Here is a 55,478-nt window from a genome sequence, read left to right as displayed (position 1 = left end):
GACCATCACCGGACCCGGCTGCACCGACGTGCTCGCCGAATCCCCGGCTGCGCTGGTCATCGCCGCGGTCTCGAGGGCGTACGGCCGGTAGTGCGTCTCCGAGGAGACGATGGTGTGGACGCCCGTGATGGAGATGTCGCCAGCCATGGCGAGCGTCTCCGCCTGCGTCCGCGCGTTCCCCATCGCCTTCGTCAGCGCCTCGTTGTAGAGTTGCGAGCGCTTCTCGTCGGAGAGCGTGAAGGAGACGCCGTCCACCTGGTCGGCGCCGTTCGACACGGCGACGTCGATGACCTCGCCAGCAGCGGACGTGTTGTTCACCGTCAACTCGAAGGCGTGCGTGCCACGGTACTCGCCCGCCTCCATCCCCTCGGGCGTCCGCTCGCGGACCTGGGAGATGTCGTAGTACGCCGTCCGGATGTCCGCCGAGGAGAGTCCGTACTCCTGTAGCGCCGCGCGGAGTGACTCCACGTCGGCGGCGATCTCCTGGCGCACCGCATTCGAATCGTTCCCGGTCGCCGTCACCGCGACCCGCACGATTGCCTGGTCTGCGGCCGCTTCGATCTCACCGGACGTCGACACAGTCACCGACTTGTCGCCGTTCGCTGACGCCGCTGCTGCGTTCCCCGCACCCAGCGTCAGACCGCCGACGACGCCCGCCGTGACCATCAGGGCAGCGCCCAGCACCGCCAACACGAGTGTTTGCTGTCGCATGACAGACACACGTACGCTGCGCAAGGTGTTTAATGTCACGCGGAGTGAAAAGCGCGTTTGAGCGTACACGGACCGCCGACTCGGACGCGAACACGCGTCACTTAACCCCGAGCGGCGGCAACAGACGAGTGTGTTCGAGAACCGCCCTAACCGGAGCGACGAGGTAGTGCTCGTCGGCCGGTCGAACGTCGGCAAATCCACGCTCATGCGCGAGCTCACCGGCCACAGCGTGCCGACCGGCCAGAAACCCGGCGTCACCCGCCAACCCAACCACTTCGACTGGGCGAGCGAGGACTTCGTGATTACCGACCTCCCCGGCTTCGGATTCATGTCCGGTGTCGAGGACGACCACCGCGAGACCATCAAGACGAGCATCGTGCGTTACCTCGAGGACAACGCCGACTCCATCATCGCGGGCGTGCTCGTCCTCGATGGGAAAGCCGCCGTCGACATCATCGACCGGCACTCCAGCGAGGACGAGATTCCGCACGTCGTCGAACTGTTCTACCTGCTCGAAGAGCTCGGCATCCCCCGCATCGCCGCCGTCAACAAGATGGACAAAGTCGAGGACCGCGACGAACGCCTTGACGACATCGCCGACCGCCTCGGCCTGCTGCCGCCGTGGAAACAGTGGCAGGACACTATCGCTCCCATCACCGCAAAACAGGGCCGCATCCAGACGCTCAACGACGCCGTCCGCGTCCGACTCGAGGACGAGAAGAAAGAACACCTCAAGCAGTTCTTCTGACGTACCTTTTTTCGCCTCGGGTTCGCGCGAAGCGCGAACCGCTCGGCCAAAAAATCTACGCTAAAAAAGCCGCGAACGCTTCGCGTTCGCGGGAATCGCGCGGCTTCGCCGCGCGAATGCTGGTGGCGGTCGAAGCAGGCGGATATCGCCACCGGCTGGCTGCGTAGGTTCAAGTACGAGAGCGGGACCAACCCCTCGCGTGATCTGACGAGTTGCCGCGGGTCGGCTGGATGCGGAACGGCAGTAACCCGACTCGTACGCTGATGTCGCTGCCTGCAAGCCAATTCTCCACGGTATAGCGATTGCGTCTCTGACAGCCCCGCCGCTCTCCGGGTCGAGGATGGGCGACTCGGGAGAAAGGCCTCGTCACAAGGGGCTCGGAGGGGGTAACTCCTCGTCACCGTCGCCCGATAGTGGGTACGCGACCGGGCGAAAAAGAGGCTTCGCACTCCGTCGCCAGCGCGTCGCGTCGCACCTGAACCCCCTCGAAGCTATTTGCCCCTCGGCGCACAAGAACAGGGTATGAGAAGCATAGCGCTCGTCAGCGACACCCACATCCCGTCACAGGCCGACGAACTCCCGGACTTCGCCGAGGTCGAGATCGAGGACGCCGACATCGTCGTGCACGCCGGTGACTTCGACAGCACGGACGCCTACGAAGCGATCCGCGACCTCGCGGACGAGGACTTCGTGGCAGTCAGCGGAAACGCTGACCCCACGCAAATCGGCCTGCCGAGAGTGGACTCGCTCTGGGTGGAGGACGTGCAGTTCGTCGTGACCCACGGCAACGGCTCGCTCGACAACTACGACGAACGCGTGGTGTCCGCGGTGAAGGACGCCCGTGACGACCCCGACGCCATCGGCATGTGCGGTCACACGCACGAACTGCGCGACCGGCGGGTCGACGGCGTGCGCCTCCTGAACCCGGGGAGTGCGACGGGCGCGGACCCCGCCGATTCAGCGTCGCTCCTGCTCGTCGACGTCGACGGGTCGGAGGTTTCGGTCGAAGCCCGGTGGCGGTGACGCGCTGGGTCTGTAGTGAGGACGCACAGACCCGGCGGCAGGGGCGCGCCGTGCCGGTGGAAGGACCGACCGGTACCGCCGGTGCTTTTGTCTGCGGGGTCGAAGCCCGGGTATGCACGCGTTCGCGGTACCGGACGTTCCGGAGGTTCGCGAGGGCGACGACCTCGCGGCGCTCGTCTCCGAGCGCGCCGACCTGGCCGACGGCGACGTGGTCTGTGTCGCCAGCACCGTGGTCTCGAAGGCCGAGGGGCGGAGCGCGCCGCTGTCGGCGTTCCCGCCCGGGGAGCTCGCCACGGAGATAGCCGACCGACTCGCCGACATCGCGGGCGAGGAGAAAGACCCCCGGTTCGCGCAGGCCGTCCTAGAGGAGTCTGCGGCAGTGTGGATGGACGCGCCGTTCCTGTTGACGGAGACGCGCTTCGGGCACGTCGGCGTGAACGCCGGCATCGACCGGTCGAACACCGGCGACGCCGACCTACTGTTGCTGCCGGAGCGACCGACCGAGAGCGCCGAACGCGTTCGCGACGGACTGGACGCGGACGTTGCGGTCATCGTCACGGACACGTCCGGCCGTCCGTTCCGTCACGGGCAGCGCGGCGTCGCACTCGGATGGGCGGGAATGCCGGCGTCGCGGGACTGGCGCGGCGAGACCGACCGCGACGGGAAGGAATTGGAGGTCACCGTCGAGAGCGTAGTGGACGAACTCGCGGCGACCGCGAACCTCGTGTCGGGCGAAGGTGACGACGGGACACCCGTGGTGGTCGTTCGGGACTTCGAGTTCGGCGACCACGATGGTAGCGACAACCTCTACCGCGACTTAGAGGGTGACTTCGTGCGGCAGGCACTCGACGAGTGGGAGTATGCGCGGGATTGAACTGACGCCCGAGCTACCGGTCGCGGAGGTGGCCGACCTCGGGGCAGTGGCCGAGAAAGCCGGGTTCGACGCGGTGTTTGCGTCGTGTCACTACAACAATCGCGACCCGTTCGTGGCGCTGGACCGGGTGGCTGCGGCGACCGAGACGGTCAGCGTGGGGCCAGGCGTGGCGAACCCCTACGACACGCATCCCGTAAAGCTCGCGTCCCAGGTCGCGACGCTGGACGAGGTGAGCGACGGGCGCGGAGTACTGGGTATCGGCGCGGGCGACAGGTCGACGCTGTCGAACCTGGGCGTGGAGCGCGACCGGCCGCTCCGCCGTGTGCTCGAGACGTTCAAGGTCGCACAGGACCTGTGGGCGGGCGAGCGCGTCGACCACGACGGGACGTTCGTCGCACGCGACGCAGGACTGAACTACGAACCCGAGGAGATTCCGGTGTACGTGGGCGCGCAAGGGCCACACATGCTCCGTATGGCGGGAAAGCACGCGGACGGCGTGCTGGTGAACGCAAGCCACCCCCGGGACCTGTCGTGGGCGCGCGAGCGCGTCGCGGAGGGTGAGGCGGATCGAGTGGTCGCGGGTGACGTCGACGTGGCGGCGTTCGCGTCGGTGTCGGTGGCCGAAGACGCGGCGGCGGCGCTCGACGCGGCGCGGCCGCCGGTGGCGTTCATCGCAGCGGGCGCGGCGACGCCGGTGCTCGACCGGCACGGCGTCGACAGCGAGCGCGCTCGGGAGATCGGAGAGAAAATCGAGTCTGGGGCGTTCTCAGCGGCGTTCGACCTGGTGACGGACGCGATGCTGGAGGGGTTCTGTATCGCGGGCGACCCGGGAATGGTGGCGTCACAGCTCGAGGCGGTCGGTGACCACGTCGACAGCGTGGTCGCGGGGTCGCCGCTGGGCCCTGACCGGGCGGCGGCGGTCGAGTTGCTCGCGGCGGCGTTCGACGACGCGGGCGTCTGAGCCGCTCGCGGCCGAACCGGGTGAGCTTCGTTACGTTCGCTCCCGGCGGGCGGGGTGGTCGAGGTGTTCGGGGGCGAGCGGTTCGAGCAGGCCGCCGAGCGCGAGGTAGCCGAAGATGGCGGAGCTGAACGCCACGAGCAGGCCGCCGAGCGCGAGCAGGACCGCCGAGAGCGGGTCGGTTCGTGCGACCGTTCCGAACAGGTCGACGGCAGTGGTGATGTTGTCGATGAGCCAGACCATACCGGACGTGTGGGTGCCGTGGCCTTAGATTCTCCGGGAGCGTTATGCCAGAGGCCGTGTAATGAGAGGACGTGACAGAGGACGCGACGCTGGACGCGTTCGCCGATACTGACGAATCGGGAGCGGAGAGCGAGGAGACGGCGGACGCGAGCGAGGGGGGCGAGGAGTCGCCGGCTTCCGGCGAAGGGAGTCGCGTCGCCCGCGAGGAGTCCGCGGACGACGCGCCAGCACCGTCGACGCTCACGAGTTCGTGGCGGCCCGGCGGCGAGTGCGCGGCGTGTGGGTCGCACGCCGCGCGTCGCTGGCGGGACGGTGACGAACACGTCTGCCGTGAGTGCGCGTCGTGGAGCGTGTGACCAGTAAGCATACAAGTATCTCAGCGCGTACCGTTCGACAGTTGACTGCCGCCGGCCCACAACCCACCCACTCATGACAGACACACAGGACACTCGTGCCGTGGCCGACGCTCGCACGCAGGAGAACGCCCCTGCGCCGCTCCCGGTCGCGGACGCGAGCGACGTCGCGCGACGCGTCGTGGAGAACATCGAGACGGTCATCGTCGGCAAGCAATCGGCCATCGAACAGGTCGTCACGGCGATCCTCGGCGGTGGACACGTGCTCTTGGAGGACGTTCCCGGCGTCGGGAAGACGATGCTCGCTCGCGCCGTCGCGCGGTCGTTCGACGGGAAGTTCCAGCGCGTGCAGTTCACGCCGGACCTCCTGCCGACGGACGTGACGGGCGTCAACGTGTTCAACGAGAAGAGCCGGGAGTTCGAGTTCCAGGCCGGGCCGGTGTTCGCGAACGTCGTGCTCGGGGACGAGATCAACCGCGCGCCGCCGAAGACCCAGTCCGCACTCCTGGAGGCTATGGAGGAAGAGCAGGTGACGACGGACGGGGCGACGCGGCGGCTTCCGGACCCGTTTACGGTCATCGCGACCCAGAACTCCGTCGACCGCGACCGAACGTACGAGTTGCCGGTCGCTGAACTCGACCGGTTCATGAAGAAACTGCGCCTCGGGTACCCCGGTCGCGAGGAGGAGGTCGACGTGCTCGACCGGGTCGTCGGCGGTCACCCCATCGACGACATCGAGTCGGTGGCGTCCGTCGAGGACCTGCGGCGCGCCCGCGCCACCACGGACACAGTCGAGGTGGCCCGGCCCGTGAAGGAGTACGTCACGGAACTCGCGCGCTACACTCGCGACCACGCCGCACTCGGCGTGAGTCCGCGGGGTTCGATATCACTGCTGCGGGCAGCGCAGGGCCGCGCCGTGCTCGACGGCCGAGAGTACGTGATTCCCGACGACGTGCAGGCCGAGGCGCGCACCGTGCTCCCACACCGAGTTCGCGCGGACACCGGCGGCACGCTGGGCGGAGACCCCGCGAGAACGCTCGTCGAGCGCGCACTCGACACCATACAACCGGAGTGAGATGCACCCCGAACCAACCCGCCGCGGGCTGGCGGTGCTCGCGGTCGCCCTCCTCGGTATCGTGCTCGGGTACGCGTTCGGTGGTCGGAGCCTGAACGCCGTCGTCGTCCCCGCGTTCGCGCTGCTCGCAGTCACCGCGCTGTACGTCCGTTCGTACCCCGACCCGGAGATACAGCGCGTCGCCCCGCGCGAGGGGCACCAGGGGGAGTGGCGGACGGTCGACGTGCGCGTGAACGCGTCACGGCCGTACCCGGTGACCATCCGGGACGACCTCTCGGCGGGACTGCGCGGCGAGAGCGAACACGCGGCGGAGACCGACGGCCGGTGGCTTGAGTACGAGGTGGAGTTCGCGTCGCGAGGCGTCCACTCCATCGGGCCGTGCCGCGTCGAGGCGACCGACCCCTTCGGCCTCTGGCGGACCGAACAGGCCGCCGGCGGGTCGAAGCGAGTGACGGTGTTCCCGCGCGTGCACTCCCTGGAGAGCACGGCGTCGCTGCTCACGGGGTACGTCGGACTGACTGACGAGCGCGAGCAGTTCGCGGGCGTCCGCGAGTACGAGCGCGGCGACCCGCTACGGGACGTGAACTGGAAGGCGAGCGCGAAGCGCCCGAACGAACTCGCCGTCACGGAGTTCGTCGGCGAGGGGTCGACCAACCGGGTGACGGTGGCCGCGGAAGCCCTCGGGCCGCGGGAGGACTCCGTCGCGGAGGCCACGGCGAGTATCGTCACACACCTCCTCGACGCGGGGGTGGCGGTCGGTGTGACCACCGCCGTCGGAGCGGTCGACCCGGCGCACGGCGACCCCCACCGCCGCCGCGTCCTCGAGATTCTGGCGCGCTTCGGCCGCGGGAAACTCCGCTCGCGGCGGAAGGACGAGGCCGACATCGTGGTCCACGCGCCCGAGAGCGGCGAGCACGTCTCCGTCACGGTGGGAGACACCGCGTACCGGTACGAGGAGTTCGTCGGCGGTCGCGCTGGCGCGAGCCAGCGGGTGAGCGTATGAGTGGAACTGTCGGGCACCGCCTCGGTGCGGGCGTTCGAGACGCCCTGATACGCGGACGCGACTCCGTGAGCGGGCGTGATGTCGCGGCGGGCGCGTTCGTCGCCGTGGTCGTCGGCGCGTACCTCTCCGTGCTGTACGAGGTCGTGACGGTGATCGGCGGGCCGACCCCGCTGGTCGCGGAGGTCGCCGCGGTGGTGGTGCTCGCCGCCGTGTTCCGCGCGCTGCCGTGGAAGTACGCCACCGTGCTAGCCGGAGTGCTCCTCGTCGGCGGACTGGCCGCCTACCTGACCACGGTGCCGCCCGCGTACCTCGACGCGCTCACGCCGATGCGCGTCGTAAAAGACGGCGTCGCGCTCCTCACGGGATACTCCGTGATGCGGATGCCCGCCGCCGGGACGTGGGCGCTCGCGGTCGCCCCGGCACCGACGTTCCTCGCGGCGTACCTCGTCTTCCGGCGGCAGTACGCGGCCGCCGCGAGCGTCGCCGCGCTGACACTCGGCTTCTTCGTGCTGACCGGCGACAGCACCACGACGACGACGCTCGTCGGCGTACTGGCGGCGGCGGGCGCGGTCGGTTTCGGCACGCTCGCCGGGCACGAGGCGAGTCGCCGCCAGGTCGAGGTGCTCGCCGCGGTGCTGGCCGTGATGGTGGTCGCGTCCGCAGGCGTGACCGCAGTGCCGGGCGGTCGCTCGCCGCTCGTGCCGGCGTCCGCGAGCACGGCGTCCGGGAGTCTCGTGAGCGCGGACGGCTACGTCGGCGTCGGCGGGAGCATCCGACTCAGCCCGAAAGTCCACTTCGTCGTCGAGTCGGACGCCGCGTCGTACTGGCGGGCGGGCGTCTACGACCGGTTCACGGGGGACGGCTGGGTTCGAACGTCCGGCGTCGGCACGGCCGAGAACACCCCGCCACCGACAGGGAGACACGTCACCCAACGCGTCACCGCCAAGCGGACGCTGAACCTCCTGCCGGCCGCGGCCGTGGTCCAGTCCGTCGACGGCGTGGAAGCGACCGTGACGGGGGGTGGATTACTGCAGTCCCAGGCGACGCTGCACAGCGGCGACAGCTACGTGGTCAGAAGTCGGGGACCGGTGAGCGACCCGGAGACGCTCGCGTCGGAGACGGGCACAGCGCCCGCCGAGATACGGGGTCGGTACCTCCAGACGCCGTCCAGCACGAGCTCCCGGGTGGTCGAACTCGCGTCCCGCATCACGAACGGGTCGACGTCGAACTACGCGAAGGCCGCCGCCATCGAGCGGTGGCTAGAGGGGAACAAGGAGTACTCACTGGACGCGCGTAACGGCCAGGGGAATCTCGTGAACGAGTTCATACTCGAGTACGAGGCGGGGTACTGCACGTACTACGCGAGTTCGATGGCGGTGATGCTCCGCACGCAGGGCGTGCCGACGCGCTTCGTCGTCGGGTACACGCCCGGGCAGCGCGTCAGCGAGGACACCTGGGTGGTCCGGGGCGTCGACTCGCACGCGTGGGTCGAGGTGTACGTCCCGGACCGCGGGTGGGTTCGCTTCGACCCGACGCCGGGCGGCGAGCGCGCGAGCACGGAAAACCAGCGAGTGACCTCGGCGCGCCAGTCCGGCGTCCCGGGCGTCGACGCCGCGGGCAGCCAGAACGGAACGTGGACGCCCCCGGCGCCGACGCTCCCGTCACCGTCCGAGAACAACACCTCCCAGCAGGGCGCACAGACCAGCACCGGCCCGCCGCTCGACAAGAAGGCCTACGGCGTCCAGCACATCGGGAACGAGACGGCGAACGTGTCCGGGGCCACTCCGCCGCAGGTTGGTGGCGCGGGCGGTGAGAGCGCTGGCGGGATGTCACTTCCCCCGGTCACGACGCTCGTCGTCTGGGGAGTCATGCTGGTCGGACTGACGGCCGGCGTCCGCTACGTCGGCCTCTCCGGGCGAGTGTACCGGAGTCTCTGGCTCCGGTGGCTGCCGCGGGGCGACCCCGACGAGGAGGTGGAGGGCGCCTTCGAGCGCGTGGAGTACGTACTCGAGAAGCGCCACCGGAAGCGGAGAGCGGGCGAGACGGTCCGCGAGTACCTCCGGGACGTGGGGTCGGACGAGCGCGCCGAACGCGTGGCGGCGCTCCGGGAGCGCTCCCGGTACGCTGGTGGCGTGAGCGGCGAGGACGCCGCCGAAGCGAAGCGTCTCGCGCGGTCGCTCGCCAGCGAATACAGCCGCCTACCCGGTCTTCGCCGCGGCGATAGTGTTTAATAGACGGATTTCGTAGCCCGAGGTGTAATGTCGGAAGTCTGCTCGACGTGTGGATTGCCCGATGAACTCTGCGTCTGCGAGGACGTCGCGAAAGAGTCTCAGCAAATCACAATCCGCATCGACGAGCGTCGCTACGGAAAGGAAGTGACCGTCATCGAAGGATTCGACCCGAAGGACGTCGACCTCGACAGCCTCTCATCGGACCTGAAATCGAAGTTCGCGTGCGGGGGCACCGTCGAGGACGGCGAGATCGAACTCCAGGGCAACCACTCCGGACGCGTGGAGGACTTCCTCCGCGACAAGGGCTACAACGTGGCCTGACACCCGACTGACGGTCACGACCCGCTTCTCTCTCGACGCGTGACGGCAGGGTAGCGACGGCGCCCCAGCGGTCGGAACGGAGACTCAGAACGGTGCGTCGGTCTCCGGTCCCTCGTCGTCCGCGCGCTCGCTGTCTGCCTGCTCACCGTCTGTCGCTGCAACCAGTTCGCCGTCCCAGCCGCTCAGTCCCTCTGTGAGACTCTCGACGCGCGCGCCGTCGGCGAGCCCCTCGTAGGACGCGACGAGGCGCGCGGCCTGCACGCTCGAGTGGCCGTGCGGGCAGACCGTGACGACGCGCTCGGCGCCCTCGAGTCGGTCGACGGAGCGCGGGAGTTCGGCGAACGGGATGTTCTCGCTGCCGGGGATGTGGCCGCGCGTGAATGCTTCGCGGGTGCGGATGTCCACGACGCGCACGCCGTCCGCCTCGAGCAGCGGTGGAAGGTCCTCGACGGAAACTTCGCCGTCCATGCGTGAGCGGAGGGCACCGCGGCGGTTACGGCTTGTGGTCGCGACAGTGCATCATTGCCTCGCCACTGCCAGAGGCTCCGTCGAGTCACGTTACGGTCAGAGGAAGCCGTCGGCTTTCGCGAGCAACAGTCCCTCGATGGTGGCGTCGTTCGCCGGCGGTTCGCGGGCGACGTCGAGTGCGTCCTCGGCAGGAATCCGCTCCACGGAGAGGAACTCGTTGTCGTCGAGGTCGCGGTCGGTCTCTGTGAGGTCGGTGGCGAACACGATGCCGCGCCGGTGCCGGAGCACGCCGGTCGCCACCCAGAACTCCTGGAGCAGGTGGAGTTCGCCCGCCTCGAAGCCGGCCTCCTCCCGGAGTTCGCGGCGCGCCGCCGCGACGTATGATTCACGCCCCAATTCGGGAGCCGTCTCGTCACCGGTGTCGGCGTCCTCGCCACCGCCATCGGACTCTTCGACGATCCCGGCCACCAGTTCCAGACACTGCTCGCGGACGACTGGTCGGTACTGGTCGACGAACACCACGTCGCCGTCGTCCTCGGCCACCACGACGACGGCCGGCGGGAGGTCAGCCCAGTAGTACTCCTTCGCCGAGCCGTCGGGCTGTTCGACGCGGTCGAACCCGCCAGCGTACCAGCCAGTGTCGTACTCCGTCTCGGAATCCAGCACCGGCCAGTCGTGGAGTGGGTCACGGTCGCTCATGCTCGCCGGTTGAACGGGAGGGCACTAAGCCCTGCCCGAACGCGGCGGGCGGCGCCTGTCACTCGATGTACGCGCGCTCGGCGCGGCTGACCGGTGAGGCGACAGCGGTGTTGCCGTCGCGTGGTCACTCGAAGACGATGGTCTCCTCGCGGGGGTCGACGGTGACCCGAGCGCCGAGCGGAACTGCGGCCGTCGGAATCGTGTGGCCGAACTCGAGGTCGAAGACCAGCGGGAGGTCGGGGTCGTAGCGCGCGGCGACACGCTCGACGGCGTCCCGCTGCCGGTCGCGGTACGCGGCGCGTTCCTCGGGCGGGCGGTCGACGACGTGGCTCCGGGCCTTCGCGCGACCCACCAACACCGCGCTCGCGCGCTCGAGCAGGCCGCGTTCGCCGAGCGCCGTGACCGTGCGTTCGACCGCGCCGGCGCCCGGGAGTTCCTCGGAGGTCTCGAGGCAGAGCACGAGGTCCTCGTCTCCTGCTTCGACGCTGGGTACGCAGCGGTCGCTCGCGAGCAGGAGGTCGATCACCTCGAGACAGCCACCCCACGTCCGCCCCGTCGCGGGCGCGTCGCCGCCGCGGAACGTCCACCCCGGCGACGGTTCGTACTCGGGGTCCGCCTCGACATCGGGGAACCCGCCCCAGTCGACGTCCTTGTCGGTGACCTCGTCGGCGGGGGAGAGGGCGCCATGTGACTCCTCGAAGAACGCGCGCCGGAGGTAGCGCTCGGCGTACTCGGGGATGCCGCCGTACGTCGCGAGGTCCGTGAGTAGCGCGCCGCCGTAGTAGGAGACGACTCCCTCGCGCCACAGCATCGCCGCGAGGTTCGTGTTGTCGCTCTGCCCGTAGAACCGCGTCGGGTGCTCGGCGAGCACGTCCGGGTCGACGTGCTCGAGGATGCGGATCTGGTCGTTCCCGCCGATGGTCGCTATCACGCCCTGAATGTCCGGGTCGCGGAACGCATCCATCACGTCGCGAGCGCGCTCCTCGGGGTGCTCACGGAGGTATTCGTCGTCGGCCGTCGCCGTCGGGTACTCCACGGGGTCGAGGTCGAACACCTCGCGGAGTCGCTCGAGGCCGAGTTCGTACACCTCGGGGTACGCCGCTGCGAGGCCGGACGCGGGCGCGATGACCGCGACCTGATCGCCGGGTTCGAGGGCGGGCGGCACGGTGAACTGCACACCCGGACGGAGGCAGTCGCCCGTGAAAGGCGTTTCCCGGGTGTGAAACTGCGTGGGGAGTTAGCGACTCGTCGGTTGTTGAGGCCAGCCAGAGATCTGTGGCTATCGCGAACTGATTCTCCTCTATGGCCACCCAGAAAGCCCCGACTGGAGGAAACTGAACTGCTTCTGCGGACACCCAGAAAGCCCCGGCTGTCTCGACTCCCGGGACTCGTTGCGCGCTTCGCTCACTTTGTTCGCTGCAGTGCTTACGTCGTCCAGGTTCGTCGAGATAGCCGCCCCTTTCAGTCCCACCCGATACCGGTTGGCCAGCCGGTATGGTGGGGCTGAAAGGGGCGGGGCGCTCGCTAGCCGAGACGACGTAAGCACCGCAGACCGAAGGTCAAGGCGCGCAGCGAGTCGCAGGCAGCGAGCGCCCCGGGGCTTTCTGGGTGGTCACAGGAATGGCCCAGTTTACGCCAGGCGGGGCTTTCTGGGTGTCGAAGAAGCTAGTTCCGTTTTCGCCAGCTGGACCGTTCCACGAAGTCCCAAACCAAACCCTAGACGCAACTACTCCAGAACGTCACGGTACACGCGCCCGAAGGCGATGCGGCGGAGCGTCGCCACCGCGGCGTCGGGTTTCTCCTGGAACGTGGTCGCGACGATGGCGTTCGCCGCGGGCGCGTGGTGCCACGCGACGCGGTCGACGTCCTCGGTCCCTTCCTGGATGACGTCGGCGTCGGGATGCTCGGATTTGGCGGCGTCGAACTCCTCGAAGGAGCCGAGTTCGACGCGGAGCAAGGACGCGAACAGGGCGTCGCGGGCGGTCTCGACGACGTCGCTGGTGACGCGGTCGTCGTACTCCGCTTTCTCGAACTCCATCGCGCGAGCGATCTCTCGCGTGACCGTCTGGGCGGCGGGTCCGGCGGCGTCGTACTGCTCGCGCGCCTCGGCCCCCGTCTCCGGCGACAGCAGTCCACGTGTCTCCGTCATGCCCCATCCAGTGCTCGCCACGCCCTACTCGTTTTCGGAGTCCGCGCCAGTTCCGGTGTCGTCGGTAGCGTTCTCGCCGCCAGCGTTCTCCTCGTCGGCGTCCTCGCCCTCGTGCATCTGTCGCGTCATCGCCTCGGCTTCCGCGAGAATCTCGGCGGCGTTCCCGGAGAGGTCGGCGTTCTCCGGGCGTTCGACGGCCGGTACGTCGTGGTCGTGTGACTCCGTGCTCGGTTCCGCGTCGGTCTCGGTGGCGTACCCCGTGACCTCGTTCGCGAGTCCGTCGGGGTCGCGGTCGGCCCAGTCCGGCACGCGCTCGTCGAGCCACGCCTCGTGGTCGCCGCCCCGGGTGAGCGCGGTGAACGCGAGGTGGTTCGCGAGGTGTTCACCGTCGGCTTCCTCGGTGCCACACACCGGACACTCGTAGCCCATGTCCGGGCCAACGCGGCGCTCGTTAAAACGCGTCACGGTCCGCGAAGTCCAGGACAAACAGTAGCGCGTCCTCGCCGTCCGCGTAGTACTCCGGAATCGTCCGATGGTGCTCGAACCCGAACGACCGGTAGAGGCCGATAGCGGGGTCGTTCCCCCGGCGAACCTCGAGTTTCACGCCGCGTACATCGCGGTTCGAGAGCACGGAGAGGGCCCGCGCGAGGAGCGCCGACCCGACGCCCTCGTGCTGGCAGTCCGGATGCACCGCGATGTTCTTGACGTGGCCGACCGGTCCACCGTCGTCCGAGCGCTCCGTCGCGACGACGTAGCCGGTTATCGTTTCGCCGTCCCCGGTCACGCTGTCGAGTGCGGCGGCCAGTCCGCCGCCCGAGTCACCGTTTCCCGTCGTCGCGTGGTCGGCCGCGTCGGCGGCGGGCCGACGCTGCAATCCGTCGGAGGAGTCCAGGGTTTCGTCCGGAGAGTCCAGAGCGTCGTCCGCGTCGGTGACACTCACGAGGAATCCCGGCGCGTCGACGTAGCGTTCGAACGCCGAGTACGGCCACGGCTGTGGGAACACCGACTTCTCGATGTGGAGGACGTCCAGCAGGTCGGCGCGCGTCACCGCCCGGATGGACGTGTCGCCGCGGGCGTGCTCGACGGGCGTCACGGCTGGAGGTAGGACGACGTCGGGTAAAGGAACTACGGCCGCTCAGCAGAGTTGCCAGAGCGCGCCCGCCGTCGTGAACGCCGCCACCGCGAGGGCGAGCGCGATCAGTCCCGCGACCGCGTTCGCGTTCGCGGGCGCGGCCAGCAGGCAAAGCGCGCCGATGCCGGCCGCGACGGTTGCGGGAACGCGTGTGACGTTCGCCATACCGGAGGCTGCTCGGTACGCCGGATAAAGCTGTGGATGCGTCGTCGTTTCGCCGAAATAAAATTGGGCGTTGTGAGCGGGGCGTTCGCCACCGCTCGGCGTCGGGTCGTCAGTCGTCGGCGGGTGCGGCGCCGCTGTCGCTGTGTTGCTGCTTCGTGAGCGACAGCTTGCCACCGGCGGCGAGGATGCGGCGCTCGCGCTCGGAGGCGTCGAGGGTCGCGGTCGCCTCCCAGTCGTCGTTCACGCGCACCGTGAACTCCTCCTGGCCGGACTCGACGGCCTCGTTGACGTCGTCGACGATCTCGACGTCGTCGCCCTGCTCGATGCGGTCGTAGGTGTCCTCGTCGATGTTCAGCGGGATGATGCCGAAGTTGAACAGGTTCGCCTTGTGGATGCGGGCGAAACTCTGGGCGAGGACGCCCTCGATACCGAGGTGCATCGGGCACATCGCCGCGTGCTCGCGGGAGGAACCCTGACCGTAGTTCTCGCCGGCGACGAGGAAGCCGCTGTCGGCCTCCTTCGCGCGCTCCGCGAACGTGTCGTCGACGCGGCTGAGCGTGAACTCGGAGAGGCGCTCGATGTTCGAGCGGTACTTCAGGATGTCCGAGGTCGCCGGGATGATGTGGTCGGTGGTGATGTTGTCCTCCATCTTCAGGAGGGCTTCACCGGAGATGTTGGACTCGAGCTGTTCCTTGACGGGCACGGAACTGATGTTCGGGCCCTTGATGAGGTCGTCGTCGATGGACTCCTCGGGCGTGATGATGTCGGCGTCGCCGGCACCGTAGCCGGCGGTGTACGACGTCCCCATCTCGAAGCCGGGGGCCTCGAGGTCGCCGAGTTCGTCGGCGAGGTCTCGCGGGTCGACGATCTCGCCCTTGATGGCGGACGCCGCCGCGACCTCCGGCGAGCAGAGGTAGACGGAGTCGTCCTCGATGCCCGAACGGCCCTCGAAGTTGCGGTTGAACGTGCGGAGGCTCACCGAGTCCGAAGCGGGCACGTGACCGATGCCGATACACGCACCGCAGGTCGCCTCGGAGAAGTTGACGCCGGCGGCCATCATCTCGGCCGTCCAGCCTTCGCGGGCGAGCATCTCGGAGGCCTGCTTCGAACCGGGCGCGACGATCATCTCGGCGTGGCGCGCGATCTGGCGGCCCTCGAGCATCTTCGCGGCCGGCAGCACGTCCTCGTAGGCGCCGTTCGTACAGGAGCCGACGATAACCTGCTCGACTTCCTGCCCGGCGACTTCGCGGACGGGCACGACGTTGTCGGGCATCGACGGCGTGGAGATGAGCGGTTCGAGGTCCGAGAGGTCGACGACGATCTCGTCGGCGTACTCGGCGTCCTCGTCGGGCTGGAGGTCGACGTACTCGTCCTCGCGGTCGAAGCGGGAGAGCCAGTCCTTGGTCTTCTCGTCGGTCGGGAAGATCGAGGACGTGGCGCCGAGCTCCGTGCCCATGTTCGTGATGGTGGTTCGCTCGGGAACCGAGAGCGATTCCGCGCCCGGGCCCGTGTACTCGAGCACTTTGCCGACGCCGCCTTTCACGGAGAGGCGACGGAGCATCTCGAGGATGACGTCCTTCGCGGTGGCCCACTCGGGAAGTTCACCCTCGAGGCGCACGTTGACGACCTCCGGCATCTCGACGTGGTACGCGCCGCCGCCCATGGCGACCGCGATGTCGATGCCGCCGGCGCCGATTGCGAGCTGGCCGAGGCCGCCCGGCGTCGGCGTGTGGCTGTCCGAGCCGAGCAGCGTCTTGCCCGGCGCGGCGAAGTTCTCCTTGTGGACGTTGTGGCAGATGCCGTTGCCCGGTCGGGAGAAGTACGCGCCGTACGTGCCGGCAGCAGAGCGCAGGAAGCGGTGGTCGTCGGTGTTCTTGAAGTCGAACTGGTAGGTCTGGTGGTCACAGTACTGCGCTGCGAGTTCGGTCTGAACTTCGTCCATGTCCAGGGCCTCGAACTGCAGCCAGACCATCGTCCCAGTGGTGTCCTGAGAGAGCGTCTGGTCGATCTCGATCCCGATTTCCTCACCGGGAACGAGGTCGCCCTCAACGAGGTGATCGTCGAGGATTTTCTCCGTAAGCGTCTGTCCCATAGCGTGCGGAAATGGACTGTCTACGATTATAAATCCCGCGTGTTTCAGGATTCGTGCTATCACCTAATACGTCCCCTCATTCCTTATTCGACACGTGCTCACGATGAACGTACGGTCGATTCCGGCCCCGAGTCAGCGGCGGAACGCGATGGCGTGGCGGACGCGAACCGGAACGGGAGGACCAGTCGGACGACAGACGGTGATTCCTGAACAGTGCCTCGCTCGCACGTGGTCGCTTACTGGTACTCGGTGATGGTGAGCGTGTAGCTACCGCTCCCGCTGTACGAGTCGGCGAGGACGTGGAGGTCCGTCGACGTGTCCGGGTTGTCGATGGTGATGGTCTCCTGGGAGTCCGTCGTCCACGACCGATAGTCGTAGCCCGAGGTGGTCGGACAGGCGCTCTCCCCCGTGTTCGCGTAGAGGTCGAAGTCGGCGTCCGACGGGCCGTCGAGTTCGATGACGACCTTGCTCGGCGAGGAGTACTCGAAGCCGTACGTCCAGCAGTCCGAGTCAGCGTAACTCGACAGCGAGTCGGACACCGACGACGTGGTCGACGACCCGCCGTCGCCACCATCGCCCGAACCCGGGTCCGTGTTGACGGCGTTCCCGGCGTCGACGCGGCCCGACCCCTGCTTGTCGCTCGAGAGGCCGACGTCCACCGCGGTCGATTTCAGGTGGCTCCGGAGTTCCGCGTTCGTGAGGTCGTGCTGAGCGAGCGTGAGACCGGCGACACCGGCGACCACCGGCGTCGCCATCGACGTGCCGGAGATCTTGTCGTAGCCGTCGTCAGTCCACGTCGAAAGCACGTTCGTCCCCGGCGCCGCGAGTTCGATGTCGCCGCCGTAGTTCGAGTACGACGCCAGCGTCTCGTCCGGGTCGAGTGCGCTGACCGCGAGACACTCGCTGTACGCCGCCGGATACGAGACGGAGCTCTGGCCGTCGTTGCCCGCCGCAGCGACGACGAGTACGCCGTTGTCCTGCGCGTACGAGACGGCGTTCTTCATCGTGTTCGTGTAGCCGCCACCCCCGAGGGACATGTTGATGACCGCGACGCCCTGGTCGGTCGCCCACGTGATGGCGTCCGCGATGTCGCTCGTGGAACCAGAGCCCTCCTCCGAGAGCGCGCGCCCGGAGAGCACACTGGAGTTCCCGATGCCGGTGACGCCCTCGCCGTTGTCGGTCTCGGCGGCGGCGATACCGGAGACGTGCGTGCCGTGGTACTCGTTGGACATGCTGTCCGGATACGGGTCCGGGTCGTCGTCCACGAAGTCGTAGCCGTAGTTCGACACAGACCCGTCCATGTTGCCGTCGAGGTCCGGGTGGTCGTACTTCACACCCTGGTCGACGACGCCGATGGAGACGGAGGCGTCCCCAAACGTGGTGTCCCACGCCTCGGGCGCGTTCACCTGCTGGTCGGCGTACTGGTCGCCGTACCGGGGGTCGTTCGGCACGACCTGCGCCGTGAGCGTCTCGTTGTCCTCTACGTACTTCACGCTGTCAGCGCTCTCCAGGCGCTCCACGAAGTTCTCGTGAGCGGGTTCGGTTGCGTTCTCCGGCAGGCCGACGACCACCGCGTTCAGCGTCTGGTTCGCTCCGACGGCCTCCTCTCCGCCCTTCAGGAACTGCTTCACGTAGCCCTTCGGGTCGGACTTCGTGCCGGTGACGCCGACGATGTACTCCCGGCGGTCGGTTCCGTTGCTGGGTGCACCGGACGCCGTACCGACCAGTGCGACTGTGCTCGCTGCTGCCGTTGCACCGAGGAAACCGCGCCTCGTCAGACTGGTATTGTCTCGCATACCATCCCGTAAACATCCCACCATAGACTTAAATTTTCTCTATAAGATAATATAATAAAATCCTAGAGAGGCGGATAGGAAAGGGCATCGCCAGTGCGTCGCAACACCCGAATGCCAGCCAGGCCGTGTGCGGAATCGACAGAGAGTTACCCAGCGAGTCCGACCCCACACGCAATGTACGCGAGCGGAGCGTTCGTCGCCGAACACGTCGAATCGGTTGCCGACGAGCAGGTCCAGCCGAACGGGGTCGACCTCACCGTCGAGACCGTCCTCGAACAGCGCGAACCCGGTCGCATCACTCGCGACGGGAAGACCATCGGGGAGCGACAGGCGCTCCAGCCCGAAGAACGGGACACACCACACGAGGACGGCGGCGAACAGTGGCGCGAGGACGCCGAGACGTTCTACCTGCCACCCGGCGGCTACATCCTGCAGTACGCCGAGACCATCTCCGTCCCCGACGACCACGTCGGCTTCCTCTACCCCCGGTCGTCGCTGATGCGGAACTCCTGTATGCTGAACACCGCCGTCTGGGACGCCGGCTACACGGGAAAAGGCGAGGGGCTGCTACAGGTCCACCACGACGTCGAACTGGAGCGGGGCGCTCGCGTCGCCCAGTTCGTGCTCGCGGAAGCCGACCACGACGAAGTGTACGATGGCGACTACCAGAACGAACGGACGGAGTGACAGCGCGACCGGTGCGTGCTTTTTTGAGCGGCCGCAGAGTGCGTCCGGTATGCATCGGACGCGGGCGCTCGGCGTGGCACTCACCACCCTCGGCGTCGCGGGCTACGTCGCCGGCGTCGCTACGCCGTATCCGGGTCGAGCGTTCAGCGTCACCGCAGTGATCGTCGGCCTCACACTGGTCGCCATCAACGGAGGGGTGTCGACCCCATGACCGTCGAAACCGTCGTGTACACGCCGGACACCATCGAGAATCGCGAGGACCCTATCGAGGCCCGGTACGCACCCGGCACCACGTGGGTTCGCGTCGCCGACCCGACCGGCGAAGAACTCGCCACCGTCGCGGACGCCTACGACGTCCACTCGCTCTCCGTCGAGGACGTGATGGGGGACGTTCGTCCGAAGGTCGAGGAGTTCCCCGAGCACACGTTCGTGCTCGTGAAGAGCGCGTCGCTGCGGCGCGGCGACGTCGCGTTCGCAGAGGAACTGGCCGTCCGTCAGGTCGGCATCTTCCTCGGCGACGACTGGGTTCTCACAGTCGAACCGCAGCGCGTCGACGCCCTCGACACCGTCTGGGAGCAGGTCGGGCGCGAGGAACCGCGCCTGCTCGCGCGCGGCCCGGACTTCACCGCGTACCGAATCATCGACCGCATCGTCGACGACTACTTCGGCATCCTCGACGCCATCGAGGACGACATCGAAACCGTCGAAGAAACCGTCGTGGCCGCCAGCGGGACGGACGTCCTCGAGCGACTCAACAGCGTTCGCCGGGACTTGCTGTCGGTGCGCCGGCTGCTGTGGCCGACGCGGGACGCTCTGGGAACGCTCGCGCGCGGTGACCCCGTCCAGGTCAGCGACGAGACCGAGAAATACTACCGGGACGTCTACGACCACGCCGTCCAACTCGTCGACCTCACGGAGACGTATCGAGACCTCGCGAGCGGTGCGCGGGACGTCTACCTGAACGCGCTCTCCATCTCCACGAACGACGTGATGAAGAAACTCACCGTCGTCGCCACCATCATCCTGCCGCTGACGTTCGTCGCCGGCGTCTACGGGATGAACTTCGCCGGTAGTCCGTTCAACATGCCGGAACTGGAGTGGCGGTACGGGTACCCGGCGGTGATGGCGGGAATGGCCGCGATGGCGGCCGTACTGGTCGGATACTTCCGGCGAGAAGGATGGCTCTGAACTCCGGATTCGCTATCGGCGTACGTCCTCGAAGAGCGCTTCGAACGTCCCGACGACGTGTGGCGCGTGCGCGTCGCCGTCCATGCTCACGACGACGCGAGCGTCAGTCGCGGTTGCGCGAGCGAGCAGCGCGTGTACGAACCGGAACGCCGTCTCCGCGGACACCGAATCGAGCAGCGTCGTCAGGTCGTCCACGTACACCGTGGTGTCACCGTCGCCGCGCCACTTCACGAGATACTCGTTGACCAGTTCCCCGACCACGCTCACGTCGCTCGTTTCCGGAACCGTCTCCACGGCGCCGGTCAGCTCCGCAACGACGTCGTCGCCGCCCGCGACACTCGCCGTCGTTCGCGAGCGCTCCCCAGCACTCACGACGGCGACGCGGTCCGCACCGGCCTGCCAGTTGCCGAGCCACTGCTCGGCGTCGACGCCGAACGTTACACCCAGCGAGTTCGGCGTTCGGGGTACGTCTGCCCCCATGGCAGTCACCCCGGATTCGGCGACGAGTACGTGGTTCGTCTGTTCCCGTCTCCCCCCGTGCATCGTCCTGCATCATTCATCATCCCCCTCCCACATAAACATTGACACTTGTGGTACAGGTGGTGACAAGCACACTTGCAGATGGGTGCAGGAAACCGGCCAGGAGTGACCAACATTCAAGCGTTCCCCGCCACACCTGGCACCATGGCCGTCCGCGCCAGGGGACGCGTCTGAATGCCGTCCGTCTCCGCAACCCACCTCGTGCTGTTCATCGCCGCCATCGTCGTGTCCGGCGCGCTCGCCGGCACGATGCTACAGAGTTCGGCGCGCGTCGGTGACGCGATCGAAGCGAACAGTCAGGCCCAGAGCGAGCAGGTGGACGCCGCAATCAGCGTCGTTAGCGACCCGGAGAGTCCGACCGCGGTCTACAACAACACCTCGAACACGCTCGAACTCTACGTCAAGAACGTCGGCGCCGACCCGCTTCCCCACGCCCCCGACGACGTCGCGGTGCTCGTAAACGGCACCTACCAGACCGACGTGCGGACCACGGTTCTCGGCGACGGCGACGAGTGGCACACCGGCGCGCTCCTCCGCGTTCGCACGAACGTCTCCCTGCCGTCGAACGAGACCACGCGCGTCTCCGTCGTCGTGACGGGCGCCCAGGACTACTTCACGTTCACCACGGCGTAACGCTCGCGTCGGCTGTCGACCGGACGACCGCAACCTACAGAACGGACCCGAACGCACGGAACGTATGGCGAAAACCGTCGACGACCTCCGCAACGAGATTCGACAGTCGGTGGGCCGATACGAACGCGTCGAGTCGACTGCGTTCACGAAGGAAGCCCTCGCGGCGATCTGTGACGCCGTGGACTACGACGTCGACGCGAACCACCTTCCCCCGAAGTCCGAGATGCGGGCGGGCGTCCTCTGGAAAATCGGCGTGCTGGACGAGGACGACCCCGAGCAGGCCGAGAGCGCCTTCCGGAAGGCCGAACTCCAGACCATCGCCGAGGAACTTCGGGACGAGTAGCGGACGCGTCGGCGCGGTTAGCGGCGAGGAACCGTCAGCATTCGCGCCGGAGGCGCGATTCACCGCGCGAACGGAGTGAGCGCGGGACGTTTTTAGCGTAGATTTTTACGAGGAGAGGTTCCCGCAGCGAGCGAAGCGAGTGAGGAAACCCGACGAAGTAAAAAGGTACACGGGCGCGAAGGGATTTGAACCCCTGACATCTTGGTCCGGAACCAAGTGCTCTGTCCACTGAGCTACGCGCCCACGCTGCAACCATGGGGCAGTGCCGGTAAAACGATTGCGAGTCAGTCGGTCGCTGGAGCGGGCGATTCGCGGTCGACGATGGCCTGTTTCCAGGTGCCGCGCTTGAACCACGCGGCGGCGACGATGGCGCCCGCGATGTTCCCGAGGGCCATGCCGACCCAGATGCCGGTGGCGCCCCACGCGAGCACGAACGCGAAGAAGTAGACGGTGGGGACGCGGCCGAGCCACAGCGTCACCATCGAGATGCCCATCGCGGTCTTGGTGTTGCCGGCGCCGCGGAACGCGCCGAGGAGCACCTGGAGCACGCCGATGAAGACGAACTCGACGGTGCGGATGCGAACGTACATAGCGCCGTACTCGACGACGAGCGCGGCGTTCTCGGTGTTCGGGCCGAGGAACACGGAGACGATGGGGCCGGCGAAGATGGCGGCGATGACGGCGATACAGAGCAACACGCCGGCGGCGACTTTCACCGCGATCCGGACGGCGCGCTCGGCCCGCGCTGCCTTCTCCGCGCCGAGGTTCTGGCCGACCATGGTGTTGGTGGCGCGCCCGAGCCCCATCGCTGGGAGGAACACGAGCGAGATGAGGCGGTTGCCGAGGCCGAACGCGGCGACGACGGCGGGCGGGAAGGAGGCGACCATCGCGGTCAGCGTGATCATGGCGAGCGCGCTCGTGGACTGCTCGGCGGCAGACGGGGTTCCGACGCGAACGATGCGCGAGACGAGCGAGAAGTCGGGGACGAAGTGCTCGAGTTCGACGTTCGGTCCCGCAGTCGTGAAGAACAGGACGTAGACGCCGATGAGCGCGGCGACGGCGCGAGCGAAGATGGTGGCGACGGCGGCGCCCTGGATGCCGAGTTGCGGGAACACCCACCAGCCAAAGATGAGGAACGGGTCGAGGACGACGTTCAGCAGGACGCTGACGAACATCACGAGCATCGGCGTGCGGGTGTTGCCGTAGCCGCGCATCAGCGAGGAGAACACGAAGAAGCCGAACAGCGCGGGCATCCCGAGGAAGAAGACGCTCATGTAGTCGGCGGCCATCGGGATGACCTGCAGTGCCGTCTCGGGGTTGGCGGGGAGGACGCCGAGCATCTCGTCAGCGATGAAGTGGCCGACGACGCCGAAGACGAGCGCGAGGGTGGTGACGAACCCCATCGTCTGCGCGGCGACTTTGCCCGCGGACTGCTCGCTGTCCGCGCCCGTGAACTGCGCGACGAGGATGGAACCGGCGGTAGTGAACCCGCCGCCGACGGAGATGAGGAAGAAGATGAGCGGGAACGCGATGCTGATCGCAGCGACCGCGTTACTGGAGTACCGGCCCAGCCAGAACGTGTCCGCGAGGTTGTACGCCACCTGGAGAAGCTGGATGACGATCATCGGCCAGGCTAGCCGGATCATCGGCTTCACGAGGTCGCCCTCCGTGATGCCGTCGGCCGACTGCGTTTCGGTCACTACGAATCGTCGGCACGCGGCCGTTTTGAAGCTGCCGACTTCAGAAAAACCGGCAAAGCGAACGTGTTACCGGGAATCAGGACACCAGAGAACGAAGCGACGGCCGGGTTACGGCGTCTCGTTCGTCTCGAGGGAGAAGTCCGTCGTCGGGTAGGCGGTGCAGGTGAGCATGTACCCCTTCTCCATCTCGTCGTCGCTCAGCGTCTCGTTGTTCGAGTGCTCGACGAAGTCGTGGGCGTCGCTGCCGTCGGCGACGCGGCCGCCACAGGAGAGGCACTGGCCCTGCCGGCAGGCGTAGGGGAGATCCCAATCCTCGTCCTCGCCGGCGTCGAGGAGGTTCTCGTTGTTCGCGACTTCGATGGTTTCGCCCTCCTTCACGAACTCGACGTCGAAGTACTCGACCTCGTCCTCCGGGATGGCTTCGGGGTCGAAGCCCTCGTCTTCCTCCTCGCCCCCCTCGAGTTCGCCCTCCGCACCGCCGCCAGCGATGGCACCCGCGCCGCCGCCACCGCCGATGGAGCGGTTGTAGGGTTCCGGAAAGTCCGTCTCCGAGACGGTGGAGGCGCGGTGTTCGAGCACCTCCTGGGCGATGTCCTCCGGGGTGGGCTTCTCGGTGCCCTTGAGGAAGTGGAGCGCGACGAACGTGAGCGCGCCGCCGAGACCGAGCACCAGTCCCAGTGTGTCTACCATGCTCGGCGGTACGGAAGGCCTGCTTAACAGTATTGTGATTGCACCCGACGGCGTCCCCGTCGCCGGCCCGTGGACGGTTACAGCGCACCCTCTTCTGGCTCTGCTGACGTGTTCTAAGTTCTCACTGGCGCGTTCCAAGTTCCGCTGACGCGTTCCAGGCCCACTGGCGCGTTCCAGTTGCCCCGCGGCCGCTTCGGGCGAGTTTTGAGGAGGGGTCCCGTCGCGCCGGTATGGACGTCGCCATCCTGCTCTACGAGGGGTTCGACGAACTCGACGCAATCGGCCCCTACGAGGTGCTCCGGACGGCCGCCGATTTCGGCGGTGATGTGGACACTGCCCTCCGAACGCTCGTGCCGTCGGAGTCAGTCACTGCGAGCCACGGCCTGCGCGTGGAACCCGACGACGTGTTGCTCGGCACGCCGGACCTCGTGCTGGTTCCCGGCGGCGGGTGGAACGACGAGAGCGACGCGGGCGCGTGGGCGGAAGTCCAGGACGGAACCCTCCCCGAGCGCCTCGCCACGCTCCACGACGCCGGCGCGAGAATCGCGACTGTCTGCACGGGCGCACTCATCGCGGCGGAAGGCGGCCTCCTCAACGGTCGTCCGGCGACAACGCACCACACCGCCCGTGACGACCTCGCGGACTACGGCGCCGACGTGCTCGAGGACCGCGTCGTCGACGACGGCGACGTGCTGACCGCGGGCGGCGTCACGGCGGGCATCGACCTGGCGCTCCACGTCGTCGAAGCGGAGTGCGGGAGCGAGATTGCCGACCAGGTGGCCGAAGAAATCGAGTACGAACAGAACTGACCGGTTCACCGGACCCACCACACCCGTCCGTCAAGCCGACTACTCCTGACGCTCCACTTCGTGCCGACCGAATCCGTACCGCAGCCGGTTCACCAGTCGCCGTGAGAACCGGCCCTCGCCATCGCCCGACGCCCGGGAGCCGAAGCGCTCCGCGAGCGCCTGGTAGATAAGCGGCAGCGGAACCTCCTGTTCGAGAGACTCCTGGACCGTCCACGTGCCCGTCGAACCGCCGGCGACGTGGTCCGCGACAGTGTCGAGGTCGCCGCCCTCCTCACGGAACGCCTCTTCGCAGAGTTCCAGCAGCCACGAGCGGATGACTGCGCCGTTGTTCCACGTTCGCGCGACAGCCTCGAGGTCGAGGTCGTAGCGGCCCTCGTGGAGCAACTCGAAGCCCTCGCCGTAGGTCTGCATGAGTGCGTACTCGACGCCGTTGTGGACCATCTTCACGTAGTGCCCCGAGCCCGCGGGACCCATTCGGTCGTGGCCGTCGGGTCCGGTGGCGACGGCGTCGAAGACGGGCGTCAGTTCGTCGTACCCCCACTCGGGACCGCCGACCATCAGCGAGAAGCCGAGTTCCGCGCCCGCGGGGCCGCCCGACGTCCCGCAGTCGAGGTAGGCCGCAGGGCAGGACGCCGCGCGCCGCGTCGACTCCTCGAAGTGACTGTTCCCGCCGTCCACGACCACGTCGTTCTCGGTCAGGTGGTCTTCGAGTTCGTCGAGCGCGGCGTCCACGGGGTCGCCCGCGGGCACCATCAGCCAGATGCGTTTCTTCTCGCCGAGTGCGTCGGCGAGCGCGGCGAGCGAGTCCGCGGTTCGCGCGCCGGCGTCCGCCGCCTCGTCGCGTGCGTCCGAATCGATGTCGAAGGCGACCACGTCGTGGCCGGCGTCGAGACACCGGTCGACGACGATGCGTCCCATGCGGCCGAGGCCGACGACTCCGAGTTCCATACGAGAGCGTCCGCGGCGTGGTAGGTAGGGGTTGCGGTTGGCGTGGCCGACCGCAGGGAGGCCACGTTATCGCGAGCGGGGAGCGTGCGGCCGATCAGGGAGAGGCCGCAGAACGGCGAGCGGAACGAGTCGTGAGCAGCGTACCCGCGAGGCAGTCCACGAAGGAAGTGGACGAGCGCAGAGCCACGGAAAACGAGCAGGCGTACCCAATCACGGAGAGTAAGCCGGCGTTTCACGGGAGTAACCGGAGTAAAACGCCGATGGTGCCCCGGCGAGTGCGAGTACGTCGACCGGGCGTTTGACACATGTTGAGCCGGAGAAACGACTCACAATCACTAAGTAATCCGCGCCTATTCACGGTATCCAGTGGAAGACCGCCGTACGACCGCGATCGAACTCGACGTTTCTGCCGACGCGGACCGACTGCTACAGGAGACGGTCGCGCAGTTCGAGTACTGCGCGAACGCCACGGCGGAGTGGTGCTGGGCCGACGATGGCGGCCACACCGTTACCCGAATCGCCGACGCCGAACGGCGACTGTTCCGCCGCTTCCGACGGGAGACAGCGCTACCACCGAACCTCGTCCAGCAGGCGGTTCGGCGCGGCGTCGAGGCCGTCAAGAGCAGTGTCGCGCGACTGAACGACGGGGAACGGGTCGGTCGGCCGGGTTTCGCGTCCGGACTAGCTGTGTACGACGAACGCGACGCGGACCTCGACCGGGAGGGCGCGTCGCTCGCGACGACGGACGGGCGCGCGTCGTGTGACTTCGTACACTCGACGAACGTCGAGGAGACCCTGGACCGCCTCGCAGACGAACGCTGCGAGTTCCGCGGCGGGCACCTCGAGTGCCGCGACGGTGACTGGTACCTGCACGCGTCGACCGTCCGCGTCGATGCGAGCGCTCTCGAGTCCGACGGCGAACACGGAACGGCGCTCGGCGTCGAAGTGGGCGAGGAGAACGTGGCAGTGGCGTCGGACGGGACGTTCTGGTCGACGGACGGGTTAGCCAACGGGTGCGTGGCACCGGCGGGAGACAGCCAATCGCCGACGGGTAGTGGCGTGAAATCGATGGACAGCGCGGTCGAGAATGAGACAAACGGTGCGGTCGAGGAGGCCAACAGTGCGGTCGAGAAGGGGACCAACGAGTATGGCCGGGCCGAGTTGTACCTCCATCGCGTCGGGAACGAACTCGTCACAGCGGCCGTCGAGCACGGCTGTTCGCACATCGTCTTCGAGGACGTAACCCACGACAGTGAGGCCGGCACCGGGGCGAGCGCTACGACGTCCAAGTTGTTGCGCCAGTACGTCGAGTACAGGGCCGCCGAGCACGGAGTCGAGGTCGCGCGGGTGACGTCCGAGAGCGCGGCACACCGGTGTTCGACGTGCGGGTTCGAGCACGAGGACAATCACGACGGCGAGCGCTTCGAATGCCTGGAGTGTGGGTTCCAGAATCACGCGGCGTACAACGCGTCACGGAACATCGGCGCGAGCTACCGGCGCCGACAGCAAAACGCCACCGAGACGAACGCGAACGCGGCGAAACAGTAGTTTAGCATCGGAAGCGGTTCTGCAAGGAGAGTGCGCGGTTGGGCGGAGTTACTGTTCGATGAGGCCGGCCTGCACGTTCCAGAGGTCGGCGTACCGCCCGTTCTTCTCGAGGAGGTCGTCGTGGGTGCCCCGCTCTGCGATGCGGCCGTCCTCCACGACGAGGATCTGGTCGGCATTCTGGACGGTGGAGAGGCGGTGGGCGATGACGACGGCGGTCCGGTCGGCCGCGAGGTCGTCGAGGCTCTCCTGGATGCGGAGTTCCGTCTCGGTGTCCACGTCGCTGGTGGCTTCGTCGAACACCAGTACCTCGGGGTCCTGGAGGATGGCGCGCGCGATGGCGATGCGCTGACGCTGGCCGCCCGACAGTTTCACGCCGCGCTCGCCGACCTCGGTGTCGTAGCCGTCGAACAACTCGTGGACGAACTCGTGGGCGTCGGCGGCCTTCGCGGCTTCGACGACGGCGTCGCGGGAAGCGTCGAACTGGCCGTACTTCACGTTCTCCGCGATGGTGCCGTCGAAGAGGAAGGTGTCCTGGCTGACGTAGCCGACGTGCTCGCGGAGACTGTCGAGCGTGACCTCGCGCACGTCGTGGCCGTCAACGCTGACGGCGCCCGAGTTCACGTCGTACATCCGCATCAGGAGTTTGCAGAGCGTGGACTTCCCGGCACCCGTCGGGCCGACGAGCGCGACGGTGTCACCGGATTCGGCCTCGAAGGAGACGTCGTGGATGACGTCTTCGTCGGACTCGTAGCCGAAGGTCACGTCGTCGTACTCGACGCGGCCCTCGACGTCCGTGAGTTCGGTGGCGTCGGGGGCGTCGGTGACCCTCGCGGGGACGTCCATCAGGCCGAACACGCGGGCCGAAGACGCCTTCGCGTTCTCGTACTGGTCGACGATGTTCGACACCTCCGCGAGCGGCGTGACGAAGCGCTGCGTGAGGAAGATGAACGTCACGAACGCGCCGGGCGAGAGGGTCCCGGTGAGCGGGCCGGGCGCGCCGTACAGCAGCCAGAACCCGCCGACGGCGAACGTCACGGCGAAGGAGATGCCGGCGAGCAGTTCCATCCCGGGGCGGTAGACGTAGCTCAGGCGGAGCACGTCCATCGTGTCCCGGAAGAACCGGTAGGACGCAGAGCGCACGCGCTCTGTTTCGTGGTCCTCGGCGGCGCTGGTCTTCACGAGTTCGACGCCCGAGAGGCTGTTCTCGAGGCGCGTGTTGAGGTTGCCGACGGCGGCGCGCTGGCGCTCGTACCGCGGTTCAGCGCGCTTCATGAACCAGCCGGTGAGGACGACCATCAGCGGAATCGCGCCGAGTGTGACGACCGCCAACTGCCAGTTCTCGTAGACGAGGATGGCGGTGATGCCCGCGACCATCACGACGAGGCGCGCGGAGTTCTGGAGCGCGTCGTCGAGGAACACCTCCAGGTTCGAGGCGTCGTTGTTCAGCACGGACATGACCTCACCGGTCTGCTTGTCGTCGAAGAAGGTCATGTCCAGGGACTGCATCTTCTCGAAGGAGTCCGTTCGCACCTCGTGCATCACGCGGTGGGCGAACAGGTTCGCGCTGACGCCGTAGAAGTAGGTGAAGACTGCGGTGACGACGAACGACGCGCCGATGACGAGCGCGGAGAACTCGAACTGCGCGGCGTCCGTTGCCGGCAGCCACCCCGCGGGGACGAGCGGCAGGTCGAACGGCGCGTCTCCCGTGAACACGCTGTCGATGGCCACCCCGAGGACGAGCGGTGGCAGTAGACTGGCCATGCGCGCGACGACGTTCGCCACCATCCCCGCCGCGAAGTACGGCCACTCCGGAACGCCGTACGCCCGGAACAGGCGCACGAGCGGCTTGTCGACGCGGTCACGATACTGGTCGAAGACGCTGTCCTCCGTCGCTCCCATTACGTTTCGAAATACCACCGCTGCCGAAGACGGTTACGGTCGCGGCCAGGCGCTGGGGCCGATTCGGACGACAGCCGGGAAGTTGTAGGCGGTTTCGGCAGTTCCCTCGCTCACTCCGGTCGGACCGGTGAGTCCGCCCCCAACCGGAACATTTCAGGGTTCTCCCCAGCACCCTGGAGGCATGCGTACCATCCCGCTCGTGGTCGTCCTCCTCGTGGCGAACGACGTGCTGCTGGCGTTCCTGCTGGACGCGCAATTGAACGGGTCGGCGGTCGTCATCCTCGCCGCGCTGGTGCTGTCCGGGACGGTGCTGGCGGTAGCCGCGTTCGCGGTCGAGGACGAGAACGAACCGCCGACGCGCCGGGAGTTACAGGAGGAAATCGAGTCGCTGCGGGCGCAGGTCGAGGAACGGGAGAACTAGTCGGCGACTGGATCCAGGAGTCAGTCCAGCGCTTCCCGCGGCACGATGCGGGGTTCGTCGTCGTAGCTGACGGCGGCGTCCACGTCGAAGACGTCCGCGAGCAGTTGCTCGGTGACGACGTCCTCGGGGGGCCCCCAGTCGTAGACCGAGCCGTCGTCGAGCGCGACGAGGTAGTCCGCGAAGCGGGCGGCCTGCTGGAGGTCGTGGAGGACGACGCAGACGGTGACGCCGCGCTCCTCGTTGAGCGTTCGGACGACCTCCATCACGCGGAGCTGGTGGTGCAGGTCGAGGTACGTCGTGGGTTCGTCGAGCAGCAGGACGTCGGTCTCCTGAGCGAGCGTCATGGCGACGAACGCGAGTTGCTTCTGGCCGCCGCTGAGGTCCGCGAGCGGCGTGTCCCGCATGGAGTCGACGCCCGCGAGTTCGATGGCGCGCTCGATGGCGCGCTCGTCGTCGTCGTCCATCGGGTCGAGGAACCCCCGGTGGGGGTAGCGGCCGTGACTAACGAGGGATTCGACGGTGAGACCGCCGGGCGCGTCGTTCTCCTGGTCGAGCAGGCCGAGTTCACGCGCGAGGTCCTTCGGCGCGCGTTGCTGGACCGACTCACCGTCGAGGAGGACGGTGCCGGCTTCGGGTTCGAGTTCCGCGGAGAAGCCCTTGAGGAGCGTGGACTTCCCGGAGCCGTTCGGGCCGACGAGCGCGGTGACCTCGCCCTCCGGGACGACGAGGTTCTCGCAGTCGACGACAACCTCCTCGCCGTAGCCCAACTGGAGGTCGGTGGCGAACAGCGCGGCGTCGTCGACCGGGTCGTCGCCGTGAACGCGGCCCTTGGCGCTGGCGGCGTCGCCGGTGGCGGGTTCGGTGACCGTGGTCAGGTTCTCGCTGTCCACGGAAGGCGGGTTCCTGCTGTCCGTGAGTGTCGTGTTCTCGCCGTCCGTGGGGGTCGGTTCGTCGGTGTCGTCGGTGAGCGGTTCTCGTGACATGGTCAGAACTCGTTGAACGAACCGGTGCGGCGGAGGAGCACCAGGAAGTACGGGCCGCCGATGAGTCCGGTGACGACGCCCACCGGAAGCTGGGTGCCGGGGAGGCCGAGGCGCGCTATCACGTCGGCGACGACGACGAGCGCTGGTCCGACGAACAGACAGCCGGTGACGAGGCGTCGGTAGTCGCTCCCGACGAACGTGCGCACGACGTGCGGAACGACGAGGCCGACGAAGCCGACGAGGCCGGCGACGGAGACGGCGGCAGCCGTCGCGAAGATGGCGAGCGCGGACAGCAGAAAGCGCATGCGTTCGACGGACATGCCCAGCGAGCGCGCGGTGCGTTCGCCGAGCAGGAGAACGTCGAGTTGGCGCGCGACGACGATCGCAGCGGGCGCGACGACGAGCGTGGGGATGGCGGCGATGCGGACCTGCGTCCAGTCGACGCCGATGAGCGACCCGGCGAGCCACGCGACCGCGGTGCGCATCACGCCGTTGCTGTCGATGAAGTAGAACAGCCCTGTTTGCAGGCTGTTGAAGACGGTGCCGACGACGACGCCGGCGAGCACGAGGCGCACCGGCGTGGTGCCGCCGCGCCACGCGACGGCGTACACGAGGACGAACGCGGCGGTGCCGCCGAGCGCGGCGGCGAGCGGGAGGAGGTACGCGCCGATGGAGAAGACGAGCGTGAAGACGACGGCGAGGCCGGCGCCGGAGGAAACACCCAGAATGTACGGGCTGGCGAGTTCGTTCCGCGTGATGGCCTGAAAGATGGCGCCGGCGACGGCGAGGTTGAGGCCGACGAAGGCGGCGACGAGGACGCGGGGAAGGCGGATGGTCCACACGACGATGGTGGGGTTCGAGAGGACGGAGAGGTCGGCGTAGATGCCGAGGAAGCGCGCGGCGTTCTCGCCGAGGACGATGGTGGCGAGGACGCGGGGGTTGGTCCAGACCGCCTGGTCGAAGAGCGCGCGGACGGCGGTCTCGAGGGGCATCTCGTAGCCGCCGTAGCGGACCTGGACGAGGCCGGCGAGGGCGGTGACGACGACGCTCGCGGCGACGATGCCGGTGAGTGTGGCGTCGAATTCGGGGGTGAGGACGTCTCGGACGGAGCGTTCGTCGGTCATCGGTAGTAAGTGGGCTGTTTCGGACTGCGTTCAGCGTTTAGGTCGGCCTAAGTATTCAAAAGGGTTGCGTCTACGCCGCGACGGGCGGGTCGTGAGACGTCACGCAGCCCTCGCGTTAGGGCGTGGTGGTGGAGCGCGCGCGTTACGACGCGACGGCCCAACCCCGCGTTAGGGCGTGATGGTGCAGTCCCCCCGCTACGACGTGATGATGCTCGCGAGTTCGCTCCGGTCGAACAGTTCCCCGGAGTACGTGTCGGGGTAGAGGTTGGTCGCGAAGCGCTCGGTCAGGAAGAGGTGCTGGATGGGGCCGAGGTAGATGGGGCCGCCGCGGAACACCTTCCCGTTCTCGACGGCGGTGAGTCGGCTCGCCGTCTCGTGGTCCTGCATGAACGAGACGACGGTGTCGAGGAACTCCTGGCGGGTCTTTTCCTCGTGGCCGCGCACGAACAGGGCGTCGGGGTCGACGTCGAGGAGTGTCTCGTAGTCGATCTTCGAGCGGTTACCCGTGCTGAGCGCCTGCACGTCGGCTTCGGCGAGCGCGTCGGAGACGCCGAGGTCGTGGAACGCCTTCTTGTTCGCGCCCTGGCCGCTGAGCAGGTACGGGGAGAAGGAGGTAGGCTGGTTCGAACCGCCCCAGACGAGCGCGGCGCCCGGGCGCTCGCTGGGGAGGTCCGCTGAGATGGACTGGATGGTGTCGTCGTGGAACGACTTGAACGACTCGTAGCGGTCGGTCTCCTTGAACGCCTGCGCGACCTTCTCGAAGGCGCCGTACATCGTGTAGTAGTCGTAGTCGTGCCACGCATCCGTGCGCCGGAAGATGGTGTTTCCGAAGAACGGACCGGTGCGTTCTGCGATCTGGTCGACGTCGTCCTGGTTCAGGTCGAAGACGTTCGTGAGCCAGTTCGGGTCGACGACGTTGACGTCGGCGCCGATGTCGAGGAACGTCTCCCGGGAGACGCCGCGCTGGACGAGGTCGACCATGCTGGATTTGTCGACGCTGACGCCGTCGAGTTCGTCGTAGCCGTCGGTGTGGTAGCGGGCTTTCTGGCCGATAGACGCGATGGCGTCGCCGTGGCCGAGCGCGACGAGCATGTCCGCGTACCCCGAACAGTACACCGCCGCCTTCTCGGGGACGCCGGAGAACTCGACGTCGCCCATCGGCGTCATCGAGACGGTGTACGTGTCGCCGCCGTTGCCGGTGTTCGAGACGGGGCTGGTACAGCCTGCGAGCAGTCCTGCGGCGGCCGCGGAGCCGCCGGCCTTGAGGAAACTTCGTCGGCGCATATCCGTTTAGGTGCCCCTAAAGAATTTAAACTCGTCGGTTTTTCGGGCAGCCTAAACTGTGTGATGGGTTAGCGAATTGTGGCGCGGCAACGACTGACAACGGTGGAGCGTGGTACGTACGGAGGGCGGTCACACGGTACGGGAACCTTTATCAGCGACCGACCGTTCTCCACAGGTATGCGCGTCGAGCTCGCGGTAGTACGTGCGTAAGTTCTGTTTTCACGCACAGCACCGCCGCCGCGACCGACGACCGAGGCAGCTATGACAGAGTTACCGGACAGCTACGACCCCGACCGCATCGAATCCGAGTGGCAGGCCGACTGGCAGGACAGCGACGTCTACGAGTTCGACCCGAGCGAGTCCGACACCCAGTACATCGTCGACACCCCACCGCCGTACCCGACCGGAAATCTCCACATCGGGAACGCGCTGGGCTGGTGTTACATGGACTTCGTCGCACGATTCCGCCGCCTCCAGGGCGACGCCGTGCTGTTCCCGCAGGGGTGGGACTGCCACGGCCTCCCGACCGAGGTGAAAGTCGAGGAGAACCACGGCATCCACCGCACGGACGTCTCCCGGCAGGAGTTCCGCGAGATGTGCGTCGAGCACACCGACGAACAGATCGCGTCGATGAAACAGACGATGCAGGAACTCGGCTTCTCTCAGGACTGGAACGCGGAGTTCCGCACGATGGACCCCGAGTACTGGGGAAAGACCCAGCGCTCGTTCGTGGAGATGGCCGGGAGCGACGCGGGAACCGACGGTGAGCAGACCGACGAAGGCTGGGTGTACCGGGACGAACACCCCGTGAACTGGTGTCCGCGTTGCGAGACCGCCATCGCGGACGCCGAGGTCGAGAACATCGACCGCGAGGGTACGCTGTACTACGTCACGTTCCCGGGAGTCGGCAACGACGACATCGAAATCGCGACCACGCGCCCGGAACTGCTCGCGGCGTGCGTCGGGATGGCCGTGAGTCCCGACGACGAACGCTTCGAGGGGCGAGTCGGCGACACCTTCGAGGTGCCGCTGTTCGGCCAGGAGGTCGAACTCATCGCGGACGACGACGTCGACCCCGAGTTCGGGACGGGCGCCGTCATGATCTGTACGTTCGGGGACAAACAGGACGTCGACTGGTGGGCCGAGTACGACCTCGACCTGCGCCCAGTGTTCACCGAGGACGGCCACCTCGGCGACCTCGCCGGCGAGTTCGCGGGCCTCTCCATCGACGAGGCGAAGGGCGAGATCGCCGAGGCCCTCGACGACGAGGGCTACCTGAACGACACCGAACCCATCGAACAGAGCGTCGGCGCGTGCTGGCGGTGTGACACCCCCATCGAGATCCTCTCGAAGGAACAGTGGTTCGTGGAGGTCGACCAGGACCTCGTGCTGTCGAAGGCCGAGGAGGTCGAGTGGGTTCCCGAGCACATGCACGACCGCCTCGTCGACTGGACCGAGAACATGGAGTGGGACTGGGTCATCTCCCGGCAGCGCGTGTTCGCCACGCCGATTCCCGCCTGGGAGTGCGACGACTGTGGCCACTGGCACATTGCGAGCACCGACGAGGTGCCCGTCGACCCGACCGAGGAGTCGCCCGCAGTCGGCGACTGCCCGGAGTGCGGGGGGTCGTCGTGGACCGGCGAAACGGACGTCATGGACACCTGGATGGACTCCTCGATCACGCCGCTGCACATCTCCGGGTGGCCCGAGGAGATCGACGCCGAGGAGTTCGAACCCGTCAGCCTGCGCCCGCAGGGCCACGACATCATCCGCACGTGGGCGTTCTACACGCTACTCCGCACGGGCGCGCTCACCGACGAGAAGCCCTGGGAGGACGTCCTCATCAACGGGATGGTGTTCGGCGAGGACGGCAACAAGATGAGCAAGTCCCGCGGGAACGTGGTCTCCCCAACGGAGGTCGTCGAGGAACACTCCGCGGATGCGTTCCGGCAGGCGATGGCGCTGGGCGGCCAACCCGGCAGCGACGTCCAGTTCCAGTGGAAGGAGGCCAAGTCCGCCTCGCGGTTCCTGACGAAGCTCTGGAACATCGCGAAGTTCGCTGGCGGCCACTTCGACGAGCGCACCGCGGACGTCCAGAATCCGGCGTACCGGGACGCCGACCGGTGGCTGCTCTCGGAGTTGACGCGCGTCACCGAGGAGGTCGAGACCGAGATGGAGAACTACCGGTTCGACAGCGCGCTGCGAACGCTCCGTGAGTTCGCGTGGGAGGACCTCGCCGACGACTACGTCGAACTCGTGAAGGGGCGCCTGTACAACGGCCGCCCGGGCGAGCGCGCCGCCGCCGAACACACACTGTACGTCGCCATCACGTCGGTGCTGCGGATGCTCTCGCCGTTCAGCCCGCACGCCACCGAGGAGATCTGGCACGCGCTCCCCGGCACCGAGGGGAGCGTCCACGAGGCGGAGTGGCCCACCGTCGACATGCTCGACGAGGACGCCGAGAGCGCCGGCGAGCACATCACCGAGACCGCGAGCGCGATCCGCGCGTGGAAGTCCGAGCGCGGCATGGCGCTGAACGCCGACCTCGAGCGCGTCGAATTGTACTTCGAGAACGGCGACGCCGCCCTCGACACGTACGACCTGAGCGAGGCCGTCAACGCCCCGATCAAACTCGTGGACGGTCGCCCGGACGTGGAACTCGTCCCGGTCGACGCGGACGCCGACGACGCGAAGGTCGGCCCCGAGTTCCGGAGCGACGCCGGCCTCGTCTTCCAGGCGCTCGAGGAGACCGACCCCGCCGAGATCCAGGCCCAGATGCACTCCGGGGACACCGTCACCGTTGAGGCCGACGGGCAGTCCTTCGACCTGGACGCCGACTGGCTCACCATCGAGGAGGAGTACCGAGCGCAGTCCGGCGAGGAAGTCGAAGTGCTCGAGACCGCCTTCGGCACCATCCTGGTCTACGAGTAGCGCTGCCACCCAACCGGTTTTCTAGCGCGCGAGCCAACTAGTAGCGATGGCCAACGGCCCCGAGTACGACACGGACTTCCGGGAACACCCCGAGGAGTACGAGGTCGGCCGCGGCGAGCAGGGCGTGTTCAAGGTCCAACCGTACAAGGACGAGCTTCTGTCGCTGTGGACCGTCGCGGACCTCGACGACGCCGAGGCGGCCGCCGCCGACATCTTCGAGCAGTACGAGACCTACCGGGACCGCGGCGAGTTCCCGGGGATGGATATGGCGCGCAAGTACCTCCAGATGGGGTGGACGCGTAGTCTGCGGTACGCGAAGTACCCCGGCGGCCGGAAGCACGACGACGACGGCACCGAGCGCGAACCCCAGAAGTGGTACGACGAGGAGAAACGCGAGATAGCCGCCATCTACAAGGAGTACCTCGACCGGGTGCGCGAGGACGACGCCTACCAGGACGCACGCGAGGCGTTCACCGACGGGAAGTGAGGGCGAGCAACGGCAGTGCGGATTCCGGGACCGATATTGCTTTTCGGATGGCCACGGGAGTGCGAGTATGGACCCCCGCACCGAGGAGCACGCCGAGGTGCTCGTCGACTGGAGCGCGCGCGTCGAAGAAGGAGACAACGTCGTATTGAGCGTCGGCCCGGACGCCCACGAACTCGCGGTCGCGGTCGCCGAGAAGGTCGGCGAACGTGGCGGTAATCTGGTGACGACGTACAGTTCGATGGAGGTCGGTCGCGCGTACACGATGGCCCACGACGGCGATTTCGACGAGAACCCCGAGCACAAACTCGCGCTCGTGGAGAACGCCGACGTCTTCCTCTCCATCGGTGGCGGACGGAACACGAGCGAGGGCACCGACATCCCGCCGGAGACGCGCCGCGCCGCGAGCGAGGCGAACCGAGATATCAGCGAAGCGCGCATGGACACTGACTGGGTGAGCACCGTCCACCCGACGCGCTCGCTCGCCCAGCAGGCCGGCATGTCCTACGAGGCGTACCGCGACTTCGTCTACGACGCGGTGCTCCGGGACTGGGAGGAACTCGCCGACGAGATGGCGAACATGAAGGAGACCCTCGACGACGCCAACGAGGTCCGCATCGTCAAAGAGCAGACAGACATCACGATGCAGGTGAAAGACCGCGTCGCCGTGAACTCCGCCGCTTCGGTCGCGTACGACTCCCACAACCTCCCGTCGGGCGAGGTGTTCACCGCGCCGTACGCCACCGAGGGTGAGGTGTTCTTCGACGTCCCGATGACCATCCGCGGGGAGCGCGTCCAGGACGTCCACCTCACGTTCGAGGACGGCGAGGTCGTCGACTACAGCGCCGGCCAGAACGAGGACGTCGTCGGCGAGATTCTGGACACCGACGACGGCGCGCGCCGCCTCGGCGAACTCGGCATCGGGATGAACCGCGGCATCCAGCAGTTCACGGACAACATCCTCTTCGACGAGAAGATGGGCGACACCGTCCACCTCGCACTCGGGCGCGCGTACGAGTCGAACATCCCCGAGGACAGCGACGACGAGGCCAACGACTCGAACGTCCACGTCGACATGATCACGGACATGAGCGAGGACTCGCACATCGAGGTCGACGGCGAAGTCGTCCAGCGCAACGGGACGTTCCGCTGGGAGGACGGATTCGAAGGCTGACGGTGCGGTCTTTTTAGCGTCCCGTCGAACGCAGTGAAGTGGTTCGAGAGAGTTTCACGCGCTCGTCATGCCGAAAATCGAAGATTTTCGATTACAGGGCTCGGGAGACCGCTGGTCTCCCGACATAAATTTTTGCGGGCTCGCTTCGCTTGAGCCGGAAACAGGCACTCAGGACCGACGGAACGCGAGCGCGAGCGCTGCGGCCAGCGCCACGAGCGGGAGGAGCGTTCCGAGTGGCGTCCGGATGGACGTGTCGAGGTCGGACGCGTCGGTAGTGGCGCCGGCGTCGTTCAACTGCGCGCTCTCCACGACGACAGTCGCCGTTACACCGTCGACAGCGGCGGTGTACTTGCCGGGCGCCTCGATTTCGCGCACGAACGTCACGGTGCGCGTCTCGCCGGCCGGAACGTCGACGTCGCGCACGGCGATGACCTCGCCGAACATGTGCAGTTCGAGCGTGAACGACCGGGACTCGCTGGCGGCGTTCGCGACCGTGGCGACGACGCCGACCGGCTTGCCAGCCTGGACGGTGCTCTTGTTGACTGTTACGTCGACGACGCCGTCGCCTGAGGCGGTGCTTGTGGGCGGTTCGTTCGTCGTCTGCGTCGTCGACTGCGTTGGTGGCGGCGCGGTCGCCGGCGGTGTAGTCGCCACGTCGTCAGTCGGCGATGCACCGCCACCGATGGCCGTGGTCGTCGGTGACGTTGCCGTCGTCCGTGGCGTAGTCGTCAGCGTCGCAGTTGGCGTTTCCGTCGGCGTCGGTGACGGAGTAGGGACCGAGGTAGGCGCCACAGTCGCCGTCGGCGGGGTCACTGTCACGGTGACAGGAGGGGTCGAAGGCGGCTTCTCGGGCCGGTCCGGAATGGGTGTTGGGACAGTGCCCGTAAAGTCCAACCACAACTCGTCCTCGTCGCCGCTGTCTTCGCCGTCACTCTCCTTCCACCACTTCTTCCGCTCCTCCTTCTCCTCTTCCCGCTCTTCCTTCCGCTCCTCCTTCTCCTCTTTCCGTTCCTCCTTCTCTTCCTTCCGCTCCTCCTTCTCGTCCCCCTCACTCTCCTCGTCTCCTTTCTCCTCTCCCTCTTCGTCTCCATTCTCCTCTCCCTCTTCGTCTCCATTCTCCTCGCCCTCCTCGTGGTCATCTTGCGCGTAGTCGAACGCGTCGTTCGTCGCGACTGCGTCGACGTCACGCGCGTCGCCAGGGTGAGAGACGTCCGCCGCCGCCCAGTCGAGCGGAACGACGGGACTGAGCGAGATAGCAGCGACGGTGGTGAGCACGACGATAACGCGAATCGCACGACGGCTAGTTCCCGGTTCGAGCGACACGTTGGGAGAACGTAACGAGATTGCTTCGGTTTGTTATACACAGGTGACCCAGAAGCCGTCGGCTGCCGGAATCGGTAGACTGCGTAAAGTAAACGCGCGTTACCGCGCGAGCTGAGGGGAGTAAGCCCCCTTCTGTTCGGCCCGGCATTCGGCTGAGCGTCCACGCGGCACCCTCGCGGGTGGCGTTCGGGCTACCTTGCGCGCGTGGACTTGCACCGGCGGAGATGGCCGTTCCATCGATCCCCTCTCGTCCTGGAGACTTCGAAGAAGCCTCCGAGCGGGCGGCGTTGCCGCTCGCTTCCGTCTGCGGGTTAGCTTCCTTCCCTTCCGGGTCGGGTCGCACGCTTCATCCGTCTGAGAGGGACGTGTCGTCTCTGTTCCAGTGCCGGCGGTCTCCCGCCCCGGACTTGTGTCCGGCCGCCTGCCCGAACGGGTGGGGGGACTTTCCTCATGCCTCGCGGCACGGGAGCCGGGCTCCCTCTGCCCACTCGGACTTGGGGCGCGCGAGCGTTAAGGCGTTCGGTTGCGCCAGTTCCGAACAGGGGTTCGACGAGCGCGTGAGCAGGCGTCGACGGTCGGCGGCAGTTTGCGTGGTCGAAACGTTTGATTATCGTGCGCGAACGACAGATAGTTTAGTAAATTTCCATTACCTGCTCGGCGTACCCTGGTTTTCTCGGGTCACAGCTCCGGAAGGTAGCGAGTGCTGACTCTCGGTCCCAAGGGAAGAGTTGAAGTTAATCCTCACCTTAATACTGTCTGTATGGCCGAGGCCGAGACAGTAGAACTCTCTTTCGAGGACGGCACTCGGGCCGTCGAACTGGCGCGTGAATCGGTCGAAGCGTTCGTACAGAACGGGCAGCGCGAACAACCCGGTAGTATGCGGGACGCGTTCTACAACCGGACGAGCGCGTTCGTGCGGCTCGAGTCGACGCGAGGACGGGAACAGCTCCGTGGATGTGCGGGCGCACACGAGAGCTCCCACGACCTCGGACACGGGAACCAGCAACTCGGGCACGCCATCGTCGAGGCATCCATCAAGGCCGCGAGCGACGCGTCGTGTAACTCCGAGGTCGAACCCGCGGAACTCCCGAACATCCGCGTGTCCGTCTGTACGGTATCGAATCTAGTGCTCACCGACGACCCGGTCGAGGACATCGAACTGGGCGTCCACGGCGTCGCCATCGACGGCGACGGCAAGCACGGCTGGATGTACCCGACGCTCCCCGTGGAGAACGACTGGAGCGTCTTCGAGTACCTCGACCGGACCTGCCGGAAGGCCGGTCTCCCGAACGGCGCGTGGGAGGACGACGACGTGATGGTCACGCTGTTCGAGGGACAGGTGTTCCAGGAGCGCGAACCCGGGTCAGCGACCGTCGAGAACCGCAACGACGAGGACGACGAGGAGGAGGACCGCGAGGCGTCGATCGTCGAACTCTAAACTGGCAAGCGCCAGTTCGGAATCGAGAGCTGCTATTCTGACGGAGAGCGGTCGTCCCGGAAGCCGACGCTGTCGGCGTCGTCTGCCGCCTGCGACGCAGCGTCTTCGATGTCGAACGAGCGCACCAGTTCGCCGTCCCGGAGCAGCGGTTCGAGTAGCGGCGTGCCGTCCGTGGGTCCGGGGCGTCCCGCGAGACCGACGTGATGGCCGCCGTCCCGCGTCCGATAGACGTCTTTCTTCCCGGAGAGTTTGCCGCGCTTGGCCGCGGGTTCGCCCTCGACTTCGACGATGTCGAGCGCGAAGTCCACGGGGTCGGCGTTCGAGACGTGGCCGCCGACACCGAAGCCGTCGGCGACGTCCCGGAGCTGCCGGAGGTCGTCGGGCCCGAGACCGCCACTGAGGAACACACCGACGTCGCCGTGGCCGCGCACGTCGAGTTCCCAGCGCACCTCGCGGACGATGTGCCGGAAGTCCCCGCGTCGCGACCCCGTAGTGTCGAGGCGCACGCTATCGAGGTCGTCGCCGAGCGCTTCGACGGCCCGAATCACCTCGTCCTTCTCGTCGGAGTACGTGTCACAGAGCGCGACCCGGGGGACGTCCTCGGGGGCGGCGTCGTCGAACGCGCGCCACGCGTCCTCCTGGTTCCCGCGCCCGAAGCAGATGAGCAACGCGTGGGGCATCGTGCCCGACGCCTCCCGGCCGATGAGTTCGCCGGCGGCGACGTGGCTGATGCCGTCGAGGCCGCCGACCAGTGCGGAGCGCTCGACCATCGCCGCGATGGCGGGGTGGACGTGGCGCGCGCCGAAACTCAACACCTCTGAGTCGGGCGCGGCGCGGCGCGCTTCGAGGGCCGCGGTCCCGACGCCAGAGGCGTGCGAGAGAAAGCCCAGCAGAGACGTCTCGTAGCGCGCGAAGTCGAGGTACTCCCCCTCGATGCGCAACACGGGGCCGCCGTCGAACAACGTTCCCTCGGGGAGCGCGTCCACGTCGACCGGCAGGCCCTCGAGGAGGTGAGCGGCGTCCTTCAGCCCCGCGAGCAGTTCGAACTCGCCTGTAGGGAACTGGTCTGCGGTCACCTCGGCGACGACGTGCGGGTTCTTCCCGGCGTGCTCGAGCGTTGTTTCGGTGCGCTGGAAGTACGCGTCGGTCGCGCTACCGTCGCGTATCGCGCTCTCGGAGATTACGTCGAAGGTCACCGTCGGACCCTCCGAGCAGAGTGCATACCGACCTCTACCGCCGCCCGGGCGAAAAAGCCTCGGCTACTTGGTCGAACGGAAGAATACGCTACGATACGTGAAGAGGGGCGCGTCAGGGGTTACGCCGACTCGGCGTGCACGTCGTCTAGCTGTTCGACGGTCGGCGCGTTCACGATGGTGACCGTATCCCCCTCGACGGTGACGCGGAACGCGTCCGCGAACTGGCTCTCGCCCTCGGGGATGCGCCACCGTGCCGTCTCCGCGTCGACGCGCTCACCGCCCCAGTACTGGAGCAGGTTGCGGTACGCGCTCGCGAACTCGCGGGCGTCGCGCTCGGAGTCCCACGCGAGCCGCCAGGTGTACGCCGCCTCGCCGGAGTCGCTCTCGTAGATGTACATCTTCTCGCCGTCCCAGCCGTCGACGGGCGTGGTCGTGTAGTTGAACGGGTCCGTCCTGTCGAGGTTCCCGTTCTGGTCGATGTTCAGGAACGCCCGCGGCCCGAGCACGTTGCCGGGCCGACCCTGATGGTAGTACGGGTATGCGAGCATCGCCGTGAGACCGCCGACGCCGACTTCACCGTAGGGCGCGCGCCCCTCGACGGTGACGCGGTCCCAGTTCGCGTCGGAGCGGTCGGGGAGGGTGACGTTCGTCGGCTGGTCCTCACCGTACTTCTCGGGCTGTGCGACCTGCTCGGAGGTGGTCGGCGGGTTCTCGTAGAGACTGGCGACGCGGTCCCAGCCGCCCTGCTCGTAGAAGTGCTCGACGAACTCGGAGCCGTCCGCGTACGGGAAGTACTTCATCATGTAGACGCCGAGGTGGAGACTACCACCGCCGCCGCCACCGGCGGCCGTGGCGGGCGCCACGCAACTCCAGTTCGTCCCACAGCGCTGGCTGTACTTGCTGTCGAGGAAGCTGGCTTCACCCTCGGTGAGGCCGCTGTGTGCGTTCGCGGCGTCACGCGTCGGCGACGAGAAGTTCGCCTCGAAGTTGCGGAACTGGAGGGCGTGCATCAACTCGTGGGCGAGCGTCGTCTCCTCGATGGTGGGCGTCGAGGACTCCGAGATGATGACGATGCGGTCGTCCCGCGGCGTGTAGAACCCGAGGACGTTCGACCCGCGGTTGGACTCCTGGACGGCGAGCGAACTGTTGTTCTCGCCGACGAGGAACAGCGCCTCGAACTTCGTGTCGTCGAAGGTCTGCAACGCGTCGCTCGCGTTCCCGCCGCCCGCGTACTCAGAGCGGTAGGTCTCCCGGGAGATGACCTCCACGGGCACCGGCTTCTCGAACTCGAGGCGGCGGATCTGTTCGACGCGCGCCATCGCGCGGTCGATGGTGGCGTTCCGCTCGGTCGCGTTCAAGCCGTCCTCGACGGTGACGTCGATGGACTCGTTGTACCAGAGCCCACCCTCCCATCCGAGCACGTCGCTCTCGGGGTCCGCGTAGTCGAACTCGGTTCCGTTCTGTCCGTCCGGCGTCGGCGCGTTCGTCGTCTCGTCCGGCGAAGTGGCCGGTCCCGTGCCCACGGGCGACTGACAGCCCGCGAGAAGGACGAGAGCGACGAGCGCCACCGCCGCGATTCGGCGTGCCATTGTGCCGTGTTCGACGGCAAACGGGTAAAGTCCTGTGGCGATTCTCGTGTACGGCGAACGGAGCGGCACACTCGCGTGGCGAGAGTTGGACCGAAGGCGCCACCCCCGCGCAACGAATTTGGGGTTGCCGACGAACCGTCACGCATGGGCTTCGACCCAGAACACACCGCCGTCGTCGTCGTGGACGTGCAGAACGGGTTCTGTCACCCCGACGGCAGCCTCTACGCGCCCGCCAGCGAGGACGTACTCGACCCTGTGACCGACCTCGTTTCCCGCGCCCGCGACGCCGGCGCGAGAATCGTCTACACGCGGGACGTTCACCCGCCCGAGCAGTTCGACGGGAACCACTACTACGACGAGTTCGAGCGCTGGGGCGACCACGTCACAGAGGGGTCCTGGGACGCCGAACTCCACGACGCGCTCGACGTACGCGGTGAGGACCACGTCGTCGAGAAACACACGTACGACGCGTTCTACCAGACCGAACTGGAGGGGTGGCTGGACGCCCGCGGCGTCCGGGACCTCCTCATCTGCGGGACGCTGGCGAACGTCTGCGTCCTCCACACTGCTGGCTCCGCGGGCCTCCGGGACTACCGGCCCGTGCTCGTCGAGGACGCCGTCGGATACATCGAGGAGGAACACCGGGAGTACGCCCTGGAGCACGCCGACTGGTTGTTCGGCGAACTCGTGGCGCGCGAGAACGTCGAGTTCGAGTAATCGGCCCGCTCGAATCGAGACGCGAACCGCTACTCCTCTCGAACGCCGACCTCGACGCGGTCGCCCGGCGAGAGGTCGTGACCGGGGGAGACGAGTTTGCTGCCGAGTCCCTCGACGCCGAGCCACAGCGATAGCCCGTGAATAGGCTCGCCGTTGGCGGTGACGGTGACGTCCCGCCACCGGACGGTGCGGTCGTCCACGCGGTCGCCGACGACCGTGCCGAACAGTGACACTGAGTCGCGGTCACCGTCAGCGATTCCCTCCTCGTAGTGCGGGATGCCGCCGTCGAGGACTGCGCCGTCGTCGCTCGCGAGTGCGGCGAACGTCTCGCCGGGCGCGGGGTGTTCGGGCGCGTCGAGGAGCGCCCACGTGTCGCCCGTCTCGAGGACGGCCCCCTCGCCGTCCCACGCGACTGGTTCGACGGCCGATTCGAGGTCGACAGGGAGCGACCCGGACGCTCGAACGGGGTTCTGGTCGCGTTCGCGGAAGCCGAGGTGGACGTGGTTGTCGACCCACGGCGCGAAAAAGCCCGAACGAACCATGCGCCCGAGGTCGTCGCCGACGGCGACGGAGTCGCCGGGTTCTACCGCGGGGTCGACGTGGAGCATTCGGGCGAGATATTCGCCCGTATCGACGACGATCAGGTGGTCGTTGTCCGCGGCGTAGGGTTTCTCGGGGCAGCGCACGGTCCGCGTCTCGACGACCTCGCCCGCGACGGGGCTGGGCGCGCGGTTGGCGGACATCCTGTCCGGATACAGGTCGACGGCACAGCCGGCGTCGTGGGAGGGATACGGCGAGTTGTACCGCGAGACGCGCGGATACCGGGCGAGCACGTCCCCCGAGAGCGTGACCATGCCCCCGGTTGGAACCGGGAAAAGTTACCCACGTCGGTCCCAATCGAGGGGTATGCGCGTGCTCCGCGGACGAGCGAGCGGTCGGGATGCCGACCGCGAGGCCACCCGCGACCTGCTCGAGTTCGTCCGCGAGTCCGGCGAGCTGGCGGTCCGCGTGTGGGCGCCCGGCAGGATGGTCGCGTTCGGCCGACGGGACGCCAACGAGGACGGCTACGACGCGGCCCGGGAGGCCGCCCGCGAGCACGACTTCCCCGCCGTCGAGCGCCAGGTCGGCGGGCGCGCGGTGGCGTACACGGACTCGACGCTGGCGTTCGCGCGATTCGAACCCACCGAGGACATCCGCACCGGCCTGAGTGAGCGCTACGACGCGATGGTCGCGGACGTGCTCGCGGCGCTCGAAGCGGTCGGCGTGAACGCCCGCGAGGGCGAACCCCCGGACTCGTTCTGCCCGGGCGACCACTCCGTGCAAGGGGACACCGGGAAGTTGGCGGGCGTCGCCCAGCGCGTCACGAAGGGCGCGGCGCTCACCTCGGGCGTCCTCGTCGTCGACGACCGCGCCGAAATCGCGAGCGTGCTCGACGACGTCTACGGCGCATTCGGCGTGCCGTTCAACCCGGACAGCGTCGGCAGCGTGGCAGCAGAAGGTGGTGACATCGGCTCGGTGCGCGACGAACTGGAGAGCGCGCTGGTCGGAAACGCGGATTTCGACGTCGAACAACTCTCTTGACTTCTCACACGTTTCTGCCGATGACACAGCCGGTAGCCCTGGCGGATTGAAAGGGCGAGGGCTGCTCGCGGGCGAAGCCCTCGTTCGCTCGACAGCCGCTATCACGAGCGAACCGAGTGATATGCTGTCGAGCGGACGCGAGCAGGCCGAGGGCTTTCTGGCGTCGTAGTCGTAGATACATCGCGTGTATAGCCGTCTACCCCCAGCGAGTCACAGCACTTACGCCCGAACCCCACGGAGACCAACCAACGATGAAGGTCATCCGGAACGCGGCGCTCGCGGACGGGCGGACGCGGGACGTGCGCGTCGGGCCGGACGGGAGAATCGACGCCGTCGGCGAGAGCTTGGACGACATCGTCGGCGAGAACCCAGACGACGGCTCCGAAATCATCGACGCGGGCGGGAAACTGCTTCTGCCGGGGATGATAGACGCGCACGTGCACTTCCGGCAGCCGGGGTACGGCCACAAGGAGACGTGGGCGTCGGGGTCGCGGAGCGCGGCGGCGGGGGGTGTGACGACGGTCGTCGACCAGCCGAACACGAGTCCGCCCACCGTCACGGGCGCGGCGTTCGACGAGAAACGGGAGTTCGCCGAGAACTCGGTCGTGGACTGGGGAATCAACGGCGGCGTCACGGCTGACTGGGACCCCGAATCGCTGTTCGACCGGCCACTGTTCGCGCTCGGGGAGGTGTTCCTCGCGGACTCCACGGGCGACATGGGCATCGAGGCCGAGTTGTTCGAGGACGCCTGCGAGCGCGCGGGGAGCGAGGACGTCGTCGTCACCGTGCACGCGGAAGACGCCGACCTGTTCGATCAGGACGCGAAGTCCCGGGACGACGCGGACGCGTGGAGCGCGTACCGCACCGCGGAAGCCGAGGCAGCGGCCGTGGAGCGTGCGGTCGAAGTCGGCGGGGAGACGGACGCGACAATCCACATCGCACACACGTCGACGCCGGAGGGCGTGGACGCCGCGAACGCGGGCGGCGCGACGTGCGAGGTGACGCCCCACCACCTCTTCCTCTCGCGCGACGACCTCCCCGAACTGGGGGCGTTCGGGCGGATGAACCCGCCGCTGCGTAGCGAGGAGCGCCGGGAGGCGGTCTTCGAGCGACTCGCGGACGGGCGGATCGACGTGGTGGCGACCGACCACGCCCCCCACACGCGGGCGGAGAAGGACGCGAGTATCTGGGACGCGCCCTCGGGCGTGCCGGGCGTCGAGACGGCGCTTCCGCTACTCTTGAACGCCGCGCGCGAGGGACGACTGAGCTACGAGCGCGTTCGGGACGTCACCGCCGCGAACCCCGCGTCGGTGTTCGGCCTGCCGCAGAAGGGGAGAGTCGAGGCGGGCCGGGACGCCGACCTCGTGCTCGTCGACCCCGAGGCCACGCGGGAGATTCGGGGCGACGACCTCCACACGAACTGCGAGTGGACGCCCTTCGAGGGGATGGACGGCGTGTTCCCGGAGTGGACGATGGTGCGCGGGACGATTGTCTGGGACGGCGTGTCGGTCGCGGAGAGCGTGCTGCCACGCAGCACGGAAACAGCGCACGGCGAGAACGTCCGCGAGTGACTGCCCGGGCAGACTGAACTCAGACGCCGTAGGGAGCGCCCGCCACCGCGGCGCCGACCATCCCGCCCGCACCGAACCAGGTGAGCAGCGCCATCGCCTGCCGGCCGCCTTCGGCCGTCCATCCCTCCGAGACGCCGATTTCCGTAGAGAAGCGCTCGAGGGCGTCACCGGACATCAGCACCGCCGGCCAGCCGAGCAGGCCCAGGGAAAACGGCAGCGCGGCCAGCGGGAACGCGATCTCGCTGGCGGCCCGCGGCGTGAACGCCGCGAAGAGAACGAGCGCGTAGAACAGCGCGAACGCAGCGACGGCGCCGGCGGCGGCCGCGCGGGCGAACAACCCCCAGTCGCGGCCGGTGTCCTCGACGCCCTGCATTCGTCAGTCGACTGTCTCCCGCATCCGGGGGTCGAGGGCGTCACGCATCCCGTCACCGAGGAGGTTGAACGCGAGTACCGTTATCGCGAGGAACAACCCGGGGAACACGGACATCCACCACTGGCCCGTGAGGAGGCCGTTCTCGACGCCGTTCGCGAGCATCTTCCCCCACGATGGCGTGCCGGCCTGGGCGCCGAACCCGAGGAAGGACAGCGCCGCCAGGTCGATGATGGCCAACCCGAAGTTCAGCGTCGACTGCACCGTGATGGGCGCAAGCGAGTTCGGGACGACGTGTTTGACGATGAGGCGGGGGTCTTTCGCGCCGAGTGCCTCGGTCGCCTCGATGTACTCGTCCTCGAGGACCTTCAGCGCGGCACCGCGCATGACGCGGGCGAACCGCGGCGTGTACACGAGCACGAGCGCGATGGTCGCCTTCCAGAGACCGGCGCCGAAGATGGCGACCAGCGCGAGCGCCAACAGCAGCGACGGGAACGCCAACAGGACGTCCATCGTCCGCATGATGACGTTGTCCGTGGCGTCGCTGTAGAACGCCGCGATCGTGCCGAGCGCGACGCCGGCGATGGTGGAGGCGACGACCGCGACGGTGCCGAACTTCATCGCAATCCAGGCGCCGTACAGCGTGCGCTTGAAGATGTCGCGGGCGGCGGCGTCGGTCCCGAACAGGTACGTGTCGAAGGGAGCGGGGCCGATCCAGCCAGGCGGCGCGCGGTCCGGAATCGGCGAGCTGAGTCGCGTGCCGGTGATCGCTCCGAGGTCGATGAACAGTCGGGCGTAGACGGCGATCGCGATGACGCCGAAGATGAGAATGATGCCGGCGAGGGCGATGCGGTTCGAGAGCAGTTCCGAGAGGAACTGCGAGGAACGCAGGCGCTCTACGAATCCGCGCTCGCCCAGTTCCGTCGAGGAGTCTGTCGTTTCAGTGCTCATGTTACTGTTGGATGCGGGGGTCGAGGTAGCTGTAGGTGATGTCGACGCCGAGGTTCACGAGCGTGAACAGCAGCGCGAACGTCAGGACTGTGCCCTGGACGAGCGGGTAGTCGGTGGCGCTGATGGCGGAGACGAGGGTGGTGCCGATGCCGTTGATGCTGAAGACGGTCTCGGTGAGGACGGCGCCGCCGAGCAGCGTCCCGAACTGGATGCCGATGACGGTGATGACGGGAATCAGGGCGTTCCGGAACCCGTGTTTCAACACGGTGATCTTCGAGCCCTGTCCCTTCGCGCGCGCGGTCCGCATGTAGTCCTGGCGCACGACTTCTAGCATCGACGAGCGCATCATCCGGGAGATGAGTGCGAGCGAGTAGATGCCGATGGTGGCTGCGGGCAAGAACAGGTGGTGGACCGCGGAGAACCACGCGTCTATCCGCCCGAGCAACAGCGTGTCGACGGTGACCATGCCGGTGAGCGGGAGTTCCATGCCTAACAGCGTCCAGTGGTCCGCGAGGAACACCGTCGAACCGAGGCGGCCGCTCGCGGGGAAGACGCCGAGGTACGTCGAGAACAGCAGGATGAGCATCGGACCCGACCAGTAGATGGGGATGGAGATGCCCGAGAGCGCGCCGACGCGGCCGAGGTGGTCGACGATGGAGTCCTGCTTGACCGCGGAGATGATGCCCAGCGGGAGGCCGACGAGGAGGCCGATGAACTGGCCGTACAGCGCGAGTTCGATGGTGACGGGGAGTCGGGTGAGCAGGACGCTCCGGACCGACTGACCCTGTGCGACCTTGTAGGACTGGCCGAACTCGAGTTGCGCGGCGTCCACGAGGAAGCGGCCGTACTGGACGTACAGCGGGTCGTTCAAGCCGAGTTCCTGGCGTAGCTGCATCACGCGCGCCTGTGAGGCGCGCTGGCCGAGGATGACGCGAGCAGGATCCCCACCGGAGAGGTGCAGGATGACGAAGACGAACGTCGCCACGCCGAAGAGAACCGGCACGAGCAACAACAGCCGTTTGAGAACGAATCGCTTCGATACCATGAGAGAGGTTGGCTATCAATTCGACCGCGTGTTCAAAAACCCCGCGACTCGTGTCAGTTCGGGCCGACGAGTGCCCGGGGGTTCGTGTCAGCTCGGGGCGGGGAATGGCCCCGGGAATCGTGTCAGTTCGAGGCGAGGAGTGCCCCGGTGGTTCGCGTCAGTTCAGGCTGACGAGCTCGAGGTACGGACCACCGACCGAGCTCACCGTGAACGTGTCCTCCTGGACCGACTGGTGGACGCCGCGCACGAGCTGGGCGTAGTCGATGAACACCCAGGGCGCCTGATCGTGAGCCATCTTCGTCGCTTGCTTGTAGATGGACTCGCGCTCGGACTTCTCGTACGTTTTCTGCCCCTGGGTGACCAGGTTCATGTAGTCCGTGTTCGCCCACGAGGTGATGTTCGACGCGTTGCCCTTGTTCTCCCAGCTCACGTAGTTCTGGCCGGACGGCACCTGGTCGGGGCTGACTCCGGGGTGGAGCAGCACGTACAGGAAGTTGTCCGGGTCGGCGTTGTCGGTGTACCAGCCGAGCAGCGCCGCGTCGTGCTTGCCCGCGTACGTGTAGTCGATGTACGGGCTGAACGAGGGGAACTGATTGATGGTGACCGAGATGCCGATGTCCTCCAGGTTGGTCTTGATCTGGTTCGCGGTCCGGATCGGACTCGGGTTGTACCCGCGTGGGTTCGAGAACGTCGCGAGCTCGAACTCCAGGTCCGACTCGCCTGCCTCCTCGAGGAGTGACTGAGCCTTCTCGGGGTCGTAGCTGTACGGGCTGAGGTCCTCGTTGTGGCCGAGCACGTCCGGCGGCAGCGGCTGGTCGGCGTCCGTGGCGAAGCCCTGGTAGATGGATTCCACGATGGCCTTCGTGTCGACGCCGTAACTGATTGCCCGGCGGACCTTCGGTTTGCGGAACGCCTCCTTCCGGGACTGGTTGAACGCCATGTAACCGACGTTGATGCCGTCCTTCTTCTTGATGGACGCCGAGTCGCTGTTCTGGACCTGCTTGATGGTCTCAGCGCCGAGGTTGTCCGTGATGTGACTGGACCCGCTGATGAGGTCGGAGGCGCGCGTCGAGTTCTTCTTGATGGTCTTGATGATGAGGGAGTCGACCTGCGGTCCCTCGCCCCAGTAGTCGCCGTACGCGCTGAAGCGGATCTTCTCGTTGGCGTTGTCGAGTTCCTCGAAGACGAACGGGCCGGTGCCCTTCGGGTCCTCTCCGAGTTTGGCCTGGGCTTCCGCGCCCGGACCCAGGCTCTCGATTTGCTCCTTCGAGAGGATGGCCGAGGCGAACATCGCGAGGTTCCGGAGGAACGGCGCGTACTTCTGGCTGAGGTTGATGGTGACCTCGTACTTGCTGGTCTCCTCGATGTTGTCGACCCAGTCACCGAAGGTGACCGAGGAGTAGCCCGAGCGCTTCTTGCCGAGGAAGAACTCGTACTCCTTGTCGATGAATCGGCGGATGGTCGCGCGGACGTCCGCGGACGTGAGTTCCTTGCCGCCGTGGAACGTCACGCCCTCCTTGAGCGTGAGCGTGACAGTCTTCCCGTCGAGACTCCACTCCTTGGCGAGCCCGTCGGTGAGTTCGCCGCCGGTGCCAGGTTTGAAGTCGATGGTGGTGTCGAACACCTGGTTCGTGACCTTCGCCACTTCCCCGCTGGTGGTCTGCTGGGGGTCGTAGTTCGTCGGGTGGTCGCCACGCGAGTAGACGAGGGTGCCGCCGCCCCCGCCACCGGTGAGACCGGTACATCCGGCAGTCGAGGTCGCTGCGACAGCAGCGGTCCCCGCGGCTTTCAGGAAGCTGCGCCGGCTTACGTTATCGCTTGCCATGGTTTCGTATGACTGCCTCCACCTCTTAAGGATGACGGTGAAAGACTGCGACGATATGCAAGAAAGAAAGGGGAAGGGTGTCTCCGGCCGGGGCGTCAAGCGACGTCCGAGTCGTAGAGGTGACACGCGACCGACTGCTCACCGCCCTCGAGAGGCGGTTCGACGCGCTCGCAGGGACTCTCGAAGCGCTCGCGGAGGACGTCCGCCGCGGCCTCCCAGTCCTCGGTCGCCAGCGCGTCGAAGGCCTCCTCGACGGTGGCACGCACCTCGCCGCTCGGCTCGGTGTCGAACTCGCGTTCCCACATCGCGTCCACGAACGCCCCCCGGCTGGCGTCCCGGCCGCCGTCAGCGGGCGTCTCCGGTGTCCCCGTCCCGCCCCCGGGTGACTGCTCGGCGGCGTCCTCCCACACCGCCTCGAGGGGTATCCCGCGGTCGTCTACGGTCTCCCGGAAGTCCATCACTTCCCGGAACACGTCCTGGTCGACGTCGAGGTCCTCGGGCGGGATGACCTCCGGGCAGCGCGTCCGGAACCGACACCCGGACGGCGGGTCGATGGGGCTCGGCACGTCGCCCTCCAGGATGATGCGGTCGTCCGTGTCCGCGTGCGGGTCGGGTTCCGGAATCGAGGAGAGCAACGCCTGCGTGTACGGGTGCTTCGGGTCGTCGAACAACTGGCGCGTGGGCGCCGTCTCCACGACCTTCCCGAGGTACATCACGGCGACGCGGTCACAGATGTGGCGGACGACCGAGAGGTCGTGGGCGATGAACAGGTACGTCAGCCCGAACTCCTCCTGGAGGTCCTCCATGAGGTTCAAGATCTGGGCCTGCACGCTCACGTCGAGTGCGCTCACGGGTTCGTCGGCGACGATGAAGTCGGGGTCGACAGCGAGCGCGCGGGCGATACCGACGCGCTGGCGCTGACCGCCCGACATCTCGTGGGGGTAGCGGTCGTACTGACCGCGCTCCAGGCCGACCGCGTCCATCAACTCGAACACGCGCTCCCGGCGCGCCTTCGCCGTCGACTGGTCGCCGACGTCCTCGGGGAGGTCGTGTATCTCCAGGGGCTCCTTGATGGTCTGCCCGACGGTCTGGCGGGGGTCCAGGGAGGACATCGGGTCCTGGAAGATCATCTGCATGTCGCGGCGCTTTCCGCGGAGTTCGTCGCTGTCGAGTCCGCCCAGGTCCTCGCCCGAGTACACCACGCGACCGTCCGTGGGTTCGAGCAACCGAAGAATGGTCCGGCCGGTCGTGGACTTCCCACAGCCGGATTCACCGACCAACCCCAGGGTCTCGCCCTCGTAGACGTCCATGGAGACGCCGTCGACGGCCTTCACGGTCTGTGGCTCGTCCGAGAGCCACTCGTCGAGCCAGCCCTCGGCGCGCGAGAAGTACTTGTGGAGGTCGTCGACCGCCAGCAACGGCTCCCCCGTGAACGACTTCGACTCGACCTCGACGCCCGCCTCGTCGGCACCGTACGAGGACTCGTCGAACTCCTCCATGACGCACTTCGAGCGGTGGTCCGTGTCCGGGCCGCCGTGCTGGAGGTACGGGATCTCGCCCTCCGTGCACTCAGGCATCGCCCACGGACACCGCGGCGCGAAGTGACACCCCTCGGGCAGGTCGATGAGGTCGGGGACGTTGCCCTCGATGGGCTGGAGGCGGTCGGTGTCCTCGCGCGGAATGGACTCGAGGAGCGTGTACGTGTACGGGTGACTCGGGTTGTGGAAGATCTCCTCGACCGGCCCCTCCTCGACGATCTCGCCGGCGTACATCACGGCGACGCGGTCACAGGTCTCCGCGATGACGCCGAGGTCGTGCGTGATGAACAGCACGGACATCCCGAACTCGTCCTGGAGGTCGTTGATGAGGTCGAGAATCTGGGCCTGGATGGTGACGTCGAGCGCCGTCGTCGGTTCGTCCGCGATGAGCAGCTGTGGACGGCACGCGAGCGCGATGGCGATGAGCACGCGCTGGCGCATCCCGCCGGAGAACTCGTGGGGGTAGTCCTCGAGGCGGCTCTCGGGCTCCGGGATGCCGACCGCGTCGAGTACGTCGACGACGTCCTCTAAGACCTCGCCCTCGACGTCGCCACTCGAGATGACCTCGCGGATGGCGTTCAGCCAGGTGTCGTCGGCCTTCTCGTCGTACCGGTGGAGTTGCAGGCTCTCGGCGACCTGCTCGCCGACGGTCATCGCGGGGTTCAGCGACGTCATCGGGTCCTGGAAGATCATACTCATCTCCCCGCCGCGGATCTCTCGCATCGCGGACTCTGGCGCCGCTGTGAAGTCCACGGCGGACCCGTGGAGACGGACGTGCTCGTGGCCGTCGTCGCGGTCCGCGAGAACTGCCCACGGGTCCGCGTCGGCGTCGACGTCGCTGTCGGGCGCGGGGTCGAGGCTGGCGTCCTCGACGTAGACGAATCCGTCGACGGCGTCGTCGAGCGCTGCATCGAGGTCGTCGCCAACGGCGTACTCGGAGTCCCCGGTCAATTCATCGGTGTCAGCCGGCTCTGCTCCGGGTTCGCCGTCGGCACCAGCGTCCTCGGCCGTGGCCGCGGTGCCGCCGTCTTCCGCGACCGCCGTTTCGTCGCTCTCGAGGGCGTCGAGGCGGTCCGCGAGCGCCTCGAGTTCCGGCGCGAGTCCACCGGGGTCCTCGTGGTCCGCGAGGTCTGCGGTGATGCCCCGAAGTTCGCTCGCCGCCGCCCCCGAGGGGTCGTCGTCCCGCAGGTCGACGGCGATCTCGCGGCACGCGTCGACGAGTTCGAAGGGGTAGGAGATGCGTGCGTCGTCGAACTTCGCGAGCAGTTTCGCCGCTACCTCGTCGTCCCGGAACGTGACGCGCCCGCCGACGACTTCGCCCGGGTCGTCGACCAACTGCATCGAGGAGAGCGCGGTGACGCTCTTCCCGGACCCGCTCTCGCCGACGAGCCCTACGGTCTCGCCCTCCTGGATGTCGAGGTCGACGCCGTCGACGGCCTTCACCGCGCCGCGCTCCGTGTCGAACTGCGTCCGGAGATCAGACAGGGACAGCAAGTCAGTCATTATCAAACGTTGGTGGACACAGAGGACAAATACCTTCCGACGCAGACCGGGCTGGCGCGCGTCGAAACGGGTCAGTTCCGCCACAGGAGAGGGTGCCACGCGGCGACTGGGTCGGGCCGCCGAATGACACGGAGAGGATTACTGTACTGAACCGAGTTACGGGATGACACGGAGAGGAACCCTTTTGCGCGTGGCAACCTCTTCGCCAACCATGCCGAACGAACAAGGGCCGCGTGGCGACCCCGCGAACCCCGCCGACGCCGCGATGCCGTACTGGGAGCAGGTCGTCGAGGACATGGCCGCGACCGCCGACGAGTACCGCGAGAAGGGCTGGGACGCACTCGAGATTCACCCCGGCGACGTGCAGGTTCGCGCCGGCGACGTAGAGCGCACGGGCTTCGAGTTGCTCGCGCCCGACAACGAGTTCGACCCCCTCTCCGAGGCCGTCGACGCCGGCGACGGCTTCGACAGCGCGAACGTGTTCCGGGCGAACCCCTCGGGCACCGTCTACGCCGTGGTCGCACTCGAGGACGACTCCACCGAGACGGCGCTGCTGTTCCCCGTCTACTACGCGCCCGGCGAACACGAGGACTTCGTGGAGATGATACAGGAAGAAGGCGAGGTCCGCACGCACGTCCGTCCGCTCGACGACCGCCGCATCTTCACGTTCACGCACGACGACCCGTCGCTGTTCCTGCCCGAGGAGAACTAGTCCTCGGCGGTCAGTTCGTGCCCGCAGTTCGGGCACTCCGCGTGGTCGTGTCGGAGTTCGTCGCTGGCCTGCCGCACGTCCCGCATCACCGAGGAGATGCGCTCCTCGGCGTCGAGTTCCTCCTCGACGGCGAGGTCGACGCCCTCCACTTCGAGGAGGAACTTCGCGACCTCCGTCACCTCGTACATCAGGTCGTCGAGTTCGTCAGCGGTGAAGAAATCGCACATCGCGCCGTAGAGGAACGTGGCGCCCGCCATCCGGACCTTCTCCTCGAACGCCGACCGGGCCTGGTTGACCGCCTGGGGGCTGTACGACCCCGTCATGAACGGGATGAGTTCGGGGAGGTTCTCCCCGATCTTCGTCATCTCGACGCCGGTCTCCGTGCGGAAGTCAGCGCAGAGACGCGCTATCGCCCACTCGCGAGCAGTGATGTACGTACGGTCGCGCATAAACTCGTTCACGCGCTCGTACTGCGCGCCGTCCATCTTCGAGAAGCGGTTGTACTCGCGGACGTCCTGCGGGACGTTCCGCTCGGGTTCGGGGTCGGGTTCCTCGAGCGGGCGGACGGCCGGCGAGAGGTCCCAGTCGTCGGGTGACGGGCGCGGCGCGTCGTGTTCGGGCATGGGCGTGGGTTACCGGTGGGTTCGCAAAAGCGTGTTGGGTGGGAGACTCCGAGTGAAACGAGGAGTCTC

The 55,478-nt window shown here is 67.4% G+C and carries 55 protein-coding genes, 1 tRNA gene and 1 other RNA gene (1 of these 57 cut by a window edge); 26 read left to right on the top strand and 31 right to left on the bottom strand.

Annotated features, from left to right (window positions below; translation table 11 throughout):
- Positions 1-711 carry the 5' portion of an SIMPL domain-containing protein gene (locus tag LT970_RS00850; RefSeq protein WP_232687077.1) on the bottom strand. It extends 42 nt beyond the left edge of the window, so the window shows 711 of its 753 coding nt (coding positions 1-711); it begins with the start codon at positions 709-711; the stop codon falls past the left edge of the window.
- 130 nt (positions 712-841) lie between these two features.
- Here LT970_RS00850 and engB point away from each other — a divergent pair, with 130 nt between their 5' ends.
- The 4 genes from engB (at position 842) to LT970_RS00830 (ending at position 4,317) form a co-directional block, all read left to right on the top strand.
- Positions 842-1,459 carry a GTP-binding protein EngB gene (gene engB / locus LT970_RS00845; protein WP_232687076.1) on the top strand — a complete coding sequence of 206 codons (618 nt, stop codon included), beginning with the start codon at positions 842-844 and terminating at the stop codon, positions 1,457-1,459.
- Between the two features lie 522 nt (positions 1,460-1,981).
- Positions 1,982-2,482, top strand: a complete 501-nt coding sequence (locus LT970_RS00840) for a metallophosphoesterase family protein (protein WP_232687075.1) — start codon at positions 1,982-1,984, stop codon at positions 2,480-2,482.
- A gap of 112 nt (positions 2,483-2,594) precedes the next feature.
- The gene (locus tag LT970_RS00835; protein WP_232687074.1) at positions 2,595-3,356 is read left to right on the top strand and encodes a coenzyme F420-0:L-glutamate ligase; all 762 of its coding nucleotides are present in this window, start codon (positions 2,595-2,597) and stop codon (positions 3,354-3,356) included.
- Entirely contained in the window at positions 3,343-4,317 is a 975-nt protein-coding gene (locus LT970_RS00830) for a 5,10-methylenetetrahydromethanopterin reductase (protein ID WP_232687073.1), read from the top strand. Before LT970_RS00835 ends, LT970_RS00830 begins: the two co-directional genes overlap by 14 nt.
- Positions 4,318-4,347: 30 nt before the next feature.
- Here LT970_RS00830 and LT970_RS00825 read toward each other — a convergent pair whose 3' ends face one another.
- Complete coding sequence (locus tag LT970_RS00825) at positions 4,348-4,557, bottom strand: DUF8024 family protein (protein WP_232687072.1); 210 nt, start codon at positions 4,555-4,557, stop codon at positions 4,348-4,350.
- A gap of 71 nt (positions 4,558-4,628) precedes the next feature.
- Between LT970_RS00825 and LT970_RS00820 the strand changes: the two genes are divergently transcribed.
- The 5 genes from LT970_RS00820 (at position 4,629) to yciH (ending at position 9,540) form a co-directional block, all read left to right on the top strand.
- The gene (locus LT970_RS00820; RefSeq protein ID WP_232687071.1) at positions 4,629-4,913 is read left to right on the top strand and encodes a DUF7573 domain-containing protein; all 285 of its coding nucleotides are present in this window, start codon (positions 4,629-4,631) and stop codon (positions 4,911-4,913) included.
- 73 nt (positions 4,914-4,986) lie between these two features.
- Positions 4,987-5,985, top strand: a complete 999-nt coding sequence (locus LT970_RS00815; protein WP_232687070.1) for an AAA family ATPase — start codon at positions 4,987-4,989, stop codon at positions 5,983-5,985.
- 1 nt (position 5,986) lies between these two features.
- Positions 5,987-6,988: a DUF58 domain-containing protein gene (locus LT970_RS00810; protein ID WP_232687069.1), complete on the top strand. Its 1,002-nt coding sequence runs from the start codon at positions 5,987-5,989 to the stop codon at positions 6,986-6,988.
- On the top strand, positions 6,985-9,219 hold the full coding sequence (locus LT970_RS00805; protein ID WP_232687068.1) for a transglutaminase TgpA family protein: 2,235 nt from the start codon (positions 6,985-6,987) through the stop codon (positions 9,217-9,219). The genes LT970_RS00810 and LT970_RS00805 overlap by 4 nt, the downstream gene beginning before the upstream one ends.
- A gap of 27 nt (positions 9,220-9,246) precedes the next feature.
- Positions 9,247-9,540, top strand: a complete 294-nt coding sequence (yciH, locus tag LT970_RS00800; RefSeq protein ID WP_232687067.1) for a stress response translation initiation inhibitor YciH — start codon at positions 9,247-9,249, stop codon at positions 9,538-9,540.
- An 84-nt stretch (positions 9,541-9,624) separates the two neighbouring features.
- On the opposite strand, the gene LT970_RS00795 is transcribed toward yciH, so the two are convergent.
- From LT970_RS00795 to LT970_RS00755, 9 genes are all read right to left on the bottom strand, one after another.
- A complete protein-coding gene (locus LT970_RS00795; protein WP_232687066.1) occupies positions 9,625-10,008 on the bottom strand; it encodes a rhodanese-like domain-containing protein in 384 nt (127 codons plus the stop codon).
- A gap of 96 nt (positions 10,009-10,104) precedes the next feature.
- Positions 10,105-10,707 (bottom strand): NUDIX hydrolase, encoded by a 603-nt coding sequence (locus LT970_RS00790; protein WP_232687065.1) that lies wholly within the window; start codon positions 10,705-10,707, stop codon positions 10,105-10,107.
- 124 nt (positions 10,708-10,831) lie between these two features.
- Positions 10,832-11,884: a S66 family peptidase gene (locus LT970_RS00785; RefSeq protein ID WP_232687064.1), complete on the bottom strand. Its 1,053-nt coding sequence runs from the start codon at positions 11,882-11,884 to the stop codon at positions 10,832-10,834.
- Between the two features lie 549 nt (positions 11,885-12,433).
- On the bottom strand, positions 12,434-12,856 hold the full coding sequence (locus LT970_RS00780) for a DUF5809 family protein (protein WP_232687063.1): 423 nt from the start codon (positions 12,854-12,856) through the stop codon (positions 12,434-12,436).
- A gap of 24 nt (positions 12,857-12,880) precedes the next feature.
- Positions 12,881-13,321, bottom strand: a complete 441-nt coding sequence (locus tag LT970_RS00775; protein WP_232687062.1) for a DUF5810 domain-containing protein — start codon at positions 13,319-13,321, stop codon at positions 12,881-12,883.
- On the bottom strand, positions 13,308-13,949 hold the full coding sequence (locus LT970_RS00770; RefSeq protein WP_232687061.1) for a GNAT family N-acetyltransferase: 642 nt from the start codon (positions 13,947-13,949) through the stop codon (positions 13,308-13,310). The genes LT970_RS00775 and LT970_RS00770 overlap by 14 nt, the downstream gene beginning before the upstream one ends.
- 42 nt (positions 13,950-13,991) lie before the next feature.
- Positions 13,992-14,153: a hypothetical protein gene (locus tag LT970_RS00765; RefSeq protein ID WP_232687060.1), complete on the bottom strand. Its 162-nt coding sequence runs from the start codon at positions 14,151-14,153 to the stop codon at positions 13,992-13,994.
- A 109-nt stretch (positions 14,154-14,262) separates the two neighbouring features.
- Positions 14,263-16,245 (bottom strand): aconitate hydratase, encoded by a 1,983-nt coding sequence (locus tag LT970_RS00760; RefSeq protein ID WP_232687059.1) that lies wholly within the window; start codon positions 16,243-16,245, stop codon positions 14,263-14,265.
- 236 nt (positions 16,246-16,481) lie between these two features.
- Positions 16,482-18,041: a S8 family serine peptidase gene (locus tag LT970_RS00755; RefSeq protein ID WP_232687058.1), complete on the bottom strand. Its 1,560-nt coding sequence runs from the start codon at positions 18,039-18,041 to the stop codon at positions 16,482-16,484.
- Positions 18,042-18,215: 174 nt separating this feature from the next.
- Here LT970_RS00755 and LT970_RS00750 point away from each other — a divergent pair, with 174 nt between their 5' ends.
- The 3 genes from LT970_RS00750 to corA are packed head-to-tail and all read left to right on the top strand — an operon-like array spanning position 18,216 to position 19,916.
- On the top strand, positions 18,216-18,728 hold the full coding sequence (locus LT970_RS00750) for a deoxyuridine 5'-triphosphate nucleotidohydrolase (RefSeq protein ID WP_232687057.1): 513 nt from the start codon (positions 18,216-18,218) through the stop codon (positions 18,726-18,728).
- A gap of 49 nt (positions 18,729-18,777) precedes the next feature.
- Positions 18,778-18,939 (top strand): hypothetical protein, encoded by a 162-nt coding sequence (locus LT970_RS00745; RefSeq protein WP_232687056.1) that lies wholly within the window; start codon positions 18,778-18,780, stop codon positions 18,937-18,939.
- Positions 18,936-19,916, top strand: a complete 981-nt coding sequence (gene corA / locus LT970_RS00740) for a magnesium/cobalt transporter CorA (protein ID WP_232687055.1) — start codon at positions 18,936-18,938, stop codon at positions 19,914-19,916. Before LT970_RS00745 ends, corA begins: the two co-directional genes overlap by 4 nt.
- A gap of 12 nt (positions 19,917-19,928) precedes the next feature.
- Here the strand turns inward: corA and LT970_RS00735 are convergent, their stop codons facing one another.
- Positions 19,929-20,396, bottom strand: coding sequence for a DUF7504 family protein (locus LT970_RS00735; RefSeq protein WP_232687054.1), 468 nt, complete (start codon positions 20,394-20,396; stop codon positions 19,929-19,931).
- 234 nt (positions 20,397-20,630) lie between these two features.
- On the opposite strand from LT970_RS00735, the gene arlG reads away from it, so the two are divergent.
- A complete protein-coding gene (gene arlG / locus LT970_RS00730; protein WP_232687053.1) occupies positions 20,631-21,089 on the top strand; it encodes an archaellum stator protein ArlG in 459 nt (152 codons plus the stop codon).
- Between the two features lie 64 nt (positions 21,090-21,153).
- On the top strand, positions 21,154-21,432 hold the full coding sequence (locus LT970_RS00725) for a hypothetical protein (protein WP_232687052.1): 279 nt from the start codon (positions 21,154-21,156) through the stop codon (positions 21,430-21,432).
- Between the two features lie 170 nt (positions 21,433-21,602).
- Here the strand turns inward: LT970_RS00725 and LT970_RS00720 are convergent.
- The 3 genes from LT970_RS00720 to LT970_RS00710 form a co-directional block, all read right to left on the bottom strand.
- Positions 21,603-21,675: transfer RNA gene (locus tag LT970_RS00720), tRNA-Arg, on the bottom strand.
- A 41-nt stretch (positions 21,676-21,716) separates the two neighbouring features.
- Positions 21,717-23,078, bottom strand: coding sequence for an MATE family efflux transporter (locus LT970_RS00715; RefSeq protein ID WP_232688663.1), 1,362 nt, complete (start codon positions 23,076-23,078; stop codon positions 21,717-21,719).
- Between the two features lie 162 nt (positions 23,079-23,240).
- Positions 23,241-23,822, bottom strand: a complete 582-nt coding sequence (locus LT970_RS00710) for a 2Fe-2S iron-sulfur cluster-binding protein (protein ID WP_232687051.1) — start codon at positions 23,820-23,822, stop codon at positions 23,241-23,243.
- A 230-nt stretch (positions 23,823-24,052) separates the two neighbouring features.
- Here LT970_RS00710 and LT970_RS00705 point away from each other — a divergent pair, with 230 nt between their 5' ends.
- Complete coding sequence (locus tag LT970_RS00705; protein WP_232687050.1) at positions 24,053-24,631, top strand: DJ-1/PfpI family protein; 579 nt, start codon at positions 24,053-24,055, stop codon at positions 24,629-24,631.
- A 39-nt stretch (positions 24,632-24,670) separates the two neighbouring features.
- On the opposite strand, the gene LT970_RS00700 is transcribed toward LT970_RS00705, so the two are convergent.
- On the bottom strand, positions 24,671-25,579 hold the full coding sequence (locus tag LT970_RS00700) for a decarboxylating 6-phosphogluconate dehydrogenase (RefSeq protein ID WP_232687049.1): 909 nt from the start codon (positions 25,577-25,579) through the stop codon (positions 24,671-24,673).
- 366 nt (positions 25,580-25,945) lie between these two features.
- Here LT970_RS00700 and LT970_RS00695 point away from each other — a divergent pair, with 366 nt between their 5' ends.
- On the top strand, positions 25,946-27,127 hold the full coding sequence (locus LT970_RS00695) for a transposase (protein ID WP_232687048.1): 1,182 nt from the start codon (positions 25,946-25,948) through the stop codon (positions 27,125-27,127).
- A 48-nt stretch (positions 27,128-27,175) separates the two neighbouring features.
- Here LT970_RS00695 and LT970_RS00690 read toward each other — a convergent pair whose 3' ends face one another.
- Positions 27,176-29,026 (bottom strand): ABC transporter ATP-binding protein, encoded by a 1,851-nt coding sequence (locus tag LT970_RS00690; RefSeq protein ID WP_232687047.1) that lies wholly within the window; start codon positions 29,024-29,026, stop codon positions 27,176-27,178.
- 181 nt (positions 29,027-29,207) lie between these two features.
- Between LT970_RS00690 and LT970_RS00685 the strand changes: the two genes are divergently transcribed.
- Positions 29,208-29,447: a hypothetical protein gene (locus LT970_RS00685; RefSeq protein ID WP_232687046.1), complete on the top strand. Its 240-nt coding sequence runs from the start codon at positions 29,208-29,210 to the stop codon at positions 29,445-29,447.
- A gap of 20 nt (positions 29,448-29,467) precedes the next feature.
- Here LT970_RS00685 and LT970_RS00680 read toward each other — a convergent pair whose 3' ends face one another.
- The 3 genes from LT970_RS00680 to LT970_RS00670 all read right to left on the bottom strand — a co-directional run bounded on the left by LT970_RS00680 (position 29,468) and on the right by LT970_RS00670 (position 32,838).
- Positions 29,468-30,430 (bottom strand): ABC transporter ATP-binding protein, encoded by a 963-nt coding sequence (locus LT970_RS00680; RefSeq protein WP_232687045.1) that lies wholly within the window; start codon positions 30,428-30,430, stop codon positions 29,468-29,470.
- A gap of 2 nt (positions 30,431-30,432) precedes the next feature.
- Positions 30,433-31,554, bottom strand: coding sequence for a FecCD family ABC transporter permease (locus tag LT970_RS00675; protein ID WP_232687044.1), 1,122 nt, complete (start codon positions 31,552-31,554; stop codon positions 30,433-30,435).
- Between the two features lie 195 nt (positions 31,555-31,749).
- Complete coding sequence (locus LT970_RS00670) at positions 31,750-32,838, bottom strand: ABC transporter substrate-binding protein (RefSeq protein ID WP_232687043.1); 1,089 nt, start codon at positions 32,836-32,838, stop codon at positions 31,750-31,752.
- Between the two features lie 261 nt (positions 32,839-33,099).
- On the opposite strand from LT970_RS00670, the gene LT970_RS00665 reads away from it, so the two are divergent.
- The 3 genes from LT970_RS00665 to LT970_RS00655 all read left to right on the top strand — a co-directional run bounded on the left by LT970_RS00665 (position 33,100) and on the right by LT970_RS00655 (position 37,427).
- Positions 33,100-35,769 carry a valine--tRNA ligase gene (locus tag LT970_RS00665; protein WP_232687042.1) on the top strand — a complete coding sequence of 890 codons (2,670 nt, stop codon included), beginning with the start codon at positions 33,100-33,102 and terminating at the stop codon, positions 35,767-35,769.
- A gap of 46 nt (positions 35,770-35,815) precedes the next feature.
- On the top strand, positions 35,816-36,256 hold the full coding sequence (locus LT970_RS00660; RefSeq protein ID WP_232687041.1) for a DUF4385 family protein: 441 nt from the start codon (positions 35,816-35,818) through the stop codon (positions 36,254-36,256).
- Between the two features lie 67 nt (positions 36,257-36,323).
- On the top strand, positions 36,324-37,427 hold the full coding sequence (locus LT970_RS00655; protein WP_232687040.1) for an aminopeptidase: 1,104 nt from the start codon (positions 36,324-36,326) through the stop codon (positions 37,425-37,427).
- Between the two features lie 168 nt (positions 37,428-37,595).
- On the opposite strand, the gene LT970_RS00650 is transcribed toward LT970_RS00655, so the two are convergent.
- Positions 37,596-38,702, bottom strand: coding sequence for a hypothetical protein (locus tag LT970_RS00650; protein WP_232687039.1), 1,107 nt, complete (start codon positions 38,700-38,702; stop codon positions 37,596-37,598).
- Positions 38,703-38,859: 157 nt separating this feature from the next.
- Positions 38,860-39,235: RNase P RNA component (gene rnpB, locus LT970_RS00645), an RNA gene on the bottom strand.
- Between the two features lie 275 nt (positions 39,236-39,510).
- On the opposite strand from rnpB, the gene LT970_RS00640 reads away from it, so the two are divergent.
- On the top strand, positions 39,511-40,188 hold the full coding sequence (locus LT970_RS00640; protein ID WP_232687038.1) for a TIGR00296 family protein: 678 nt from the start codon (positions 39,511-39,513) through the stop codon (positions 40,186-40,188).
- 32 nt (positions 40,189-40,220) lie between these two features.
- Here the strand turns inward: LT970_RS00640 and LT970_RS00635 are convergent, their stop codons facing one another.
- Together LT970_RS00635 and LT970_RS00630 are read right to left on the bottom strand one after the other, a co-directional pair.
- Positions 40,221-41,384, bottom strand: a complete 1,164-nt coding sequence (locus tag LT970_RS00635; RefSeq protein ID WP_232687037.1) for a nicotinate phosphoribosyltransferase — start codon at positions 41,382-41,384, stop codon at positions 40,221-40,223.
- A gap of 119 nt (positions 41,385-41,503) precedes the next feature.
- The gene (locus LT970_RS00630; RefSeq protein ID WP_232687036.1) at positions 41,504-42,973 is read right to left on the bottom strand and encodes an Hvo_1808 family surface protein; all 1,470 of its coding nucleotides are present in this window, start codon (positions 42,971-42,973) and stop codon (positions 41,504-41,506) included.
- A 144-nt stretch (positions 42,974-43,117) separates the two neighbouring features.
- Between LT970_RS00630 and LT970_RS00625 the strand changes: the two genes are divergently transcribed.
- Positions 43,118-43,690: a cysteine hydrolase family protein gene (locus LT970_RS00625; protein ID WP_232687035.1), complete on the top strand. Its 573-nt coding sequence runs from the start codon at positions 43,118-43,120 to the stop codon at positions 43,688-43,690.
- A gap of 29 nt (positions 43,691-43,719) precedes the next feature.
- Here the strand turns inward: LT970_RS00625 and LT970_RS00620 are convergent, their stop codons facing one another.
- Positions 43,720-44,544 (bottom strand): DUF8155 domain-containing protein, encoded by an 825-nt coding sequence (locus LT970_RS00620; protein WP_232687034.1) that lies wholly within the window; start codon positions 44,542-44,544, stop codon positions 43,720-43,722.
- 52 nt (positions 44,545-44,596) lie between these two features.
- Here LT970_RS00620 and LT970_RS00615 point away from each other — a divergent pair, with 52 nt between their 5' ends.
- The 3 genes from LT970_RS00615 (at position 44,597) to LT970_RS00610 (ending at position 46,842) form a co-directional block, all read left to right on the top strand.
- The gene (locus LT970_RS00615) at positions 44,597-45,271 is read left to right on the top strand and encodes a lipoate--protein ligase family protein (protein WP_232687033.1); all 675 of its coding nucleotides are present in this window, start codon (positions 44,597-44,599) and stop codon (positions 45,269-45,271) included.
- A gap of 46 nt (positions 45,272-45,317) precedes the next feature.
- The gene (locus LT970_RS14605) at positions 45,318-45,440 is read left to right on the top strand and encodes a hypothetical protein (protein WP_269785471.1); all 123 of its coding nucleotides are present in this window, start codon (positions 45,318-45,320) and stop codon (positions 45,438-45,440) included.
- Between the two features lie 82 nt (positions 45,441-45,522).
- On the top strand, positions 45,523-46,842 hold the full coding sequence (locus LT970_RS00610; protein ID WP_232687032.1) for a dihydroorotase: 1,320 nt from the start codon (positions 45,523-45,525) through the stop codon (positions 46,840-46,842).
- A 19-nt stretch (positions 46,843-46,861) separates the two neighbouring features.
- Here the strand turns inward: LT970_RS00610 and LT970_RS00605 are convergent, their stop codons facing one another.
- From LT970_RS00605 to LT970_RS00585, 5 genes are all read right to left on the bottom strand, one after another.
- Positions 46,862-47,215 carry a DUF7268 family protein gene (locus tag LT970_RS00605; RefSeq protein ID WP_232687031.1) on the bottom strand — a complete coding sequence of 118 codons (354 nt, stop codon included), beginning with the start codon at positions 47,213-47,215 and terminating at the stop codon, positions 46,862-46,864.
- Between the two features lie 3 nt (positions 47,216-47,218).
- The gene (locus LT970_RS00600) at positions 47,219-48,163 is read right to left on the bottom strand and encodes an ABC transporter permease (protein WP_232687030.1); all 945 of its coding nucleotides are present in this window, start codon (positions 48,161-48,163) and stop codon (positions 47,219-47,221) included.
- A 1-nt stretch (position 48,164) separates the two neighbouring features.
- Positions 48,165-49,208, bottom strand: a complete 1,044-nt coding sequence (locus LT970_RS00595) for an ABC transporter permease (RefSeq protein WP_232687029.1) — start codon at positions 49,206-49,208, stop codon at positions 48,165-48,167.
- Positions 49,209-49,365: 157 nt separating this feature from the next.
- Positions 49,366-51,033 (bottom strand): ABC transporter substrate-binding protein, encoded by a 1,668-nt coding sequence (locus tag LT970_RS00590; RefSeq protein ID WP_232687028.1) that lies wholly within the window; start codon positions 51,031-51,033, stop codon positions 49,366-49,368.
- Positions 51,034-51,128: 95 nt separating this feature from the next.
- Complete coding sequence (locus LT970_RS00585; protein ID WP_232687027.1) at positions 51,129-54,074, bottom strand: dipeptide ABC transporter ATP-binding protein; 2,946 nt, start codon at positions 54,072-54,074, stop codon at positions 51,129-51,131.
- A gap of 211 nt (positions 54,075-54,285) precedes the next feature.
- Between LT970_RS00585 and LT970_RS00580 the strand changes: the two genes are divergently transcribed.
- On the top strand, positions 54,286-54,786 hold the full coding sequence (locus LT970_RS00580) for a DUF7529 family protein (RefSeq protein WP_232687026.1): 501 nt from the start codon (positions 54,286-54,288) through the stop codon (positions 54,784-54,786).
- On the opposite strand, the gene LT970_RS00575 is transcribed toward LT970_RS00580, so the two are convergent.
- Positions 54,783-55,409: a DUF5806 family protein gene (locus tag LT970_RS00575; protein ID WP_232687025.1), complete on the bottom strand. Its 627-nt coding sequence runs from the start codon at positions 55,407-55,409 to the stop codon at positions 54,783-54,785. The genes LT970_RS00580 and LT970_RS00575 overlap by 4 nt on opposite strands.
- Between the last annotated feature and the right edge of the window lie 69 nt (positions 55,410-55,478).

The organism is Halobacterium zhouii, assembly GCF_021249405.1.
GTDB classification, from domain to species: Archaea; Halobacteriota; Halobacteria; order Halobacteriales; family Halobacteriaceae; genus Halobacterium; species Halobacterium zhouii.
The sequence above is the reverse complement of the archived record's forward strand: the minus strand, read 5'-3'. Positions and strand labels throughout refer to the sequence as shown.

Coding starts and splice junctions, on each gene's coding strand:
- LT970_RS00835 (WP_232687074.1), top strand. CDS start 2,595: ATGCACGCGTTCGCGGTACCGGACGTTCCGGAGGTTCGCGAGGGCGAC.
- arlG (WP_232687053.1), top strand. CDS start 20,631: ATGCCGTCCGTCTCCGCAACCCACCTCGTGCTGTTCATCGCCGCCATC.
- LT970_RS00765 (WP_232687060.1), bottom strand. CDS start 14,153: ATGGCGAACGTCACACGCGTTCCCGCAACCGTCGCGGCCGGCATCGGC.
- LT970_RS00625 (WP_232687035.1), top strand. CDS start 43,118: ATGGGCTTCGACCCAGAACACACCGCCGTCGTCGTCGTGGACGTGCAG.
- LT970_RS00575 (WP_232687025.1), bottom strand. CDS start 55,409: ATGCCCGAACACGACGCGCCGCGCCCGTCACCCGACGACTGGGACCTC.
- LT970_RS00840 (WP_232687075.1), top strand. CDS start 1,982: ATGAGAAGCATAGCGCTCGTCAGCGACACCCACATCCCGTCACAGGCC.
- LT970_RS00710 (WP_232687051.1), bottom strand. CDS start 23,822: ATGGTAGACACACTGGGACTGGTGCTCGGTCTCGGCGGCGCGCTCACG.
- yciH (WP_232687067.1), top strand. CDS start 9,247: ATGTCGGAAGTCTGCTCGACGTGTGGATTGCCCGATGAACTCTGCGTC.
- LT970_RS00615 (WP_232687033.1), top strand. CDS start 44,597: ATGCGCGTGCTCCGCGGACGAGCGAGCGGTCGGGATGCCGACCGCGAG.
- LT970_RS00610 (WP_232687032.1), top strand. CDS start 45,523: ATGAAGGTCATCCGGAACGCGGCGCTCGCGGACGGGCGGACGCGGGAC.
- LT970_RS00595 (WP_232687029.1), bottom strand. CDS start 49,208: ATGGTATCGAAGCGATTCGTTCTCAAACGGCTGTTGTTGCTCGTGCCG.
- LT970_RS00780 (WP_232687063.1), bottom strand. CDS start 12,856: ATGACGGAGACACGTGGACTGCTGTCGCCGGAGACGGGGGCCGAGGCG.
- LT970_RS00590 (WP_232687028.1), bottom strand. CDS start 51,033: ATGGCAAGCGATAACGTAAGCCGGCGCAGCTTCCTGAAAGCCGCGGGG.
- LT970_RS00680 (WP_232687045.1), bottom strand. CDS start 30,430: ATGTCACGAGAACCGCTCACCGACGACACCGACGAACCGACCCCCACG.
- LT970_RS00725 (WP_232687052.1), top strand. CDS start 21,154: ATGGCGAAAACCGTCGACGACCTCCGCAACGAGATTCGACAGTCGGTG.
- LT970_RS00675 (WP_232687044.1), bottom strand. CDS start 31,554: ATGACCGACGAACGCTCCGTCCGAGACGTCCTCACCCCCGAATTCGAC.
- LT970_RS00810 (WP_232687069.1), top strand. CDS start 5,987: ATGCACCCCGAACCAACCCGCCGCGGGCTGGCGGTGCTCGCGGTCGCC.
- LT970_RS00805 (WP_232687068.1), top strand. CDS start 6,985: ATGAGTGGAACTGTCGGGCACCGCCTCGGTGCGGGCGTTCGAGACGCC.
- LT970_RS00685 (WP_232687046.1), top strand. CDS start 29,208: ATGCGTACCATCCCGCTCGTGGTCGTCCTCCTCGTGGCGAACGACGTG.
- LT970_RS00600 (WP_232687030.1), bottom strand. CDS start 48,163: ATGAGCACTGAAACGACAGACTCCTCGACGGAACTGGGCGAGCGCGGA.
- LT970_RS00755 (WP_232687058.1), bottom strand. CDS start 18,041: ATGCGAGACAATACCAGTCTGACGAGGCGCGGTTTCCTCGGTGCAACG.
- LT970_RS00665 (WP_232687042.1), top strand. CDS start 33,100: ATGACAGAGTTACCGGACAGCTACGACCCCGACCGCATCGAATCCGAG.
- LT970_RS00700 (WP_232687049.1), bottom strand. CDS start 25,579: ATGGAACTCGGAGTCGTCGGCCTCGGCCGCATGGGACGCATCGTCGTC.
- LT970_RS00790 (WP_232687065.1), bottom strand. CDS start 10,707: ATGAGCGACCGTGACCCACTCCACGACTGGCCGGTGCTGGATTCCGAG.
- LT970_RS00585 (WP_232687027.1), bottom strand. CDS start 54,074: ATGACTGACTTGCTGTCCCTGTCTGATCTCCGGACGCAGTTCGACACG.
- LT970_RS00815 (WP_232687070.1), top strand. CDS start 4,987: ATGACAGACACACAGGACACTCGTGCCGTGGCCGACGCTCGCACGCAG.
- corA (WP_232687055.1), top strand. CDS start 18,936: ATGACCGTCGAAACCGTCGTGTACACGCCGGACACCATCGAGAATCGC.
- LT970_RS00605 (WP_232687031.1), bottom strand. CDS start 47,215: ATGCAGGGCGTCGAGGACACCGGCCGCGACTGGGGGTTGTTCGCCCGC.
- LT970_RS00640 (WP_232687038.1), top strand. CDS start 39,511: ATGGCCGAGGCCGAGACAGTAGAACTCTCTTTCGAGGACGGCACTCGG.
- LT970_RS00580 (WP_232687026.1), top strand. CDS start 54,286: ATGCCGAACGAACAAGGGCCGCGTGGCGACCCCGCGAACCCCGCCGAC.
- LT970_RS00795 (WP_232687066.1), bottom strand. CDS start 10,008: ATGGACGGCGAAGTTTCCGTCGAGGACCTTCCACCGCTGCTCGAGGCG.
- LT970_RS00670 (WP_232687043.1), bottom strand. CDS start 32,838: ATGCGCCGACGAAGTTTCCTCAAGGCCGGCGGCTCCGCGGCCGCCGCA.
- LT970_RS00750 (WP_232687057.1), top strand. CDS start 18,216: ATGTACGCGAGCGGAGCGTTCGTCGCCGAACACGTCGAATCGGTTGCC.
- LT970_RS00705 (WP_232687050.1), top strand. CDS start 24,053: ATGGACGTCGCCATCCTGCTCTACGAGGGGTTCGACGAACTCGACGCA.
- LT970_RS00745 (WP_232687056.1), top strand. CDS start 18,778: ATGCATCGGACGCGGGCGCTCGGCGTGGCACTCACCACCCTCGGCGTC.
- LT970_RS00630 (WP_232687036.1), bottom strand. CDS start 42,973: ATGGCACGCCGAATCGCGGCGGTGGCGCTCGTCGCTCTCGTCCTTCTC.
- LT970_RS00655 (WP_232687040.1), top strand. CDS start 36,324: ATGGACCCCCGCACCGAGGAGCACGCCGAGGTGCTCGTCGACTGGAGC.
- LT970_RS00715 (WP_232688663.1), bottom strand. CDS start 23,078: ATGATCCGGCTAGCCTGGCCGATGATCGTCATCCAGCTTCTCCAGGTG.
- LT970_RS00620 (WP_232687034.1), bottom strand. CDS start 44,544: ATGGTCACGCTCTCGGGGGACGTGCTCGCCCGGTATCCGCGCGTCTCG.
- LT970_RS00690 (WP_232687047.1), bottom strand. CDS start 29,026: ATGGGAGCGACGGAGGACAGCGTCTTCGACCAGTATCGTGACCGCGTC.
- LT970_RS00735 (WP_232687054.1), bottom strand. CDS start 20,396: ATGGGGGCAGACGTACCCCGAACGCCGAACTCGCTGGGTGTAACGTTC.
- LT970_RS00760 (WP_232687059.1), bottom strand. CDS start 16,245: ATGGGACAGACGCTTACGGAGAAAATCCTCGACGATCACCTCGTTGAG.
- LT970_RS00660 (WP_232687041.1), top strand. CDS start 35,816: ATGGCCAACGGCCCCGAGTACGACACGGACTTCCGGGAACACCCCGAG.
- LT970_RS00830 (WP_232687073.1), top strand. CDS start 3,343: ATGCGCGGGATTGAACTGACGCCCGAGCTACCGGTCGCGGAGGTGGCC.
- LT970_RS00825 (WP_232687072.1), bottom strand. CDS start 4,557: ATGGTCTGGCTCATCGACAACATCACCACTGCCGTCGACCTGTTCGGA.